Source organism: Salinisphaera hydrothermalis C41B8, assembly GCF_000732535.1.
GTDB lineage: Bacteria > Pseudomonadota > Gammaproteobacteria > Nevskiales > Salinisphaeraceae > Salinisphaera > Salinisphaera hydrothermalis.
In genome coordinates, this window is the sequence record NZ_APNK01000017.1 from 1 (window position 1) to 57,671 (window position 57,671).

Annotated in this window: 51 protein-coding genes and 1 tRNA gene (1 of these 52 running past the window's edge); 15 read left to right on the forward strand and 37 right to left on the reverse strand. The window is 63.9% G+C overall.

Annotated features, from left to right (window positions below; translation table 11 throughout):
- Positions 1–226 precede the first annotated feature (226 nt).
- On the reverse strand, positions 227–769 hold the full coding sequence (locus C41B8_RS11520; RefSeq protein ID WP_037338184.1) for a hypothetical protein: 543 nt from the start codon (positions 767–769) through the stop codon (positions 227–229).
- A 156-nt stretch (positions 770–925) separates the two neighbouring features.
- Between C41B8_RS11520 and lexA the strand changes: the two genes are divergently transcribed.
- Together lexA and C41B8_RS11530 are read left to right on the forward strand one after the other, a co-directional pair.
- Positions 926–1,552 (forward strand): transcriptional repressor LexA, encoded by a 627-nt coding sequence (gene lexA / locus C41B8_RS11525; protein WP_037338186.1) that lies wholly within the window; start codon positions 926–928, stop codon positions 1,550–1,552.
- A gap of 99 nt (positions 1,553–1,651) precedes the next feature.
- Entirely contained in the window at positions 1,652–2,602 is a 951-nt protein-coding gene (locus tag C41B8_RS11530) for an IS481 family transposase (protein ID WP_037338188.1), read from the forward strand.
- On the opposite strand, the gene C41B8_RS11535 is transcribed toward C41B8_RS11530, so the two are convergent.
- The 9 genes from C41B8_RS11535 to C41B8_RS11580 form a co-directional block, all read right to left on the reverse strand.
- The gene (locus tag C41B8_RS11535; RefSeq protein WP_037338190.1) at positions 2,599–3,798 is read right to left on the reverse strand and encodes an MFS transporter; all 1,200 of its coding nucleotides are present in this window, start codon (positions 3,796–3,798) and stop codon (positions 2,599–2,601) included. The two genes, C41B8_RS11530 and C41B8_RS11535, sit on opposite strands and share 4 nt — an antisense overlap.
- 363 nt (positions 3,799–4,161) lie before the next feature.
- Positions 4,162–5,049 (reverse strand): glycine betaine ABC transporter substrate-binding protein, encoded by an 888-nt coding sequence (locus C41B8_RS11545; RefSeq protein ID WP_037338196.1) that lies wholly within the window; start codon positions 5,047–5,049, stop codon positions 4,162–4,164.
- Positions 5,050–5,105: 56 nt separating this feature from the next.
- Positions 5,106–6,008, reverse strand: coding sequence for an ABC transporter permease (locus C41B8_RS11550; RefSeq protein ID WP_037338199.1), 903 nt, complete (start codon positions 6,006–6,008; stop codon positions 5,106–5,108).
- Positions 6,008–7,222 (reverse strand): glycine betaine/L-proline ABC transporter ATP-binding protein ProV, encoded by a 1,215-nt coding sequence (gene proV, locus C41B8_RS11555; protein WP_232226049.1) that lies wholly within the window; start codon positions 7,220–7,222, stop codon positions 6,008–6,010. The genes C41B8_RS11550 and proV overlap by 1 nt, the downstream gene beginning before the upstream one ends.
- Before the next feature lie 858 nt (positions 7,223–8,080).
- Positions 8,081–8,156, reverse strand: a tRNA-Phe gene (locus C41B8_RS11560).
- Positions 8,157–8,230: 74 nt separating this feature from the next.
- Positions 8,231–8,503: an oxidative damage protection protein gene (locus C41B8_RS11565; RefSeq protein ID WP_037338204.1), complete on the reverse strand. Its 273-nt coding sequence runs from the start codon at positions 8,501–8,503 to the stop codon at positions 8,231–8,233.
- The gene (gene mutY, locus C41B8_RS11570) at positions 8,500–9,570 is read right to left on the reverse strand and encodes an A/G-specific adenine glycosylase (protein WP_037338207.1); all 1,071 of its coding nucleotides are present in this window, start codon (positions 9,568–9,570) and stop codon (positions 8,500–8,502) included. The genes C41B8_RS11565 and mutY overlap by 4 nt, the downstream gene beginning before the upstream one ends.
- Entirely contained in the window at positions 9,567–10,115 is a 549-nt protein-coding gene (locus tag C41B8_RS11575; RefSeq protein WP_037338210.1) for an SRPBCC family protein, read from the reverse strand. The genes mutY and C41B8_RS11575 overlap by 4 nt, the downstream gene beginning before the upstream one ends.
- 55 nt (positions 10,116–10,170) lie before the next feature.
- A complete protein-coding gene (locus tag C41B8_RS11580; RefSeq protein ID WP_037338212.1) occupies positions 10,171–12,222 on the reverse strand; it encodes an AsmA family protein in 2,052 nt (683 codons plus the stop codon).
- A gap of 145 nt (positions 12,223–12,367) precedes the next feature.
- Between C41B8_RS11580 and thiS the strand changes: the two genes are divergently transcribed.
- Positions 12,368–13,366 (forward strand): sulfur carrier protein ThiS, encoded by a 999-nt coding sequence (gene thiS, locus C41B8_RS11585; protein ID WP_037338215.1) that lies wholly within the window; start codon positions 12,368–12,370, stop codon positions 13,364–13,366.
- Positions 13,367–13,389: 23 nt separating this feature from the next.
- On the forward strand, positions 13,390–14,079 hold the full coding sequence (gene trmB, locus C41B8_RS11590; RefSeq protein ID WP_037338218.1) for a tRNA (guanosine(46)-N7)-methyltransferase TrmB: 690 nt from the start codon (positions 13,390–13,392) through the stop codon (positions 14,077–14,079).
- A gap of 45 nt (positions 14,080–14,124) precedes the next feature.
- Here the strand turns inward: trmB and ehuA are convergent, their stop codons facing one another.
- The 4 genes from ehuA to ehuB all read right to left on the reverse strand — a co-directional run bounded on the left by ehuA (position 14,125) and on the right by ehuB (position 17,286).
- Entirely contained in the window at positions 14,125–14,916 is a 792-nt protein-coding gene (gene ehuA, locus C41B8_RS11595; RefSeq protein WP_037338220.1) for an ectoine/hydroxyectoine ABC transporter ATP-binding protein EhuA, read from the reverse strand.
- Positions 14,913–15,608: an ectoine/hydroxyectoine ABC transporter permease subunit EhuD gene (gene ehuD / locus C41B8_RS11600; protein WP_037338223.1), complete on the reverse strand. Its 696-nt coding sequence runs from the start codon at positions 15,606–15,608 to the stop codon at positions 14,913–14,915. The genes ehuA and ehuD overlap by 4 nt, the downstream gene beginning before the upstream one ends.
- Entirely contained in the window at positions 15,608–16,282 is a 675-nt protein-coding gene (gene ehuC / locus C41B8_RS11605) for an ectoine/hydroxyectoine ABC transporter permease subunit EhuC (RefSeq protein ID WP_084188887.1), read from the reverse strand. Before ehuC ends, ehuD begins: the two co-directional genes overlap by 1 nt.
- Positions 16,283–16,410: 128 nt before the next feature.
- Complete coding sequence (gene ehuB / locus C41B8_RS11610) at positions 16,411–17,286, reverse strand: ectoine/hydroxyectoine ABC transporter substrate-binding protein EhuB (protein WP_198025167.1); 876 nt, start codon at positions 17,284–17,286, stop codon at positions 16,411–16,413.
- A 504-nt stretch (positions 17,287–17,790) separates the two neighbouring features.
- On the opposite strand from ehuB, the gene C41B8_RS11615 reads away from it, so the two are divergent.
- Positions 17,791–18,837: an NADP(H)-dependent aldo-keto reductase gene (locus tag C41B8_RS11615; protein ID WP_037338226.1), complete on the forward strand. Its 1,047-nt coding sequence runs from the start codon at positions 17,791–17,793 to the stop codon at positions 18,835–18,837.
- A gap of 113 nt (positions 18,838–18,950) precedes the next feature.
- Here C41B8_RS11615 and C41B8_RS11620 read toward each other — a convergent pair whose 3' ends face one another.
- Positions 18,951–20,456 (reverse strand): hydroxymethylglutaryl-CoA synthase family protein, encoded by a 1,506-nt coding sequence (locus tag C41B8_RS11620; protein WP_084188889.1) that lies wholly within the window; start codon positions 20,454–20,456, stop codon positions 18,951–18,953.
- A 168-nt stretch (positions 20,457–20,624) separates the two neighbouring features.
- Between C41B8_RS11620 and mvaD the strand changes: the two genes are divergently transcribed.
- The 4 genes from mvaD (at position 20,625) to idi (ending at position 25,623) form a co-directional block, all read left to right on the forward strand.
- The gene (gene mvaD / locus C41B8_RS11625) at positions 20,625–21,596 is read left to right on the forward strand and encodes a diphosphomevalonate decarboxylase (RefSeq protein ID WP_037338229.1); all 972 of its coding nucleotides are present in this window, start codon (positions 20,625–20,627) and stop codon (positions 21,594–21,596) included.
- On the forward strand, positions 21,593–22,669 hold the full coding sequence (locus C41B8_RS19635; RefSeq protein WP_084188891.1) for a mevalonate kinase family protein: 1,077 nt from the start codon (positions 21,593–21,595) through the stop codon (positions 22,667–22,669). The genes mvaD and C41B8_RS19635 overlap by 4 nt, the downstream gene beginning before the upstream one ends.
- 72 nt (positions 22,670–22,741) lie before the next feature.
- Positions 22,742–25,027, forward strand: a complete 2,286-nt coding sequence (locus tag C41B8_RS11635) for a hydroxymethylglutaryl-CoA reductase, degradative (RefSeq protein WP_037338317.1) — start codon at positions 22,742–22,744, stop codon at positions 25,025–25,027.
- Positions 25,024–25,623 (forward strand): isopentenyl-diphosphate Delta-isomerase, encoded by a 600-nt coding sequence (gene idi, locus C41B8_RS11640; protein WP_084188893.1) that lies wholly within the window; start codon positions 25,024–25,026, stop codon positions 25,621–25,623. Before C41B8_RS11635 ends, idi begins: the two co-directional genes overlap by 4 nt.
- Before the next feature lie 374 nt (positions 25,624–25,997).
- Here idi and C41B8_RS11645 read toward each other — a convergent pair whose 3' ends face one another.
- From C41B8_RS11645 to shc, 16 genes are all read right to left on the reverse strand, one after another.
- Positions 25,998–26,642, reverse strand: a complete 645-nt coding sequence (locus C41B8_RS11645) for an ABC transporter substrate-binding protein (protein WP_051883441.1) — start codon at positions 26,640–26,642, stop codon at positions 25,998–26,000.
- A 174-nt stretch (positions 26,643–26,816) separates the two neighbouring features.
- Positions 26,817–27,938 (reverse strand): glycosyltransferase, encoded by a 1,122-nt coding sequence (locus C41B8_RS11650; protein ID WP_037338231.1) that lies wholly within the window; start codon positions 27,936–27,938, stop codon positions 26,817–26,819.
- A gap of 68 nt (positions 27,939–28,006) precedes the next feature.
- Positions 28,007–29,149 carry an adenosyl-hopene transferase HpnH gene (hpnH, locus tag C41B8_RS11655; protein WP_037338234.1) on the reverse strand — a complete coding sequence of 381 codons (1,143 nt, stop codon included), beginning with the start codon at positions 29,147–29,149 and terminating at the stop codon, positions 28,007–28,009.
- A gap of 131 nt (positions 29,150–29,280) precedes the next feature.
- Positions 29,281–30,345, reverse strand: a complete 1,065-nt coding sequence (locus C41B8_RS11660; protein ID WP_037338238.1) for an aminotransferase class V-fold PLP-dependent enzyme — start codon at positions 30,343–30,345, stop codon at positions 29,281–29,283.
- 5 nt (positions 30,346–30,350) lie between these two features.
- Positions 30,351–31,505, reverse strand: a complete 1,155-nt coding sequence (aepY, locus tag C41B8_RS11665; protein WP_037338240.1) for a phosphonopyruvate decarboxylase — start codon at positions 31,503–31,505, stop codon at positions 30,351–30,353.
- Positions 31,502–33,151, reverse strand: a complete 1,650-nt coding sequence (gene aepX, locus C41B8_RS11670) for a phosphoenolpyruvate mutase (protein WP_037338324.1) — start codon at positions 33,149–33,151, stop codon at positions 31,502–31,504. The genes aepY and aepX overlap by 4 nt, the downstream gene beginning before the upstream one ends.
- Positions 33,152–33,165: 14 nt before the next feature.
- A complete protein-coding gene (locus C41B8_RS11675; protein ID WP_037338243.1) occupies positions 33,166–33,930 on the reverse strand; it encodes a phosphocholine cytidylyltransferase family protein in 765 nt (254 codons plus the stop codon).
- A 21-nt stretch (positions 33,931–33,951) separates the two neighbouring features.
- A complete protein-coding gene (locus C41B8_RS11680; protein ID WP_037338245.1) occupies positions 33,952–34,950 on the reverse strand; it encodes a lysylphosphatidylglycerol synthase domain-containing protein in 999 nt (332 codons plus the stop codon).
- Between the two features lie 11 nt (positions 34,951–34,961).
- Positions 34,962–35,717 carry a HalD/BesD family halogenase gene (locus tag C41B8_RS11685; RefSeq protein ID WP_198025170.1) on the reverse strand — a complete coding sequence of 252 codons (756 nt, stop codon included), beginning with the start codon at positions 35,715–35,717 and terminating at the stop codon, positions 34,962–34,964.
- A 50-nt stretch (positions 35,718–35,767) separates the two neighbouring features.
- The gene (locus C41B8_RS19640) at positions 35,768–36,817 is read right to left on the reverse strand and encodes a catalase family protein (RefSeq protein WP_156962515.1); all 1,050 of its coding nucleotides are present in this window, start codon (positions 36,815–36,817) and stop codon (positions 35,768–35,770) included.
- The gene (locus C41B8_RS19645; protein WP_051883443.1) at positions 36,814–37,335 is read right to left on the reverse strand and encodes a DUF2147 domain-containing protein; all 522 of its coding nucleotides are present in this window, start codon (positions 37,333–37,335) and stop codon (positions 36,814–36,816) included. The genes C41B8_RS19640 and C41B8_RS19645 overlap by 4 nt, the downstream gene beginning before the upstream one ends.
- Positions 37,335–38,336, reverse strand: coding sequence for a hopanoid-associated sugar epimerase (gene hpnA, locus C41B8_RS11700; RefSeq protein WP_037338248.1), 1,002 nt, complete (start codon positions 38,334–38,336; stop codon positions 37,335–37,337). Before hpnA ends, C41B8_RS19645 begins: the two co-directional genes overlap by 1 nt.
- Before the next feature lie 3 nt (positions 38,337–38,339).
- Positions 38,340–38,990, reverse strand: a complete 651-nt coding sequence (locus C41B8_RS11705) for a CDP-alcohol phosphatidyltransferase family protein (protein WP_051883444.1) — start codon at positions 38,988–38,990, stop codon at positions 38,340–38,342.
- A 194-nt stretch (positions 38,991–39,184) separates the two neighbouring features.
- Positions 39,185–41,806 (reverse strand): MMPL family transporter, encoded by a 2,622-nt coding sequence (locus tag C41B8_RS11710; protein WP_051883445.1) that lies wholly within the window; start codon positions 41,804–41,806, stop codon positions 39,185–39,187.
- Positions 41,803–42,528, reverse strand: a complete 726-nt coding sequence (locus C41B8_RS11715; RefSeq protein ID WP_051883446.1) for a phosphorylase family protein — start codon at positions 42,526–42,528, stop codon at positions 41,803–41,805. The genes C41B8_RS11710 and C41B8_RS11715 overlap by 4 nt, the downstream gene beginning before the upstream one ends.
- Positions 42,529–42,591: 63 nt before the next feature.
- Positions 42,592–45,606 carry a squalene--hopene cyclase gene (shc, locus tag C41B8_RS20135; protein WP_232226050.1) on the reverse strand — a complete coding sequence of 1,005 codons (3,015 nt, stop codon included), beginning with the start codon at positions 45,604–45,606 and terminating at the stop codon, positions 42,592–42,594.
- A gap of 188 nt (positions 45,607–45,794) precedes the next feature.
- Between shc and C41B8_RS11725 the strand changes: the two genes are divergently transcribed.
- Entirely contained in the window at positions 45,795–46,682 is an 888-nt protein-coding gene (locus tag C41B8_RS11725) for a polyprenyl synthetase family protein (RefSeq protein WP_037338250.1), read from the forward strand.
- A gap of 52 nt (positions 46,683–46,734) precedes the next feature.
- On the opposite strand, the gene C41B8_RS11730 is transcribed toward C41B8_RS11725, so the two are convergent.
- From C41B8_RS11730 to C41B8_RS11740, 3 genes are read right to left on the reverse strand one after another with little or no spacing between them, the layout of a single operon-like run.
- The gene (locus C41B8_RS11730; RefSeq protein WP_037338253.1) at positions 46,735–48,099 is read right to left on the reverse strand and encodes a DUF4139 domain-containing protein; all 1,365 of its coding nucleotides are present in this window, start codon (positions 48,097–48,099) and stop codon (positions 46,735–46,737) included.
- Positions 48,100–48,115: 16 nt separating this feature from the next.
- Entirely contained in the window at positions 48,116–49,522 is a 1,407-nt protein-coding gene (locus tag C41B8_RS11735) for an AmpG family muropeptide MFS transporter (RefSeq protein WP_051883452.1), read from the reverse strand.
- Positions 49,509–50,288 (reverse strand): exodeoxyribonuclease III, encoded by a 780-nt coding sequence (locus tag C41B8_RS11740; RefSeq protein ID WP_037338256.1) that lies wholly within the window; start codon positions 50,286–50,288, stop codon positions 49,509–49,511. The genes C41B8_RS11735 and C41B8_RS11740 overlap by 14 nt, the downstream gene beginning before the upstream one ends.
- Before the next feature lie 139 nt (positions 50,289–50,427).
- Between C41B8_RS11740 and pyrE the strand changes: the two genes are divergently transcribed.
- Positions 50,428–51,090: an orotate phosphoribosyltransferase gene (pyrE, locus tag C41B8_RS11745; RefSeq protein ID WP_037338345.1), complete on the forward strand. Its 663-nt coding sequence runs from the start codon at positions 50,428–50,430 to the stop codon at positions 51,088–51,090.
- 296 nt (positions 51,091–51,386) lie between these two features.
- The gene (locus tag C41B8_RS11750; protein WP_051883447.1) at positions 51,387–53,054 is read left to right on the forward strand and encodes a methyl-accepting chemotaxis protein; all 1,668 of its coding nucleotides are present in this window, start codon (positions 51,387–51,389) and stop codon (positions 53,052–53,054) included.
- Positions 53,055–53,087: 33 nt separating this feature from the next.
- Here the strand turns inward: C41B8_RS11750 and argB are convergent, their stop codons facing one another.
- From argB to coaBC, 3 genes are all read right to left on the reverse strand, one after another.
- Positions 53,088–54,002, reverse strand: a complete 915-nt coding sequence (gene argB / locus C41B8_RS11755; RefSeq protein ID WP_198025171.1) for an acetylglutamate kinase — start codon at positions 54,000–54,002, stop codon at positions 53,088–53,090.
- A gap of 91 nt (positions 54,003–54,093) precedes the next feature.
- Positions 54,094–54,549 carry a dUTP diphosphatase gene (dut, locus tag C41B8_RS11760; RefSeq protein WP_037338259.1) on the reverse strand — a complete coding sequence of 152 codons (456 nt, stop codon included), beginning with the start codon at positions 54,547–54,549 and terminating at the stop codon, positions 54,094–54,096.
- A gap of 18 nt (positions 54,550–54,567) precedes the next feature.
- Positions 54,568–55,785 (reverse strand): bifunctional phosphopantothenoylcysteine decarboxylase/phosphopantothenate--cysteine ligase CoaBC, encoded by a 1,218-nt coding sequence (gene coaBC, locus C41B8_RS11765; RefSeq protein WP_037338262.1) that lies wholly within the window; start codon positions 55,783–55,785, stop codon positions 54,568–54,570.
- 74 nt (positions 55,786–55,859) lie between these two features.
- Between coaBC and radC the strand changes: the two genes are divergently transcribed.
- The 3 genes from radC to rpmB form a co-directional block, all read left to right on the forward strand.
- On the forward strand, positions 55,860–56,534 hold the full coding sequence (gene radC, locus C41B8_RS11770) for a RadC family protein (RefSeq protein WP_037338265.1): 675 nt from the start codon (positions 55,860–55,862) through the stop codon (positions 56,532–56,534).
- Between the two features lie 120 nt (positions 56,535–56,654).
- Entirely contained in the window at positions 56,655–57,389 is a 735-nt protein-coding gene (locus C41B8_RS11775; RefSeq protein WP_084188900.1) for a hypothetical protein, read from the forward strand.
- 182 nt (positions 57,390–57,571) lie between these two features.
- A protein-coding gene (gene rpmB / locus C41B8_RS11780) for a 50S ribosomal protein L28 (protein WP_037338271.1) crosses the window boundary here: on the forward strand, positions 57,572–57,671 show its start. It continues 137 nt past the right edge of the window; 100 of the gene's 237 nt are visible here — the first part of the coding sequence; the start codon lies at positions 57,572–57,574; its stop codon lies beyond the right edge, outside the window.

The window sequence follows — 57,671 nt, forward strand, 5'->3', positions numbered from 1 at the left end:
CGCATCCCGCAGCTCCCGCTGCGGGAACCCTGCTCTCACGTCGCTGAATCGGCCGACTTCTCATCGATCCATAGTCATTCGGCCTACGCCATGACCGCACGGGACAAGAACCCGCTCCAAAACTGAAGCCTCCGTTCGATTAGAAGCCCCGCTAACACCAGGGTTCCAATAAAAAAGCGGGCCGCGTTACGGCCCGCTGTATTCAGACGCCTGCCCGATGCAACGATCAGCTCGTGGTCGGGGGAGCCGAGCGCTTGCGGGCCGTACGCCGACGGGTCGTCTGACGGTTCGCCGCCGTCGCGGCGGCACGCTTTGCCGGGCGCTTGCGAGCCTCGCCCACCTCTTTTTCGGTCGAGCTCGGCTGTTGCTCCGGTTGCGGGCGTTCTGTTGTGCCGTTCAGCTGAGCCGTCAGCTGCTTGTATCCGCCGCTCGCGACGTCGGTCAGTTCCGCACGTGTACGATCGAGTAGCTTGAGCGTGGCGCGATAGGCTGCGGCCGTCTGCTTACGCCCGGCCGGAACATAACGTGATGGCCGCTGTGCAACCTTACGCAAGCCATCCCGCTTGGCTCGCCGAAACGCCGCCTGGGCCGACGTATAGATGTTCTTAGCCGCGCCGATCTCGGTGTTGGCAACCGACCGGCTGTTGTGCGTGACGATGGCCATGGCCTCGCGCTGGGTTTCGCGCCAGACCTGGCGAATCCCGCGATAGGTCTGGCCGGCCCGTTCAACACGCTGATGCAGATTCGATGCGATGTCTTGAATGATCATGGATCGGCCCTCCGGCGATCTTTGGGCTTTGTGCCCGGTTTGAGTCAGTCAACGCATGTTGCAGTGCAACATCACTGAATCTATGGGCCGGTGTCGCCCCAGTCAACGGGAGGGGGCAGGCTTTACGCCGGGTTTTGCACTGGATATATTTACAGCATGATTAAGCTCACGCCGAAGCAGCAACGTGTCTTTGATTTTATTAGAGACACCCTGAAACGCACCGGGGCCCCACCGACCCGCGCGGAGATTGCCGATGCCCTCGGATTCGCCTCCGCGAATGCCGCCCAGGCGCATTTGCAGACCCTCGCGCGCAAAGGCGTGATCGAACTCGGCTCCCGGCGCAGCCGCGGCATACGCCTGGTAGGCGCCGACGCTGATGACGACGATCCGGCCGAGGACGGCACCACCCTAGCCGTGATTGGCCGGGTGGCGGCAGGCGCACCGGTACTGGCGGTCGAAAACATCGAGCGCCGCGTGAGTATTTCGCCCGGGTTGTTTTCCGCCCCGGCCGACTATCTGCTCACGGTGCGCGGCGACAGCATGGTGGGAGCCGGCATACTCGATGGCGATCTGCTAGGGGTGAAGGCCGGTGGCGAGATTCGTAACGGCCAGATCGGCGTATTCCGGATCGATGACGAAGTCACCGTCAAACGATTCCACCGCGCTGGCAACGACGTACGGCTGCAGGCTGAAAACCCGGCCTACGAGGATATTCGCGTCGATCCCCAACGTGATTCGTTCGCCCTGGAAGGCCTTGCCGTCGGTATCGTCCGCTCGGTCTGACGCTGCCCTAGGTGTGACCTCCAAGTAGATTGTTCATCCGAGCCGCAGTCCCTGAAGCTGATGGGTGCTGAAATCCGTCAGACGTAAGGAGCGACCCGGATGAACACGCACAAGAATGCGCGCCTCACCGTTCACAGTCGACAGGTGCTGGTCCGTCGTGTGATCGAACAGGGCCTGAGACCGGTCGACGTCGCCCAGGCCATGGCCGTGAGTACTCGCACCGTCTACAAATGGCTGGCGCGCTATCGCAGCGAAGGCTGGGCCGGGTTGTCGGATCGCAGCTGTCGACCGCATCGATGCCCGCATCGGACTTCAGCCGCGCAGCAAGCGCGCATCCGCTGTCTCCGTCGCCAGCGGCGTATTTATTCGGCGATCGTGCGTCAGACCGGCGTGCCGCGCGCGACGGTCGCGCGCGTGCTCCAACGCGCCGGCCTGAATCGATTGTCGGCGCTGGAACCCTCGCCGCCCGTCCGACGCTACGAACACGACGCCCCGGGCGATCTGTTGCACCTGGATATCAAGAAAGTGAATCGTTTTGCGCGTCCCGGTCATCGCGTGACCGGCGACCGGCGCGGCAAGTCGCGGGGGGCCGGCTGGGACTACGTCCATATGGCCATCGACGATCATAGTCGGGTGGCGCATGCCACGATCTGGCCGGATGAGACGGGCGCCAGTGCGGTTCGGGCGCTGATCGCCGCGTTGCGTTACTACCGCCGCTTGGGCGTCCGGTTCAAAGCCTTACTCACCGACAATGGGGCGTGCTATCAATCCCGACGCTTTGCTAAAGCCTGTCGTCGACTTGGGCTGAAACACAAACGCACGCGGCCGTACCGGCCGCGGACCAACGGCAAAGCCGAACGCTGGATTCAGACGGCGCTACACGAATGGGCGTATGCCCATGTCTATCAGAACGCCGATGAGCGCGCCGCCTATCTGCCGTACTGGCTGCATGACTACAACTGGCATCGACCCCATGCCAGTCTGAACCATCAACCACCGATCAGCCGGCTGGGCTTATCCGTGAACAATGTGGTGGGTTTACACACCTAGGACGCCGTCGTAGCCTCCTGCCGCTGGCGCAGGAGCAGGCTGATCGCCGACACCATCGACAACACGGCCACCGCCGACGCGAAGACAACACCCGCGGTGGGCAGTCCGAAGCCGCGCGCGATCAGGCCGAGCCCGACCACGGGAATCGAGATCGCCACATAGGCCACAACGAAGAACGTCGAGGCCACCTCGGCCCGGCGTTCCACCGGGCTGGCCTCGGTGATCTCGCCCATGCCGGCCCGGAAGGATGCCCCCTGCCCGGCCCCGGCGGTCGCGCCGGCCAGAATCATCAAGGCGAGCGAACCGCTCTCGATCGCGGCGATCATGAAGCCCATGCCGACGATCAACCCGAGACAACCGAGCGGCAGCCGGGCCGCCCGCGGCAGACGCGACTGAAAGATTTGCCCGATGGTCGAGGCAATGAACAACACGAACACCACGCTGCCGGTCAGTGCATGGTTGCCGTAGCCCAGCACCTTGCCCAGAAACGCCGGCGCCACGGCCGTGAACAGGCCCATCACGGCAAAGCCCGCAAAGCCGGCGATTGCCGCCGGAATGAATACGCCGCGCACCTCGTGCGGCACGCTCGGCTTGCGTACGGACAGGCGCGGCCGGTCGGGCCGGCGCGCCGTTTCCGGCGCCAGGGCGACAATCGCGAACGCCGCCGCCACGAGCACCAGATCCATGACGAAACACAACAGCAACGGCGCTGGCGCGTATTCGGCCAATAGCCCGGCAACGAATGGTCCCAACCCCAGCCCCCCCATATTGGCCGCGGTCGCGACCAGCGTGGCCTGTTCGCGCCATTGCCGCGGCGCCATTTCGACCACGGCCACGGTCGCCGTTCCGGTAAAGATGCCGGCCGAAAACCCGGATAGCAGCCGCCCGATCAGCAACGGGATAAGCGCGCCGCCCCAGATGAAGGCAACCGCGCTAGCGGCCGAAAACACGAGGCCGAGCGCAAGCATGGGCCGACGGCCGATCTGGTCCGACCAGCTACCCGTGACGATCAGCGCCGCGATCACGCCGACGGCATAGACGGCAAAGATCACGGTGATCATCAACTCGGAAAAGCCGAGCTGGTCCTGATAGATGGGGTAGAGCGGCGTCGGCAGCGTGGTCCCCATCATGTTGATGGCGAAAGTCGCGGCCAAACCGAAAAACACGGCCGCAGCCGCGCGGGACGACAAGGTCATCGCTAGACGAAAGTCGGAATTAGACCGCTAGATTAGAGCCTGTCGCCGCGTCATGCGAATCCCGCGTCCCATATAGAGCGCGAACCGTCGAGCGCAACAGGATGATGCGATGGCTTCCACGGCGCCGGCGGTGGCAGGCGATCGCAAGCGGCCCGGTCGTTCGGCGCACTTCGCTTTCCACGCCGCGTGCGAGCCAGCCCGGCGCGACATCACGCCACGAATCGATCACCGGCTCCACGAGGGCGCCGCGATCCTTATTCTGCTCTCGGCGATGCTAAACCGTAGCCGGGGCGTACGCCGGCCACAAAAAAAGCCCGGCCGAAAGGCCGGGCTCCTGAGACTCATCCGAGTCAGCCGATTCGATCAGCTCTGCTTGAACCAAGCGTTGACTTCGTCCGGATGATCGGCGATGAACTGACTGATCGCCTTCTTGTAGCTGGTCTTGCGCGCGTTGTACATCGCACTCTGCAGCTGATCCAGCGGGATATGCATGTTGCTGAGGAAGCTGGCGACCTGCGGATAGTCCTTGGCGAAGCCCTTACGCACGACGGCGTCAATGTGCTGCGCCGAACCCAGCGTGCCCTTCGGATCTTTCAGGAAACGCAGGTGCCATTTGCCGAACATCCAGTGCGGCGTCCAGCCGGTCACCACGATCCATTCCTTGCGCTGCTCGGCACGCGCCAGAGCCGCGGTCATCGCGGCGCCGCTGGACGACACCAGACGATAATCGCCTTTCAGGCCATAGGCCTTCATGGTCTTGTGCGACAGCTGCATCAGGCCGGCACCCGGGTCGATGCCCTGGATCTTGCCGTCGAGCTTGGCCTTGACCGAATCCTTCTTCAGATCCTCGATCGAATTCAGCTTGTCCTTCGGCACATAGTCCGGAACCACCCAGCCCAGCTGGGCACCGGTGTACAGCGGGCCCAGATCGTCGACCTTGCCCTTGACCTTCTTCCAGTAGGCGGCGTGAGTATCCGGCAACCAAGCCATCAACATGCCGTCCAGGTCGCCGTTGGCCACGCCCTGATACTGCACCCCAATCGAAGCCATCTTCAGCTTGACCTTATAGTCGGTCCGCTTCTCGATCAGCGTCTTGGCCAACTTGGTCACGAACTCGGCATCCGACCAGGCGGTCCAGCCGATCGTAATGGTCTTGTCGCCGCTGGCCGCCTGGGCACTGCCGAAGCTGCCCATCGCGATGGTGGCACCGGCCACGGCGGCCGCAACAAAACCTTTCATACGCAATTTCATAGTTTCTCCCTGGTTCAAACCCTCGTTAACGATACTCGCAAGCTCAGCCGGCTCGATCAAGTCGACCCGGACTGCTGGTTATCGCCGGAAAACGTTTTCTTGAGGCGCGAGAAGAACCCGTCGCCACGCTGGCGGTTGCCGAAACTCTGGGTCAGCCGATCGAGGATGATGGCCAGAATCACAACGCCAAGACCACCTTGGAAGCCGGTGCCCAGGCGCAACTGCTGAATGCCGGCCAGTACCGGATCACCCAGGCCACCGGCACCGATCATCGAGGCGATCACCACCATCGACAGCGCCAGCATGATGGTCTGGTTGATACCCGCCATGATCGAGGGCAACGCCAACGGCAGCTCGACCCGCCACAACAGCTGGAAGCCGTTGCAGCCAAATGCCTTGCCGGCCTCGACGTTCTCGGTTGGCACGTAGCGGATGCCGATGTTCATCAGGCGCACCACCGGCGGCATAGAGAAGATCACGGTCGCGATAACGCCCGGCACGCGGCCGGTGCCGAAAAAGATCACCGCCGGAATCAGGTATACGAACGCCGGCAGCGTCTGCATAAAGTCCAGAATCGGACGAACGATGGCCTGGACGACATCGCTCTTGGCCATGAGCACGCCCAGCGGCAACCCGACGCCCAGCGCAGCCAGCGTGGCGGCCAGCACCAGGCCCAGCGTATCCATGGTTTCCGGCCACAGATCCATGCCCATGACGACGTACAGCGCGATCAGCACGAACACCATGAACTGCCAGCCGACCCGCCACAGCGCCAGAAACGCCAGCGCAATGAACACCACCGGCGCCGGCAACCAGTTGAAGAACGCAGTGAGGTTGTCCGCAACGAAGCTGATTACCGTCGAAACGATCGAGAAGAACAGCTCGAAGTGGGTCTGCATGAACGTGACGACCGCCGTGAACCAGTCGCCGATCGGTAGATTAATGACGAAATCATTCATCAGGCAGCGTCCTGTTCAGTCCGGTTGAGCGTATGCAGCAGCGTCGCGCGCGAGATGGTGCCGATATATCGGCCGTTCTCGTCGACCACCGGCACCGGATACGGGCTTTCGGCCACCGGCTCGAGCAGCTCGGTCAGCGGCGTGCTCGATTCGACGACCGGCACTCCCTCGACGAATGCGCGCTCGATGTTGCCCTCTTCGTTCTTGGACAGCTGCTCAATGCAGGCCTCAAGCGAATCCGCGCTGACCGTGCCGAGATAGCGACGGTTCCGGTCGTGCACCACGGCCGCCGGCCGGTCGTGCTTGTTGAGCCGCGACAGGGCTGCGCGCACGCTCGATCCAGCACGCTCGATCACGGTGACCTGGTCGCGACGCGCGACATCGCCCGCCGTGAAGACATGCCCGACGTTGACGTCGCGGAAGAACGAACGCACATAGTCGTTGGCCGGGCTGCGCACGATTTCTTCCGGCGTACCGACCTGCACCACCTGCCCATTCTGCATGATGGCGATCCGATCGCCCACGCGCATGGCTTCGTCGAGGTCATGGGTGATGAATACGACCGTGCGCGCCTGTTCCGACTGCAGACGCAGGAGCTCGTCCTGCATTTCCGTACGGATGAGCGGATCGAGCGCGGAGAACGCCTCGTCCATGAGCAGGATCCCGGGGTTGACCGCCAGCGCCCGCGCGAGGCCGACGCGCTGCTTCATGCCACCGGACAATTCATCGGGATAGCTGTCGGCATTGGCCTTGAGGCCGACCGCGTCGAGCGCATCGAGCGCGCGCTTTTCGCGTTCCTGCTTGCCGACACCGGCCGTGGCGAGGCCGAAGCAGGTGTTCTCTAGCACGGTCTGATGCGGCATCAGCGCAAACGACTGGAAGACCATGCTGATCTCGTGACGGCGCAGTTCGATCAACTCCTTGCGATTCATCTGGGTGATGTCGCGGCCGTTGATCTTGATCGCGCCGGCACTCGGATCGATCAGGCGATTGAGCATGCGGACCAGCGTGGACTTACCCGAACCCGACAGCCCCATGACCACGAAAATCTCGCCTTCGTTGACATCGAAGCTCGCATCCGACACACCGACTGTCATGCCGGTTTCGGCAAAGATCTGATCCTTACCCTGGCCCTTCTTGACGCGCTCTAACGCGCGCTTCGGCTGCGCCCCGAAAATCTTGTAGACATGTTCTACGGACAGTTTGGTATTCAAACGCGCCCCTCGCGCCATGTAAGTGTATTTACCCATACTAACGCAACTTCTGCACCAAACTGCAGTCCGGGCGCCTGCCCTGCCTCGCTCGCGCAACGCTTTGAGCAAGCAAGATTTTGCCAAAACCCTGTTAATACGAGGGATTAAACGTCATCTTCGTGATACAGCATTTTTTCTAAAATTTCTCGATTTCGACCAAAATATGACATATCGATTCGCGCAGTGGAGCGCGAATCCATTGACCCGTTGCATCCCCGTGGACGCGCTTCCAGTGCACGCCGGCTCAGTACGGCTCCATCGGCAACGTCAGGCACTCGATCGCAGGTATCGACACGGGGCCGTGCCGGGCGGCGCACGTCAGCCCAGCCTCGCCAGCGCCCCGGTATTACCTGCTCCGGCGTTGCAAAGCGGGACGTCAGGAGCAAGTTCGGGAACCCCGATTGCCCGCGAATTCGGGTATCGAAGGCCTGGGCAGAATTCGATGGCGCGTGGGCCAAAGGCCGTACCATCGCCGGCGCCCATCACGCGGACGCGATGTTTATGCCGGGACGCGACCCGGAGATCGGGCCCGGCACCGTCTGGCCACGCATCGAGTCGATGAGACGCACAACCGAATACCGCGAGGCACGACTAAATCCGGCCATGCGAGTCGATGCGGCTGCGGCCGCGACAAACCTCGACCGCGGTGGCCACCCGCGGAATACGCGGCATACCGTCCGGCGATCTGGCCTGGCGAAGCGAGCGACTAACCACCGAGTCGCAACAGCTTGTCGCTCCGGATCCCAACAGGATCGGTGCGTTCAGGCCTCGGGAAGGTCGACGATAGGTCGACGATAGGTCGACAAGGGAGAGAAAAAATGGTGGCCGGAGACAGAATCGAACTGCCGACACTGCGATTTTCAGTCGCATGCTCTACCAACTGAGCTATCCGGCCACACACTCGCCGTTGCGGCGAGAGGCGTATTAAACCGATACGCGCGGCTCGGGTCAACCGTTATGAACGATCGATTACGATTTCGGCGGCACGTAGTGCGTTTCCGCGATGTCGCCATTGCCGAAGAAATACTTCTCGGTCTGCTCGGCGAGGAACTCGCGCGCTTTGGGATCGGCCAGGTGTAGGCCATATTCGTTGATCAAGCGGGTCTGTTCCTGCAACCACTGCTGCCAGGCCATCATCGAAACGTTCTCGTAGATCCGCTTGCCGAGTTCTCCCGGCAACGGTTGGCGCGGCAGCCCTTCGGCTTCGTAACCGAGTTTGACGCAGTGCACGGTGCGGCTCATAAGTTCAACTTGAGTTGCGGTGAATCAAGAAGACGCACGATCGGCGCCGGCAGGCCGGGCCGTTCGTCGCGTCGATACCAAGCGAAATCGCCGTCCATGATACGAACTGTGCGGCGATACTGCACTCGTCGCGCATGCAGCGTCAGCAGGAAATGCGTGAAGCCGTGCTCGATCGGCGCCAGCGCACTCCCAGGCGCGGCCTCGATGCCGAAACGCTCGCGACAGACTTCGGCAATATCCGCGCCCGCCTCGATCTCCGGCAAGCTCCACAAACCACCCCAGATGCCGGTTGGCGGCCGTTTTTCCAGTAATAATCGACCGGCCTCGTCCTCGATCACCAGCATCGTGGTCTCGCGTTGCGGCCGAGCGCGCTTCTTGCGCGGCGCCGGGATATCGACCTGTAGCCCGTCAATACATGCCACGCAGGTCGCGGCCAGCGGACAGGCCGGGCAATTCGGCCGCCGTCGAGTACACAGCGTGGCCCCGAGGTCCATGATGGCCTGGGTGTAGTCGGTCACACGTTCGTGCGGGGTATAACGTTCGGCGAGCTGCCAGAGCGGCTTTTCGTAGGCCGCCGAGCCCGGCGCCGCGGTAATACCGGCCAAGCGTGCGATCACGCGCTTGGCGTTGCCATCGAGAATCGGCGCCCAAATGCCGAACGCCTGTGCGACGACTGCGCCGGCCGTCGAACGCCCGATGCCCGGCAGCGTCATCAGCGTCTCGACATCGCGCGGGAATACACCATCGTATTCGCCCACGACCTGTTGCGCCGCCGCATGCAGATTGCGTGCCCGGGCGTAATAGCCCAGCCCCGCCCAATGCGCCATGACGTCGTCGGACGGCGCCGCGGCCAGGGTCTCGACATCGGGGAAACGCGCCATGAACGCCTGGAAATAATCGATCACGGTCGTAACCTGAGTCTGCTGCAGCATGATCTCGGCCACCCAGACCCGATAAGGCGTCCGCGGGTGCTGCCATGGCAAATCGTGGCGACCGTGTCGGTCGAACCAGGTCAGCAAATCGTCGGCAATGGTAGCCGGCGCGCGATCCGGAATCTCGTGTTTCATGACGTCGGGGTTTGAGTCGTGGCGGCATCGTGACGGGCGAGTTGTTCGATGGCCGTGGCGGTCGCGGCCACTTGCTCGCGTAGCGCTCTCGCGATGGCCCAGGGGCCGACCAAGGGCGGCACCCAGAAATCGGGCACGATACGCGCGTTGAACTGTAATTCGGTGGCATCGGCGCCCGCCGCAGCAAAACGCCAATGCGCCTGCCCGGTCTTTAGATCGCCCCGCCCGGGCACCACGCGCATGTCGAGGCGTTTCGGCGGCGCCAGTCGGTACCGCATAACCTGGCGCACCGTCTTGCAATACCAGAGCACGCACAGCTTCATGCGCGACGACAGCTCATCGTGACCGATCAACCGCGTGGATTCGATCATCGAGGAATAATCAGGGAGCCGTTTGAAATCGGTGGCCGCAGCGTAAGCGGGGCCGAGGGGCGCGGCGACGTGGATACGCGCGGTTACGACATAGGCATGATCGTCTCGGCTCACCTTGAGATGTTCGACCGTCGCGGCCTGCGCCGCGACCGCGATCGATAACAGGACGAGCATGCCACTGAGCCGCCATCGCCGGCACGCCCGTGCAAAAGCCGTCATCGGGTGACGATCAGCGCTGGATCGTCGAACCATCGTCGGGTGACCCGGTATGGGCCGCTTTCTGTATATCGATCGAATAAGACGGCGACAGCAGTGCGCCTTGCAGATGCATGGGTACCGTCAGCCCGGCCAGCGGCGCGAGCCGCTGACCGGCATCTTGGGCGACCGCGAGCCGAAGCGTGTAGTCGAGCCGATTGTCTTTGAGGCTGTACTGACCTTCGCCGCCGCCCGTCAGCGGCCCGGCGTCGATCGTGAAGGCATCACTGCTGGCCATACCGTGATCGACCGTAAACCGGCCGCCGAGATGATCAAATTCGGTCGTACCGTTGGCGCTCGCGGCACGGGCCGACTTGCCGTGGGCCTGTTCATGCGCGGCCAACAACATGCCGACCAGATCGAAGCCGTTGATCTGGCCGTCGTTCAGCGCGAACTGGGCTGTGCCCGACAGGCTGCGCTTGAGTTGGGCGACCTGGCGACCGGTCGCATGCAGATCGATAGCGACATCGGCATTCCCCTCCAAGCGATCGCTATCGGCCACATCCTTCAGCAAAGGCTCGATCGCCACGTGGCGAAAGTGGCCGAACAGCGCGTAGGCCGGGCGTGGCCCACTGGCGTCGACCCCACCGTTCAACTTCAGCGTGCCGCCATAGATATCCGCCGTCAGCGGCGCGATACGAAGCACGCTATCGGCCGCCGAGACCTGAGCTAACGCATTGTGAATATTTAGGTTCGCGGTCGTCAGCGAGCCAATACGCAACTGGCCGCGCATACGCAAATGATGCAGCGGCGCGAGATCAAATTCCGCGGCCTTCTGGGCGGCGCCGCCGCCGGTCTGCGCCGGCTGGCTGGTTTGTGCCTGGGCAGCACTGCCGGGCGGTAGATAGCTATCCACATCCAGCGTGTCCAGGTTCAGGTCGAAGCCGTAATGCGGGTCGGCAAAATCTCGTACGTTGACCGTGCCGCTCAGCGTGCTCTTATCGAGCTTGGCGGCAATCTGCTTGAAATGGACGACATGCGCGCCGCCCTCGAACTGGGCATCGAAGCTGGCCGAGGTCAGCGCCGCAGCCGCCTGGGTCTTCGGTGGATGCAGTTCGAGTTGCTGCAGCGTCGAGCGCGGGCTGAATTCCGCCACCGTGATGCGCCCGTTGTACGCCAGCCGATCATGTAGCCCGGTGCCGTCCACGTTACCGGTTATGGTCAGCCCGTCAGCCTGCAAACTGACGTCGTCAAGACCGAAGCGGCCGGCCTCCAGATCGAGATCGCCGGACGCCCCCAGATTGGCTTCCTGCTTGCCGCCGGGCACCGCCGGGCCGCGCGCCAGCACGTTCACGCTGAGCCCGGAAAATCGATAGAAGCGATCGGCGACATTCGGCTCGATCCGCGATACCAGATGCACCGCAGCCGTCATGTGCGACCCCGGCCAACTCAGATCGCCGCCGGCTTCAAGCCGGAACGGGTGCCCGTTGCTGATCCGGCCGGTCTCGAGATCGGCGCCCTTGAGCCGATAGTGCCGATCGTGCGCATCGTCGTCGTAGCGGACGTCGGCGCGGGAAATTTCCACCGCACCGATTTTCAGAGAGGATAACGGCAGGCCGGTGTGGTGCCTGGAACGCGCGCCGTCCGGCGACGGTCGTGCCGCCGGAGCGGCCGCGGACAACCGATGTACGATGCTTTGCCAGTTGGTCTGCCCGTTCGCATTCCGGGACAGTGCGAGGTCGAGCCCACGAATATTCAGCGTGCCGAGCCGCAAATGGCCCGTGAAAAGCGGCAAGACGCGTAGCGTGACATGGCCGGCGCGAATGCGGGCCAACGGCTGGCTACCGAAACCGTCGGCATTGGCCACGGTCACCGCGCCGAACCGAATCGAAGGCCAAGGCAACAACGACAACCGGATCGGCCCGTCGATGTCCACCTCGCGCCCGATGGCGTCGGTTACCGCGGCGTCAATACGCGCCCGATACGCATCGGGATCGATCGTCACGCGCAATACGACAAGCGCCATAACGACGACCACCACGAGCGCAGCGACAGCGCCGATAACGATCTTGACCCAGGTTTTCATTCGATTATCACGCTCCGGGGGATCGTGTGTCCCAAACCCTCAACACGCTGCAGTCCGACGGCATGCAGCCCGGCCACATTGCGCGTTATTCTAGCGCCCTGTTTTTTTGCGGCCCTGCCGCCCGTACAACGAATCGGCAATCCTCATGCAGATTGAAGTCAACGGCCAGCTCCGCGAGTGTGCCGAACGCACCACGCTGTCGCAGCTGCTCAGTGAGCTCGGTTACGGCGACCAGCGCGTCGCCGTCGAACACAACGGCGAAATCGTGCCGCGCGACCAACACGGCGAAACCACGGTCGGCGCCGACGATCGCATCGAGATCGTGCACGCCATCGGCGGCGGCCAGGCCACCTCCGAGGCCGATGCCTTTACCGTAGCCGGGCGTACGTTTGCGTCGCGCCTGCTCGTCGGCACCGGCAAGTATGCCGATCTCGACGAAACCGACGCGGCCATTACCGCCTCGGGCGCCGAAATCGTCACGCTCGCCATTCGGCGTACGCCGGCACTAACCGATCCGGAAGCGCGCAAGACCCGCAACCTGCTCGACGTGGTGCCGCCGGAAAAATACACCCTGCTGCCCAACACGGCCGGCTGCTATACCGCCAAGGATGCCGTGCGTACCTGTCGCATGGCGCGCGAGCTGCTCGATGGCCATAACCTGGTCAAGCTCGAAGTCATCGGCGATGAAAAGACGCTTTATCCGGACGTCTCGGAAACACTGGTTGCCGCGCGCGAGCTGATCGCCGACGGCTTCGACGTCATGGTCTATACCAGCGACGATCCGATCGTGGCCCGTCGGCTGGAAGACATCGGCTGCTGCGCGATCATGCCGCTGGCCGGCCCGATCGGCTCCGGGCTCGGCATCCAGAATCGCTACAACGTGGTCGAGATCGTCGAGCACGCCAACGTGCCCGTGCTGGTCGACGCCGGCGTCGGCACCGCCTCCGATGCCGCGATCGCCATGGAGCTTGGCTGTGACGGCGTGCTGCTGAACACCGCCATCGCCAACGCCGATAAACCGGTTCTGATGGCCCAAGCCATGCGGCACGCCGTGATCGCTGGACGCCAGGCCTATCTGGCCGGCCGCATGCCGCGCCGTCGCTATGCGTCCGCCTCGTCGCCGATGACGAATCTGCCGTTCTGAACGCCCCAGCCCAGGAGCCCGCTGTGGACCCATCGCAGCCTGCGCATCGCCGCATCCGCAGTTTCGTCAAGCGCGAAGGCCGGCTCACGCCGGGCCAGGAGAAGAATCTCGCCGAGCTGTGGCCACGTTACGGGCTCGAGTTGCCGAGCGCGCCCATCGACTGGGCTCGTGAGTTCGGGCGCGATGCGTATCGCACGCTAGAGATCGGCTTCGGGGCCGGCGAAGTGCTGGCGGATCTCGCCATCCGGCATCCCGATGCCGATTTCATCGGCATCGAGGTCTATCGCACCGGTGTGGGCCGCTTGCTGGGCGCCATCGACGAGGCCGGCGCCACCAATACGCGCGTGTTTTCCGAGGATGCGGTGGAAGTGCTGGCTGCGGCCTTCGCGGACGATTCACTCGACGAAGTCCTGCTCTATTTCCCCGACCCATGGCCGAAAAAACGACATCACAAGCGCCGGATCGTGCAACCGGTGTTTGCCGATGAGATCGCCCGGGTATTGAAACCGGGCGGGCTGTGGCGGCTGGCCACCGACTGGGTGAACTATGCCGAACACATGCGCGAGGTGCTGGACGCCCACGGCGCGTTCGAAAACGTGGGCGATACGAATGGCTTTGTCAGCGACCCGCCACGTCGCGATACGCGCTTCGAGAACCGCGGCCGCCGGAAAGGCCATGTGGTGCACGACATGGCCTATCGACGCCGCAGCTAATCGAACAAAGCACGGTCCGCGGGCGAGAGACCATGTCGGTCACACCTAGCTCGCCTCGCTCGCCGGTTCCTCGTGCAGCACCATGCGCAGGAACTGGCGGGTCCGATCCTCGGCTGGATCGGTAAAGATCTTGGACGGCGCGCCCTGTTCCAGGATCTGGCCGTCGCAGAAGAAACAGACTCGGTCGGCCACATCCCGGGCAAACCCCATCTCGTGGGTCACGATGAGCATGGTCAGATCATGCTCTGCGGCCAGATCCTTGATGACCTGCAGTACGTCGCCGACCATTTCCGGATCCAGCGCCGAGGTGGGTTCGTCGAACAACAACAATTTCGGCCGCATGGCCATGGCCCGGGCGATCGCCACGCGCTGTTTCTGCCCGCCCGACAGCGAATTGGGATAGGCCTCCCGCTTGTCGCTCATGCCCACCCGGGCAAGCAGCTCGTCCGCGCGGGCTTCCGCCTCCTTGCGCGAGAGTTTCAGCACTTTCATCGGCGCTTCGATAATGTTGCGCAGCACTGTCATATTGGGGAACAGATTGAAGTGCTGAAACACCATGCCGACATTGCCGCGCATCTTGCGCAAGTGCTTGTCGGACGCCGGCTTCAAGTTGTTGCCCACACCCTCATGCCAAAGCGGCTCGTCGTCGATATAGACCACGCCGTCCTGGATATCCTCGAGCGTCATCAGAATACGCAGCACGGTGGACTTGCCCGAACCGGACGGGCCCATAAGCACCACCCGCTCGCCGGGTGTCAGCTCGAAGTCGAAATCCCGCAGGATGACGGTATCGCCGAAACTCTTGGTGACCTTGTCGAAGCGAACGATCGGTTTCATTTGACGGCTATCCCCGCACGCGGCAGGCGTTTTTCGATGAATTTGACGAACCCGGCGCTGATCAGCGTCAGGATCAGGAACAGAATGCCGACCATGGTGATCGGCACCATGTAGCGATAGGTGCGGTCGCCGATAATGTTGGCGACATGCAGCACTTCCATCACGGTGATCGCCGACAGAATCGGCGTGTCCTTGATGATCGACACCAGATAGTTGCCCAGCGCGGGGATGATGCGCGGGATCGCCTGCGGAATGACGATGTCGCGATAGGTCTGCCAGGTGCTCAAGTTGAGCGCCCGCGCCGCTTCCCACTGACCGTTCGGCACGGCCTGCAACCCGGCCCGATAGACCTCGGAACAATAAGCGCTGTACTGGACGCCGAGCGCGAGGATGCCTGCCTCGAGCGCCGGCAGCGTAATGCCCGTGCTCGACGGCAGGACATAGAAAATGAAGAACAGCTGGATCAGCAACGGCGTATCGCGTACGAACTCGATCACGAAGCCGACCGGCCAGGATATGAAGCGCGTGGGCGCCGAGCGCGCCAGTGCGAACACCAGCCCCAGCGTCATGGCGATGAGAAAGCCGAAGATCGTCGCGATGATGGTGATCTTCATGCCGATGAGCAGCATCGGGATAATCGACCAGGCGAACGTCCAGTCGTTGGTCAGATCCCAGGACATTCCGAACAGCATCAGCGGGCCACCTCGCGACCGGAAACCTTTTCGAAGTAACGCTCAAGCAAGCGCATCGCGCCCATGAGCACCAGTGCCATGACGAAGTAGAACAACAGCGTCAGCCCCAGGATGGTGATGGTGTCGCTCTCGAACGCGCGATTACGCAGATCGTCTGCCTGAAAGGCCAGATCCGACAGGCTGATCAGCGAGACCAGCGACGAATCCTTCAGATTCTGGATCGCGAGATTACCGAACGGCGGCATCATCTCGATGATCGACTGCGGCAGCAGAATGCGCCGCAGCGTCTGGCCCGGGGTGAAGTTCAGGGCCCGCGCGGCTTCCAGCTGCCCCTCGTCGACCGACTGCAGCGCGCCGCGCACGACCTCTGCACCATAGGCGCCGATGTTCAGAGACAGCCCGAGAATACCGGCAGCGACCGGCGAGATATGAATACCGATAAGCACGGGCAACGCGTAGTACAGCCAGAACAGCTGCACCAGCAACGACGTGCCGCGGAAAATCTGGACATAGGTCTTGGACAGCCAGCGCGCCGGGGCGAAATGCGACAACGAGCCGATGCCGGACGCAAAAGCCAGAATCGCGCCGCCGACAGTCGAGGCCAGCGTAATCCAGATCGTGACATACGCCCCTTGCAGCAGCGCATCGATGATCTGGTCGAAGGTCACTCCCATGGCAACTCCTCTGCGGAACGCCGCCCTAATAAAAGGCTGGCGTCGACGAAATCCGGCCGCCGCGAACCCACGCGACGGCCGGCATCGGATACCCGGCCGGGATTTGCCCGGTCAGGTCACGGCGGCAGTTAGCTGTCCGCCGAGCAGAGCTGCTGGGTGGTCTTGTTGAAGACCTTCTCGATCGACCCTTCGTCCAGGCCGTATTTCTTCATGGTCTGCTTCCAGCCGTCAGTCTTCTGGTAGGCGGCCAGCTTCTTGTCGAACGCCTTACGCAGAGTGTCGTTACCCTTGGCGAAGGTGAAGCCGCCCCAGCTGCGCTGCGGCTTGCCGTCGATGACCGGATCCTTGAACGGCAGCGCCTGCTCGACCCGCGAGGACTTCTTAGCGAGCATCGCAACGGTCAGCTGCGTGGCCGCATAGCCGCTGATACGGCCCGAGGTCACCGCCGAGATCGCATCGGAGTTGGCGCGCAGCGATACGATCTGGTCGCTCTTGATGCCGCTCTTCTGGGCAAAGCCGAGCTGATTGGCGCCCGAGACGATGCCGAACTTGAGGTTATGGTTCTTCACGAAGGCATCGTAGCCGTGGATATTGTCGGGGTTGCCCTTCTTCACCAGCACGCCTTCGCCGTAGGTGCTGTTCGGGATCGAGTAATCGACCTGCGAGCAGCGCTGCGGCTGGATCGCCTGGGACGCGGCCACCATATCCACACGATCGGCCTTGAGCGACGGAATCAACGAACCGAACGGGACGACCGTCCACTTGATGTGCTTGATACCCATTTCCTCGAGCACGTGCTTGGCCACGCTCGGACCCAGACCAACCGCTGTATCACCCTCCATGAAGCCATAGGGGATCTCGTTGGCGATCGCGATGCGAATCGTGCCCGATTGCTTGATCTGCTCCAGCGTACGCGCCTGGGCCGTGCCGACGGCACCGGCGACACAGGCCAGCGCAACGGCTGCACTGGCGGCCATCGACGTCAATCGCATGGATTTCATCATGTGAAGTCTCCCTCGTTGCGGTTACAGCCCGTTCGCAGCCGCCGCGATCGCACGGACATGCCGCGAGCGACCGGGCCTCGATCCGAGCCCTAAGTTCGTCTTTGACCATGCAACATCCGAGCCGGGCTTACAAATAAGACAGCGGTCGTATTTGCACCGACTCGATGCATGAAACGAAGCGATCCGGACCCAAACGCACAAGCACAAATCGGTGCATAATCAGATACCTGCGTGATACACCAATAGTCCCGAAAGAGCTCTAAAGGCGCTTTTGAATCAATCACCTGTCGATCACCTCGCCGGCCGGGATTTACTCTTTCGCCATCGGCTCTGCACGTTTTTGGTGCAGGCCTGGTCGCGCCTCGTCCAGGTCGTGCTCGACTTTGGTCGCGGGCCTCCCAGGAACGGTCTGATCAGGCGATATTTGCGCATCGATTGATAGCCTTGTCCGGACGCCTTGGGCTAACCTGTCCGGCTTGCTCCCCCAACCGATATGCTTTACGCATGGAATACCGCAAGCTCGGTCCCACAGCGCTCGAAGTCAGCGCCATCTGTCTCGGGACCATGACCTTTGGCGAACAGAACAGCGAAGCCGACGCTCACGAACAGCTCGACTACGCCCTCGATCGCGGCGTGAACTTCATCGACGCGGCCGAGATGTACCCGGTCCCGCCGCGGGCTGAAACCCAGGGCCGGACAGAGACCTATATCGGCAGCTGGCTGGCCCGCACGGGCCGGCGCGACGATGTCGTGCTGGCCACCAAGGTAACCGGCCACGCGCGCACGCCGATGGAATATCTGCGTGACGGCGAAACGCCCCGCCTGACGCCTGATCACATTCGGCGTGCGATCGAAGGCAGCCTGGCGCGCCTGCAGACCGACCATATCGATCTCTACCAGCTGCACTGGCCGGACCGGTCCACCAACACTTTCGGCAAGCGCGGCTATGTCCACGATGCCAGCGAGACGCCGGTGCCGATCGAGGAAACGCTCGGCGAACTCGCGCGCCTGGTCGACGAAGGCAAAATCCGATACGTCGGCCTGTCCAACGAAACGCCCTGGGGCGTGATGCGTTTCCTGCGCGCGGCAGAGCGTGAGTCGCTGCCGCGGGCGGTTTCCATCCAGAACCCCTACTCGCTGCTCAATCGTACGTTCGAGATCGGGCTGGCCGAGTGTTCGATTCGTGAACAGATCGGCCTGCTGGCGTATTCGCCGCTGGCCTTCGGCATGCTCTCGGGCAAGTATCTGGACGGGGCGAAACCTGAAGGCGCACGCCTGACGCGTTGGGAACGCTTCGCGCGTTACAGCGGCGAGCGCGCTGCTCAGGCGACCGCCGACTACGTGGCACTGGCCCGCGAGCACGGCCTGGATCCGGCCCAGATGGCGCTGGCTTACGTCACCAGCCGCGACTTCGTGACGTCCAACATCATCGGCGCGACCACGATGGAACAGCTGGCCTCGAACATCGACAGCGCCGAGCTGACGCTGTCGGACGAGGTACTGGCTGGCATTGAGGCGATCCACACCGACAATCCGGACCCTTCGCCTTAGTGGACCCTTCGCCCTAGGGTGTATCTCGTGACGACACGCCCTAACGACCAAGCCCACAAAAAAGCCGGTGCGATCACGCACCGGCTTTTTTTATCGGATCGTCGCGATTGGGATCAGCCGACGGCTTTCTTGGCCGCAGCGCCGGCCTCGGCAGCCGGCACGTAGCGATAGTATTCGATGCCGACATCGCGGAAATCCGGGCGATCGATATTGCCGATCCGATCGACGACGAACTCATCGCTGGCAGGCGCAGGCTCGACGTCGGCCGGGTGGCCGTCGTGCAGCGCGGCATATTGCTCCGCACTCAGATCCAGCGGCAGGCCGAGCGCCTCGGTGAAGTTAATACGAGCCGCCGCCGCTTCCCAGTTCTCGGCCACGCGCATGGGCAGCGCCTCCGCCGCGTCGCCACTGCCATAACCGAGCGCAAGCCACTGCTGCCCCCCGAGGTTGAGCGTATCGCGATGGGCCTGGGTGAAACCGGCAGCCAGCCAGGCCGGCAGCGCGGCGGTATAGAGATTGCCCAGATCCCGCATCATCTCGCTACCAAGCGAGAGCTTGCCGGCCACGAGGTTCTGCCAGAGCTCGGTCTTGCGCAAATAGCGCATCAGATCGCCGGCCAGCGGAAAGGCATCCTTGCCGGATTCGCCCGCCGCCACGCGCGAACGCATATCGGGCGCGACGTTGCGAATCTCGGCCAGCAGCGCGTGCGGATCGATGCCGGCGGCTTCGGCGTATTCGCACAGTTCGGCCCGGTTGTCGTCATCGCCGTCGGCCAGCGCGAACAGATAGGCCATCGCCCAACCGGCGGACGGCATGCGGTGATACGGCCGGTGCATGAACACCGCATCCACGGTATGGAAGTAGTCCGCACGGCGCCCGCCGCCACGACGCGCCAGCATGGCGTTGATCGCAGCCCGCGTGGCATCCACATAACAACTGGTGGAATAGCGGCCGTTGAACACCGGCAGGTCCTGCATCTGGCCATCGCTACGCTGCGGCTGACCGCGGAAGCGCGCGAACGGCTTGCGAAAGTCGACCATGCGATAGTCCGAGGCACTGCCCGAACTAGAGAGGTCGATATGCAGCAGCTTCGGCTCGGCTTCGAGCAGAATTGCTACCGCGCCGGCGCCCTGGGTCGGCTCACCGGACGAGCCGCGCTCGTATTCGGCGATATCCGAACAGACGACGATTGCCTTGCGGTCCGCGCCGTCGGTCGCCAGATAGCGCAGCGCGCCCTTGAGCGCGTACACGCCGCCGAGGCAGGCGTGCTTGTATTCGGGGACCTCGCATTCGCGCGCCATGGGCGGCAGATCGTGCGCGGCGAGCGCATCATCGAGCATGCCCTTGACGATGACCGCCCCGGCCGAATTATCACTCGAGGATTCGGTCCCCAGCGCCAGATAGCCGATCTCGCGCGGATCGATATCGTAGGCTTCGATCAGCCGCCAGACCGCATTGGCGGCGAGCGTGTACACGCTCTGCTCGGGCCCGCGCATGCGAAAGCTGCGGCCCACCACTTTGCGAACCTTGTCCCAGGGCTGGTCGTTCCACTCACACCAGTCCTCAAGATTGACACGATACGGCGGCAGATAAAGCGCCAGTCCACTGATTCCCGGCATGGTCGTTCTCGTTGTCCGGCGGCCCGCAATGCGCGCCACGTGAATATTTCGTGAGGGCTATGCTAACAAATGGTGCACAGTGCAAGGGCAATCGGGCTCGGCAGATCGATAGCGATGGCGTATCCTTTCGCGCGAAATCGTTGTTCAAAAGCTGACGGCACCCTGATTATGAGCCAAGCCACTGCGCGCGCCCACAGCAATATCGCGCTGATCAAGTACTGGGGCAAGCGCGCGGGTCCGCGCAATTTGCCGGCGGTCGGGTCGATCTCGGTCACGCTCGGCGCGCTGTATACCGACACCACCGTGGTGTTCGACGACACCCTCTCCGCGGATTGCGCCCAACTCGACGACAAGCCCGCCGATACCGCGCGGCTGACCCCGTTTCTCGACCTGGTACGCGCACGCGCCGGCATCGACACGCGCGCGTCGATCGTCTCCGCCAACAACTTCCCGACCGGGGCCGGCCTGGCCTCCTCGGCTTCGGGGTTTGCGGCGCTGTCCCTGGCGGCCACGCGCGCCGCCGGGCTCGAACTCGACGCGCGCGAGTTGTCGATCCTGTCGCGGCAGGGTTCCGGCTCGGCGGCCCGCTCGATCTTCGGCGGCTTTGCCGAAATGCATCGCGGCACGCGCGACGACGGCAGCGACGCCTTCGCCGAACCGATGCTCGAACCCGAGGACTGGCCGGTGGAGATCGTGGTCGCAATCACGGACACGGCGACCAAATCGGTGAATTCGTCGATCGGCATGAGCCATCTCGACGAGCGATCCGATTATTACCAGGCCTGGGTCGACCATTCCGAGAGCGATCTCGCCGCCATGCGCGATGCGATCGCGGCCCGCGATTTCGAAACCGTGGGCGCGCTCACGGAGATGAGCTGTCTCAAGCTGCATGGTCTGATGATGTCCACGCGCCCGGGGCTGATCTACTGGAACCCGGCGACCGTGGCCGCCATGCACGCCGTCCGGAGCCTGCGCGAGGCCGGCACGCCCGTCTATTTCACGATCGATGCCGGGCCCCAGGTCAAAGCCCTTTGCGCCCCGGGACACGGCGAAGCGGTCGCCCGCGAACTGGCCGACGTGCCCGGGGTGCTGGAAACCCGTCGCACCGCACTCGGCCCGGCCGCGCGCGTGATCGCATGAGCATGGCGGGTCCGATCGTCGCGAGCGCCCCCGGCAAGCTGTTCCTGATCGGCGAATACGCCGTGCTGGAAGGCGCGCCGGCGATCCTGAGCGCAGTCGATCGACGCGCCCGAGTGACGCTCACCGATTCAGACGACGAATACTGGCATCTCACCGCCCCCAACCTGGATATCGACGGACTGGCGCTGGGCGTCGACGGTCGCGGGCCGGCCGAGATCGACGCCAGTCTGGCCGACCGTCTACGCGTCTACCGCGCCGTGCTGGCGCGCGTCGTCGCTCATATCGACACCCCGCTGCCTCCGCTCAATGTCCATATCGATACCACCGATTTCGCGCGCGATGGGCACAAGCTCGGGCTCGGCTCCAGCGCGGCCGTGGCCGCGGCCCTGAGTCGGGCGCTGCTGGCCCGCGCGGGCGTCGAAGTTGGCCACGCCGAGCTGGCCGAACTGGCCATCGCGGCGCATCGCGACGCCCAGAACGGCACCGGAAGCGGCGGCGATGTCGCAACCGCGGTCTATGGCGGTATCATCGGCTACACGCGCGATACGGCGCCGACCCCGCTGGCCTGGCCGCCGGGGCTAAGCGGTCTAGTCGTGGTGACCGGTACCGGCGCCAGCACCACCGATCTGGTCGGCCGGGTCTACGAATACGGCAAACGAGAACCCGCCGGCTTCGCGTCCGATATCGGCCGCCTCGCCGCGCTGGCCGAGAATGCCGCGGAAGATCTCGGTCAGGCCGTGCGTTTCGTGCGACTGGCCCGTGAATTCTTCGAGGCGCTTATCGCTCTGGATCATCACGCCAAGGCCGGCATCGTCAGCGAACGCCATCATGAACTGCATGCCACGGCGGCCCGTCATGGCGCGGTCTTCAAGAGTTCCGGCGCCGGCGGCGGCGATGTCGGCCTGCTATTCACCACCCCGAATGTGGACGAAACGGCGCTACGTCGCGAGTTCGACGCCGCCGGCGCCGACATTATCGATCTCGGTTTCGCCGCGCCCGGCGTGGCGCTGGAAAACGAAACCGATTCATCCGCCGCCCCCCGAGCAACGACAGGCGAACGTGGGCTGCGCTAAACTTATGTATTACACAACGATATCGATGCGGTGTCGGTATCGTCGACCATTCGGCGCGAGGGTTCGTTTCGCATGAGTCATTCCCGCATTCCTCAGTTCTACAAATTCTCGGTCGCTGACCGCCTGCGTGCCCTGCTCGAGCGCGACGTCATCAGCGAGACGGAATACGACATGCTGGTCGACGGCACGCATCTGCTGGATGCGGACAAGGCCGACCGGCTGATCGAGAACGTGATTGGCGCCTTCGGGTTGCCGATGGGCCTGGGCCTGAACTTCCAGATCAACGACCGCGACTACCTGATCCCGATGGTGGTCGAAGAGCCGTCGATCATCGCGGCGGTATCGTCGGCGGCCAAACTGGTGCGACGCGCCGGCGGCTTTACGTCGCGCGCCGAACGGCCGATGCTCATTGGCCAGATTCAGGTCGTGAACGTACCGCATGCCGCGCACGCCAAGCAGGCCATCCTGCAGGCTCGGGAAGAGATTCTGAATCTCGCCAACAGCCTGCACCCGAACATGGTCGCCCGCGGCGGCGGCGCCCGCGACATCGAGGTGCTCACGCACGGCGCGACCGCCGAACATGGCGAGATGCTGGTGGTCCACCTGGTCGTAGATACCCGCGATGCCATGGGCGCCAACCTCGTCAACACGATGTGCGAAGGCGCGGCCCCGCTGATCGAAAAGATCTCCGGCGGCGAGGTGTTCCTGCGTATCCTGTCGAACCTCACCGACCGCGCGCTGGTCCGCGCACGCTGCGTGATTCCGCCCAGCCTGCTGGAAGCCGGCGAATATTCGGGCACCGAGGTCCGCGACGGCATCATCCTGGCGAACGAATTCGCCGAGATGGACCCGTACCGGGCGACTACGCACAACAAGGGCATCATGAACGGCATCGATGCCGTGGCCATCGCCACCGGCAACGACTGGCGCGCGATCGAGGCCGCGGCCCATGCCTACGCCGCGCGGACCGGCCGATATCGGTCGCTGACGCGCTGGACGGCCGATGATGACGGTAATCTGGTCGGCGAGCTGGAGCTGCCGCTGAAGGTTGGCACCGTCGGCGGCCAGGTCGAATCCAACCAGGCGGTCAAGATCGCGCATCGCGTGCTGGGCATCGATTCGGCGGCGGAACTGGCCGAGATCATGTGCGCGGTCGGCCTGGCGCAGAACTTCGCCGCCATCAAGGCGCTGTCGACCCACGGCATCCAGCGCGGCCACATGACGTTGCATGCGCGTAGCGTGGCCATGGCCGCCGGGGCCACCGAAGACCAGTTCGACGAGGTCGTGGATCGGCTGATCGCCGGCGGCGATATCAAGGTCTGGCGCGCGCGCGAAATTCTGGCCGAGCTCGGCGAAAACCGCAGCAAGGCCGCCCGCAGTACGACGCGCTCGGCGGAGCCGGAAGTCATTGGTCACGGCGATGCGGTCGGCGATATGGGCTACGGCAAGATCATCGTGCTCGGCGAGCATTCGGTGGTCTACGGCCGGCATGCGATCGCGGCCCCCATTCCGCTGAATGTGCGCGCCGAAGTGCGCCCACAGCCCGAACAGATCGATTTGCTGATCCCGCGCTGGGGCGTGGAAATGCGTTTTTCCGAGCCGGAGGGCAAGATCAGCTCGTTGCACGAATCGATCACGCTGATCGCCGAGCGCCTTGGCGTGGCCGATCGCGGCATGCGTATCGATGTGTTCCCGCGCGTGCCGCGGGCCAACGGCCTCGGCGCGTCCGCGGCCCTGGCCGTGGCCGTGATTCGCGCCATGGCGCGCTGTTTCGACATCAAGATGTCCGAGCGCGAGATATCGAATCTGGCGTTCGACGTCGAAAAGATCGCCCACGGCACGCCGAGCGGTATCGACAACACGTTGGCCACCTTCGGCCGGCCGATCCTGTTCCGCAAGGACAACCCGACCGCCCGTCCGGAGATCCGCGATCTGGCCACCGCGCGCCCGATCCCGGTGGTCATCGGCCTGTCCGGGGTGGCGACGCTGACCGCCCAGACCGTGGGCAATGTCCGCGCGGCCTGGCAGAAGAGCCCGTCGCGCTACGAAGCCATCTTCGACCAGATCGATGGACTGGCCCTGGCCGGCGTCGATGCGCTCGCGCGCGGCGACATCGCCGAACTGGGCGACTTGATGAATATCGATCACGGCCTGCTCAATGCGCTGCAGGTCTCGTCCTGGGAAATCGAGGAACTGGTCGAAATCGCCCGGACCCACGGCGCGCTCGGCGCGAAGCTCACCGGCGGCGGCGGCGGCGGCGCCATGATCGCAGTCGCCGAAGCCGATAAAATTCAGGATGTGGCTTCGGCGATGCGGGTCGCGGGCTACAACTCCTTCATCACGGAAATTCGCTCATGAGCACGAACATGAACGCTGGCGCCGCCGAAGTCGTCTCCTTCGACGACGAACCGTTGATCCTGGTCGACTCCGACGACAACGTACTCGGCCATATGCCCAAGGCCGAGGCACACAAAGGCGAAGGGGTACTGCACCGCGCCTTTTCGATCTTTCTGTTCAATAGCGATGGCGAGGTACTGATGCAGCAGCGCGCCGACGCCAAGCAGCTGTGGGGCGGCTTCTGGTCGAACAGCGTCTGCAGCCATCCACGGCGCGGCGAGACAGTGCCCGAGGCGGCGCAGCGGCGCCTGCGCGAGGAAATCGGCGTCGAAGCCGACGTCACCTATCTCTACAAATTCGAGTATCACGCCCAGTTCGGCGAGATCGGCGCCGAGCACGAAATGTGTTCCGTATTTGTTGCCTGTTCGGACGCCGCCGTGGCCGGCAACCCCAACGAGATCGCCGATTTCTCGTTCATGGCGCCCGATATGCTTGATGCCGAGCTGGCCGCCCACCCGGATCGCTATACGCCCTGGCTCAAGCTCGAATGGCCCCGGATTCGTGAAGCCCATTGGGCCACGGTCGAACGCCTGACGCCCGGCAACGCGCCACGCTGAGCCCATACCGGGCGCCGGGCTCGTTGCCCGGCACTACTCACTCGGCTCCCACGATATTTTCAGGGCCGCTCGGGTCGCCCACGCGCCTACGGCTAGGGCGTGTTGAGTCCGTCAACGGCCAACGCGCTGTCCTGGTCGTCAGGTTGGCAGAACGGAGCTTAAACGGCGGCGAGCTCTATGCTCATGCCGCGCCGGCTCCACCAGCGCTTGGCCATCGCCCGGCCGCTCGACGCCGTGTGCAGTACGTCGATCCACGGCGCGTCGCGTCTACATCCGACAACACTCATCCGCGTTTTTTGGCCATAAAAAAAAAAAAAAAACCCCCGGGCCCCCACCCGGCCCCCCCGGGCCCTTTTCGGTCAATCCGACGAAAATCAGCCGGCGTCGTTTGCCGGCACCTTCGGGATACTGGGATATTTCTTCAGCTGCGCCTGGAACTGCTTGATAAAGCCAGCCGGGCCTTTTTCCTGAATGGAACCGGTGTACTGGCCGCGCTTGAGGGCCAGGTCGCTGACGCCCTTGGCCACGACGTTCACGATCTTCCAATCGCCGCTTTCGTTATCCAAGACATAATTGATCGGGATATCGTCGCCATCGTTGGAGGTAATGACCGTGTTGACCTGGCGGCGACCGCCCGGCGCATCCTTGACGGCCTTGATCTTGAAAGACTGGCCGCTATAGCTGTCGAAGCGCGATGCGTAGGTTGCGAGTGTGTCCTCGCGGAACATGTGCAGATACTGAGTCTGCTGTTGCGGGTCGAGTTTTTCCCACTTGCTGCCGAGCGCGAGCTTGGCGATGCGGTTCAGATCGAACGATTGGTCGATCACCGGCGCCAGTTTCTTGTAGCGTCCCTCGAAACCGAGCTGCTTGCCCTGCTTCATCGTGGCCACAAGCTGGCTGTCGAGGTTCTCGACCACCGTGCGGGCCGGTTCGGCTGCCGCCGCCGTCCACACGCTGACACAGGCGAAGATCACGCCCGTAGCCACCACGCTTTGCAACAAACGCGTCAATGCTTTCATTCTCGACTTCCTCGGTCTCAATCCAGGCCCGCCTTCGGGTAACACGTTCTCCGATATGGGGCCGTCGTGCATCTCATCAACCCGATTAGACGCCAACCCGGATGTCTGCATCCTGAACATATCCGGAAAGACCCGATTTCGTCGGTGAGCGTTGCATCCCAGGGGTGCCGTCGATCAGGACCGGTGGTAGGCCCGCCCGCGCCATGCCGTGCGCACACCGCGCCAGTACCGTAGCGCCGAGGACCACGTCATGCCCAGATAAATCGTGCCGATCAGCGGCAGGCCCACAGCCCAGAAACGCGACAGCCCGTAATAAGTCAGGGTCGGTATATAGCTGACCGCCATCGCAATCCAGGCTGCCAATCCGAGCCAGCGGGCCGTCGAATCGCCCAGGATCAGCGCCAGCGGCGGCAGCCAGAACATCAGCCCCATCGCTAGCGTGCATCCGGCCAACAGACCGGGCGAATAGCGCAGCTGGCTATAGGCCGAACGCGCCACCATGGCGTGGATGCCCTCGAAATCGTCGTAGCCCCGCAGGCTCACCGCCGCATGCGTTACCCCAACCCAGGTCCGTCCGCCGCTACGACGTACGCAACGCGCCAACGTGCAATCGTCGATCACGGCATCGCGCAGGGCGCCGAAACCGCCGATACGTTCGAGCATGGCGGTATCGATCAGCACGCAGCCACCGGCCGCCGCCGCGACATATCGCGAGCCGGCGTTGGACAAGGCAAACGGATAGAGCAGCTTGAAGAAATAGATGAAGGCCGGGATCAGCAGCCGCTCGGGCAGGCTGGTCATGCGCAAATGCGCCATCAGCGACACCATCTGCCGGTTTTCGGCCATGGCTTTGGCCTTCAGCCCGGCGATCGTGCCGGGCGCGATACGGATATCGGCATCCAGCAATACGACCCGCGATGTCGCCACGTGCTGGCGCGCCTGCTCGAGCGCCCAGAGTTTCCCGGTCCAGCCCTCGGGCAGCGGCTGGCCGGTGAGGACGGTGAGCCGATCGAGCGGGGCCGCCCGCGCGATGTCCCCGGTACCGTCGGTCGAGTTGTCATCGATCACGACCACCGACAACCCGGTGCCCTGCTCAGCCAGTGCGGCCAAAGTACGCTCCAGCGCCTCGGCCTCGTCGCGTGCAGGAATCAGCACGGTCACATCCGACAAATCGGCGGTCTGAGCGTCGGCGGCACGTGCCGCAAAGCGCTCCCGCAACAACCAGGGCAGCCAGGGCTGCGCCAGCAGGCCGAGCCAGATGATCAGAGAAGTCAGAACCAGTGTCGTGAGCAGCATAACGTCGGATACAAAAAAGGCCGCCGGCGCACCGGCGGCCTCGGAAGGCTGGAAATAGAACGTCGGCGTTAACCGAGTTCTTTTTCCTTCGAGCTCGACTCCCGACGGCCGATCTGGGAAATCGGGATCTTGGTCGCCGTGGCCTCGGCCCGATCGCCGTACAGAACCGGCAGTTCTTCGGCGAAGTCGCCCGACAGACGCGGGCCGCGCGCCATGCTCTTCAACGCTTTCAGCGGGTGCGAGAACGTATCCTCGACCGCCGTGCCTTCATACCCGCAGTGCGCCATGCAGTTGTCGCACTTCGGATTGCGGCCCACACCGTATTTCTCCCACTCGGTGTTTTCCATCAGGCCCTTGAAGGTCTTCTCGTAACCTTCGTCGACCAACAGGTAGCAGGGCTTCTGCCAACCGAAGATGTTGTAGGTTACGTTCGACCAAGGCGTGCACTGGTAGGTCTCGTTTCCGGCCAGGAAGTCCAGATACAGCGAGGAATGATTAAGCTTCCAGTCCGAACCGCGCTCCTTACCGTGCCGGAAAATCTCGCGGAACAGGTTCTTGGCCTTGGAGCGGCCCAGGAACACGTCCTGACGCGGCGCATGCTCGTAGGAGTAGCCCGGCGACACGGTGATGCCTTCCACGCCCAGATCGGTGACGTAATCGAAGAAATCGGCGACTTCTTCCGGCACTTCACCGTCGAACAGCGTGCAGTTGATGGTTACGCGGAAGCCGCGGTCGCGCGCCATTTCGATGGCCTCGACGGCTTTCTCGAACACGCCTTCCTGGCACACCGACTCGTCGTGGCGCTCTTTCAGGCCGTCCAGATGCACCGACCAGGTGAAGTAAGGCGACGGATCGTAGTCGTCCATCTTCTTCTTCATCAGGATGGCGTTGGTGCAAAGATAGACGAACTTCTTGCGCGCCACGATGCCCTTGATGATTTCAGGCATGTCCTTGTGGATCAGCGGCTCGCCGCCTGGAATCGACACCATGGGTGCACCGCATTCGTCGACCGCGTTCAACGCGTCCTCGACGCTCATGCGCTGCTTCAGGATGTCTTTGGGGTGGTCGATCTTGCCGCAACCGGCGCACGCCAGGTTGCACTGGAACAACGGCTCCAGCATCAGCACCAGCGGGTAACGCTCACGCCGGGCGATCTTCTGGCCCATGATGTAGCGTGCCACTTTGTACTGTTGAATCAGCGGTACTGCCATTTCGACCTCTCTTTTGGGCCCGGCGGTTGGGGGTTAGCCGATCCGAGCGCAATAGATGTAATGCGGCGATGCCGCGAAGCACCACTGCATTATACATATGCAAATTTTGTTAAGAACTCTATTGTTGCACATTAGGGTGCCGTGATCTCGGCAATTCGTGCAATCAGTTCATCTACGTCCCCATCATGCAGATCGCCCATGGTGGAGATACGAAAAATCTCATCCGTCAGGCCACCCTGCCCTGCGTAAATGACAAAGCCAGCCGCTTTGAGATGATCATGGAGCTCATGATAAGACACTCCGGCGGGCAGCCGATACGCCCTTAAAACACACGAACTCTGTTGCGTCGACAGCATGGCTTGGATACCGAGCTCCGCCAGTCCATCGGCGACACGCTGTGCCAACGCCCGATAATACGCGCGTCGCGCCCGCCAGCCGCCCGCACTGGCGTGTTCGGCCAGAGCGGCGGCCAGGGCATGGAAGGCCGGTATGGCCGGTGTGAACGGTGTGCCGCGCTCATCTTGCTTGTCGCAGTAGCTCACCAGATCCAGATATAACGCCCGCGTTTTTGCCGCGGTCAGCGCGCTGCGCCGTGCGAGCACGAATGCAGCGCCGGGCGCGCCGTGCAGACATTTATTGGCGGTGGCCGCCACCGCAGCGACCGCAGGACCGAAAGCGATCGCCTCGGCGCCGAAACTCGACACCGCATCGACCAACAACGCCACATCGGCGTCGGCACACACCGCCGCGATCGCATCGAGGTCGTTGAGCCGGCCCGTGGTGGTTTCGTGATGCACCACCGCAACGTGGGTGAAATCCGCGCCCGCAAGCCGCTCGGCCAGAATTACCGGATCGATGGCCTCGCCCCAGGCAAGCGACAAGGTCTCGTGGTCGATGCCGTGGACGGCCGCCATGTGCGTCATCCGCTCGCCGTAGACGCCGTTCTCGATCACCAGCACGCGCGCGCCGTCACCCGGCATCGAGGCCATCATCGCTTCGACCGCCGCGGTGCCGGAGCCGCTCAGCACGATCGGCGCCCAGACGGCGGTATCCAGATCATAGACCGCCGCCAGCCCATCCCGGAGGGTATCCTGCAGATCGAAGAACTCGACCTCGCGATGACACAGATCCGGCGCCGCGAGCGCGTCACGCACGGTCGGGGTTAGCGTGACCGGGCCCGGGTTAAGCAAGCGCATGCGATTCACGATCCGGCCCCGATATGCGCCATCAGGCGCTGCTTGACTTCCACCGGCGTGGCCGCGGGCCGCGGCAGGTTGGCCTTATCGGTGCCCGGCGCGATATGCAGATGAGAGAACGCCGGTCCTTGCGAGCTGCCGCCGAGCATCTGATCGATCACCGTACGATCATGCCCCTCATACGTCGTGCGATAACCCGCTGCGGCCGCGATGCCGGCAAACGACAGGCCCGACGACACCGTGGCCTGGCCGCCGGTGGATTCATGCATGCCGTTGTCGAGCAACAGATGATGCAGATTGGTCGGCCCGTAGGCCGCCAGTGTCGACATCGCGCCCAGCCGCATCAGGGCGGCCCCATCGCCGTCGACCACGATCACGTCGAGATCGGGCCGCGCCATCGCCAGGCCGAGCCCGAGCAGCGGCGCACAGCCCATCGAACCGACCATGTACAAATGGTTGGGCCGATCGTCGATCGCATACAGCTCGCGACCGGCAAAACCGGTGGAGGCAATAATGACACTGTGTGCCGGATCGGTACGCTCAACCAGATGCGACAGCGCCTCGCGACGCGAGACGGTCGGCTCCTTGTACGGCGCCGGGCGGAACGTGATCGCCCCGCGGCTCTGGGTCGGCGCGCTTTGGGTCTGCAGCTCGGCCGGCGCGACCGTGCCCTTCTTCATGACCAGCACATAAGGCCGACCGGTCTCGTTCATATGGGCTTCGGCCCGGGCCAACGCCTCGTCCACGGCCTCCGCACGATCCGGGAAGATTTCCCACGGTAGATCCATGGTCTCGAGCATATCGGTCGTGATCTGGCCCATCAGCTCGTGCTGCGGCTCGTCGGCCACATCCGGCGTGCCGCGCCAGGTCACGATGAGCAGGATCGGTAGCCGGAACACCCAGTTGAGCGAGGTCAGTGGCGATACGGCGTTGCCCAGCCCGGAGTTCTGCATCATCGCCACGGCGCGCTTGCCCGCGAGCGCCTGGCCGGCGGCCAGGGCCACGGCATCGCCCTCGTTCGCGGCCGAGACATAGGTCAGCCGTTCGCTGTCGATCACGGTGTTGATGAACGGTGTCAGAAACGAACACGGCACCCCGGCATAGAAGTCGTAGCCATAGGCGGCCGCGCGATCGATGAAGTCGTTGGCCTGAAGGGTCATGATGCAGCTTCTCCGTGTGCGAATTCGGATGCGGCGCGCAGATCGTCGAGATCGTTGACGTCCAGCCAATGCCCGGTGATGTAGATAACATCCACGCGATGCCCGGCCGCGATGAGCTCGTTGAGCAGATCCGGTACGCCCGCGGTTTCGAATCGGCCTTCGGCGCGGAGTTTATCCAACGCCTGGCGAATCCAGACCCGTCCCTCACCACGACTGCGCATCACGCCGATCCAGCGTCCGTTCGGCGTGCTGTCTGGTGCATTGTCCATACCGACGTGGGTCAACGCCACGGACTGGCCGAACAACGACCGGTCATCCGGCGCGCTACACCAGGCCGGGTCGCGCTGGGGCGCATCGGACCGGCGTCCCTGCGAATCCACCACCACGGTGATCTCGCCGGGCGCCTCCAGCAGGTCGGTCAGCACGTGGCGCCGGAAGATCAGGTCACCATAGACGATCAGATTGTCGTCGCCGAAATGCTCACGCGCCTTGTCCAGCGACGCCAGCTCGCCGGTGGTTTCGAAATCCGGATTCTCGACCACTTTCACGCCGGCGACATCGATGGTTTCCGGGCGATAGCCCGCTACCGCTGTGATGTCGTGCAGCCCGTGCTGCTTAAAAACGTCGACCAAGTGACGAAGCAGCGGCTTACCGGCCACTTCGAGCATGGCCTTCGGCCGCGCCTCGGTCACCGGCTCCAGACCCTCGCCGCGCGCCGCGGCCAGCACGATAGCGCGGGTGGCCGCACCGGCATCGCCCGCATAGCGCTTCTCGGCCTCGCGCAGTTCCGGATCGCCCTGGAGACGGAAGATCTCCGACACCGGCGCGATCCGGTCCTCCACCCCGGTCAGGGTCTCGTTCTGATAAATCCTAGCCACCGTGTTCTGCATGGCGGTTACCGAGGCTCGCACCGTATGGTTGGCCCAGATCACCAGGCTGATACCCGCCGCTCGAAACACATCGGTCGGCGTCGAGTAATACTTGGTGGGCACGATCACGAGCGGGCAGGAGCCGTCCCAGCGATCTGCGAACTTCTGAATATTGTCGAACCGCGGCGCCTTGTCGTGGATGAGGATGGCATCCGCCCCGGCCTGCTGGTAAGCCTTGGCACGCTCCAGCGCCTCGTCCACCGACCAGCCGGCAATCAGCGCCTCGACGCGGGCGACGATGCAGAAATCCGGATCGGCCTGGGCATCCTTGCCGGCGCGGATCTTGCCGCAGAATTCGTCGACATCCGCCAGCGGCTGGCGCTCGCCGTCGATGAAGCTATTGGTCTTGGGAAACAGCTTGTCCTCGATACAGACGCCGGCCACACCGCGCGACTCGAGCTTGTTGACCAAGCGCCGCAGGTTGTTGAAATTGCCATAGCCGGTATCGCCGTCGAGCAGAATCGGCACGTCGGTGGCATCGGCCATGAACTCGACCGTTTCCAGCACCTGGGTCCAGCTCGCCTCGTTGGAATCGCGTACACCGAACGCCGCCGAGAGCGCCAGACCGGATGCCCAGATGCCGGCAAAGCCGGCCTCTTCGACAATACGCGCCGACAGGCCGTTGTGCGCCTCCATGATGAATTCGAGCCGGTTGGACTCGAGCAGATCGCGCAGGGCGCGGGTCTTGGTCTTGTTCGGGGTCGTCCGGGCTTTGATATCCGCAAGCATGGCTATCCGTGGTTGATTTGAAGCTGGGGCAGAATGTCGCGGACGGCGCGCTCGGCATCGACCGGATAATCGATCTCGATCCAGGGCAAGCCGGTCACGTCCGCAGGATCGAAGGCGGCGCCGTCGGCACGCATCACCCGCTGCAGCGCGGCCTCGTAGGGCGCGTCTTCATCGGCCCGGCCGACACGCTCGCATTCCCGAACCAGTGCCTTGGCGCTGGCCGGCGACAGCCGGAAGAAGCCGACTGATTCGCCGATCGTGTCGTAAGCGAGATCGGCGGGCAGCACCTTGTCGAAGGCCACGATGCGCTCGTCGTCGAGACAGACCTTGACCGCCTCGGCATCGTCGGCGCCTACACTGCGATCCATGCCCAGAACGTCGGCAGCATCGGCCGCGAGCAATGTATCGAGCAGTCGATGATCGTAAAGCACGTCGGCGTCCATCAGCAGGACCTCGTCCCCGCCCGCCAACACATCGGCCGCCGCGAGCACGCTCTTCGCGCTGCCTTGGCGAAACGCCGGGTTGTGGGCGGTGGTGACCGTCATCTCGGGCGCCACCTCGGGCACGAGCGCGCCCAGCGCCTGTTCGATCTGCATCGCTTCGAAGCCGACCACCACCGTGAGCCGGTCAATGCCCGCTGCGGTCAGCCGGCGCAGATGACGCTCGAGCAAACTGGCCTTACCGAACGGCAGCAGGCATTTCGGGCCGCCACCGGTGATGTCGTCGAGTCGACGGCCCATACCGGCCGCCAGCAGAACTGCATGCATAAGCACTCGTCTTTCGATGATTTATGAATGTCGAGGGGTCGCCGCGGGCGAACGGCGCGGGCGTTCCAGCAGGCGGCCTTCGGCCCACTGCCAGGCCACCAGCCCGGGGATGCCCAGGCCGAGCTCGCGCACGCGCTTGACCAGCGACAAGGCCAGCCCGATCTGCGGATTAAGCCCGATCAGCCCAGCCAGGAGCACGAAACCGCCCTCCTGAACACCGAGCGCACCGGGAATGGCAAACGCCGCACCGCGAATTGCCTGGCCCAGCGCCTCCAGCATGACGGCATCCGCCAAGCCGACCGGGTGGCCGAGAAAATAAAGCCCGAGCCAGACCTCGCCGATGCCCGCCACCCAGCCAATCCAGCGCCAGCCCAGCGCACGCACGGCGGTCCACGGCCGGGCATAAATCGCGCTGATCGCGGCGTCGAGCGACTGTGCGCCGCCCACGAAATCCAGCCACGCGCGACCGCCGCCGATACGCTTGACCAGCACCGCTAACGCGCCGAACAGGCCGCCGCGCTGCAGCCTGTAGAACAACGCCAGCAGCGCCAGCATCACGCCGATGCCCACCGCCACACCCCAGGCGATATCCGGCTTATCGATCAGGATCAGCAACAGCACCAGCCCGAGCATGCCGAACAGCATCTGCGTAAGAGCGGCCAGGGTGATGTCGACAACCACGGTGGCTCCAGTCTCGGCTGCGGCCAGCCCCTGTTTGATCAGCAACCGGGCCTTGGCGATATCACCGCCGATCTGGGCGACGGGTAACAGGCCGTTGATCGACTCGCCGATCCAACGCGCCCAGACGATGCGCGGCAGCGCTGGCCGCGGTGGTCGATACAAAATTCGCCAGGCGTGGCTATCGATCACCAGCGGCAACAGATGCCACGCCGTGACCGCGGCCAGCCCCCAGCCCGCCACCGACAGCGCGTGACCGATCGCGGGCAGACCCTGCCAGGCGAGTACGGCCGTAAACAGGGCCACGCCGGTCAGCAGCATGAGGGCAGCGGTGCGTTTCACGGGTCGGGCGGCTAGCGCTGATCGCGCTTGAACACCTGTTTGAAACCGAAATACGCGATCGAATCCTTCATGTTGGAGACGAAACGCTGCCAGCCACTCATGTGGGTGTCGGTGACGTACTCGAAAGTCAACGAAATACGGCGTTCGTTATCGCCCAGCGGCGTGATGCGATGCCAGACCTCGTCGCCGTTGAACAGACACATCGCGCCCGGACGCAGATTGCGCGCATCGCCCACCGTCTCGCGGTTCTCGTCGTTCTTGAACAGCTCGAACTCAAGCTGGGCCGACGATTCGTCGACCACGCCCAGCAGCAACGTATAGCGCTTACCGGCGTAGTACGACGTATCGAAATGCCAGCCGATGTGATCGCCCGGCTCGGTATAGAAATACAGCGCGTAGGCATGCGGATCGGATTCGGGACAAACCTGCAGAGTCTCGCCCGTCATCCGCTCAAGCCAGGCGATGAAACGCGGGTTGCGATAGAGCGCGGGGATTTCGGGGGCGAGCTCGTCCAGCGCATAGCGCGACACGCTGCCCCCTTTCTTGTGCCGCGGAATATAGTTGCGGTGTACGGCCTCGGCCAGTTCCGGAATACGTGCCTGGAACCGCGTCGTGGTTTCCACGGGCAGAAATTCATCGAGAAAGATGAATTCGTTATCCGCCTCGAAGCGCTGCTTCAAAACGGGCGTATCCAGATCATCGACGAACGCCGCCTCATCGGCGGCGTCGGCATCGGCAATCATTTCTTCGACGCTGGCGCGACTCATCGAGGTCTCCTGGTCATCCATCTAGGGCGCGAACCGGCCCGTCGCGGGGCTCAGTCCGGGCAATCGGCAAACGAAGCCGGCTCGAGCTCAGCGCGACCGTTGATTTCACGACGACGAGCCGAGGCGCGATAAACGGCCTTGCGCGCCCGGTTGATCGAGCCCAACGGCCGCAGATCCGGCCGCCCGGCCCAGGGATCGAAGGTCAGCACCTCGTCACCGAAGGTTTGGCGCGCCGGCGTGCCTGGATCCTGGGGCGGCAGGTGGAGCGTGCCGACCCGGCGCCAGGCGCTACGACCGACGTCCCATTCGATCGACGCGTCCTCGATCGGCATGGCTTTCGGATCGGTCATCAGCTGCACACAGAAATCGAAGCCGGCTGCGTTATCGGCCAGAAAGGCGGCCAGCCATTCGGCGAGTACATCCGGCCCGTCGTCGTCGGTGACCGGACGCGCGGCCAACGCGCGCTGGGCGTCGATATTCGGCATTAGCGCGTATTTGCACACGTAATCACCGAAACGAAACGCCGACTGGCTGTAATAACTGTTCGCCAACAAGTCGATGTTCGGCAGACGCTCGAACAAGGTCTGCACATCGCCGTCGTCTCGCTTGGCGATCTCGGCGGCCAGTTGCTCGGGATCGTGTCCGTATTCGGCACGCAGTCGCGCAATCTCGCGATAGGTGGTGACATCGGCGAGCGGTAGGACCGGGCAGTTGCCGAACAAAAAGTCCTGGGTCACCCGGCCGTCGCCCACCATCTTCTCGCCGTCGACGCCCATCAGCTTCATCGCCAGGCCGCGGGCGGCCGGCCGGCGATCGTCCATGAACGCGCCGGGCTCGGTAGCAAAGCGCAGTATCGCCGGGTATTCACCCGGCGTGGCGAACAGGCTCTGCGCGAGTTCCCCCGGCAAATCGGGCGCAACGGTGAACACGCCCTTGAGCACGCCATGGCCCTTGGCCTGGGTACCGCGCGGTGCCTGGGCGCGGGCTTCGATCATGCGCTCGTGGGCAATGCCCAGATCACGCACGATATCAGCAATCTGGGCCTGCTCATCGGGCTGTTCGACTTCGAGATCGTCGGAATACGGCACGTACATCGTCATGACTTGCTCTGATCCATGGCGCCCGGGCGGCTCGCCGGGCGCGGGTCGGCCACTCGCGTCCAGGTTGTGGTTTTGCCCAACGCCCGGATACCGACGTAGCCACGCAACTTCAGGTGATTGGGGTCGGCGAGCCAAAGATCGCAGTCGAACCACTTCCCCCGGTCGGGATCGTAGACGCGGCCGTTTTCCCAGCGCGCGTGATCGTTGTCTAATACATGATAATCCAGATCCTTGATCATGCGCAGCCCAATCATCGGCCGATCACGCTTGCCCGGGTCGGGATTGTGGCGATCGACGAGCGGCTGACCCCCCATGCCGTGCGGGTCGTCCGTCGGGTAGCGGGGCTGCTTTAGCCATACGATACGGGCGACAAAATCGCCGCGATCATCGACGACATGAATGACTGCGCCGCCTTTCTCGGTGCGCCAGAATCCGGTGATCGCGTCGGGTGCCGGCGCTTCGGCCAAGACGGCCATCGACGCCAGCGCCAAGGCGACGAAGGCCGCCAGGCGTGGCATCACGGCTTTTTGCCGACCGGCAGGTAGCGATGCGCGTAATACCAGGCCACGGCATCGGCCAGCGCATCGCGCGCGGGGCGTGCCCGATAGCCCAATTCGGCCGCCGCACGCGCGTGGGAAAAGAACATGCGTTTCTTGGCCAGCTTCACGCCGTCGACGGTCACCTTCGGCGGCCGGCCTGTGACGCGCGCCACCGCTTCCGCGGCATGCGCGATCGGCATCACGAGGTTATGCGGCAACTTCACGCGCGGCGGCGGTCGATCGACGATCTCGGCCACCAGCGCGAGAATTTCGGCCAACGTCATGTCGGTGCCGCCCAGCACATAGCGCCGACCGGGCGTGCCATGCGCATGGGCCAGCAGATGACCGCGCGCTACATCGTCGACATGCGCGACATTCAAGCCGGTGTCCACGAAGGCCGGCATTCGCCCTGCCGCGGCTTCGAGCACCATCTGGCCGGTCGGCGTCGGCTTGTGGTCGCGGGGGCCGATCGGTGCCGACGGGTTCACGATCACGATATCGAGCCCGTCGGCGGCGTATTCGCGCGCGACTTCTTCGGCCAGGAACTTGGATCGCTTGTAATGGCCGATCATGTCGTCCAGACCGACCGGCGTATCCTCGTCGCCGGGCGAGCCGTCCTTGGGAATGCCGAGGGTCGCGACACTCGAGGTATACACCACCCGCGAGATGCCGGCGCTACGCGCGGCCTCGCAGATACGGCGCGTACCCTCGACGTTATTCTCATAGAGCTCGCCGGGGTCGGCCGCCCAGAGACGATAATCGGCCGCGACATGGAACACCGCGTCGCAATCTTGCATGGCCTCGACCAGCGCCGCCGTATTCGATAGATCGGCTTCGACGAACTCCAGATCCAGCCCTTCCAGCGCGGTCAGATCGCTGCTCGGTCGGCGGGTCGCCCGCACCGTCCAGCCGTCGCGCAGCGCCGCGCGGGCCACTGCACTACCAACGAATCCCGTGGCTCCGGTCACCAGCGCGCGCATCAATCAACCCCTCGTCGAACGCGTGCGCAGCACGCGGAAATACCAGCCTAACCAGATCGCGAACGCCGGCGCACCGATGAACGAGAGCACCAGAAACGCTTCGCGTATATCGAAGATGGTAACCAGCGGGAACAGATAGAGCACGTCTTCGATCTCGAACAAGCCGGCCGAGGGCAGCTTGGCCCCCGCCTTGCCCAGTTCATCTTCCATAACCATATGCAGCCAGAAAATGAATGCGACCGAGGCGCCCGCCACCAAGCCCATCAAGGGCGCCCAGGCCCCCAACGGACCATGAATCAGACCGTAGCCCAGCGCGGCGAACAGCAGCGTATGGATGATCGCGTCACAGGCCAGATCGTAGAGATGCCCGAAACGGCTCGACGCGCCGGACATGCGAGCCAGTTCGCCGTCGGTATGATCGACGAAATTCGATAGCGCGAACACGAACGCACCGATATTGGCTTCCACGAGACTTCCGTGGGCCAGACACCAGGCCGAAACGAGCCCCAGCACGAGCCGGACAGTGGTCAGATGATTGGGGCGCGCCGCAGTGCCGTCGAGCGGCCGGACCAGACGACGTGCCAGGCGTGCGTCCAGCGGGCGCGACGAATCCGCGCCCTGATCTTTGCGTGCCGAATCGATCGGTTCAGGCATGCCGATAAATTCCTTATTGGGTCGAGGACCTAAGGTCTGTCGACGTGACCGGGGGCAGGCCGCGGGCGATGGACCGCGTGACGGCCGCTCGGCGTTGTCGCCCGCCACCGTCCCATAACGATACGGCGCGCACTACGCCTTGTCGGGCCGCACAACGGTGCTTGGCGCGGACTCGCACGCAATCTCAACACGCCCTACTCCCGCAATATACGAAACAGTGCGGGCACGACAATAAGGGTGGTTATGAGAACTGCAAGCATGCCGATCGTCAGCAGTTGGCCCATGCTGGCCGTGCCGGCGTGACGCGAGAAAGCCAGGCTGCCGAAACCGGCCATGGTGGTCAGTGACGAGAGGATGACGGCGCGTGCCGTCGAGGTGCCCAGGAACGGTCGATGATGTTCGCGCTGTCGCAGCCGGTGAACGACATGAATGCCACTGTCCACGCCCACCCCCAGCAACAACGGCAATGCAATCACGTTGGCGAAATTGAACGGGATATCCAGGACCACGGTCGCCGCCGCCAGAATCAGCCCGGAGAGAGCCAGCGGCACCAGCACACGAATGGTATCGACGACGCTGCGCAGCAAAACCAGCAGGAACAGCGAGATGAAAATGGCGGCATAAATGAAGGCATGCATGAAGGCGCTGGACACCGTATGTCCGGCCGAGAGCTCCAGAACCGGCGCGCCGGTGATGTGCGGCGCCGCTTGGCGCACGCTCGCCACGAACTTGCGCATAGCCGATTCGTGATCGAGGTTGCCGCTTGGCGACACCTCCACGCGAAACTGGCCCTGGGTGCCGATCCAGCGCTTGCGCAGACTTTCCGGCAGATTCTTGAGCGTAATGCGCGAGGCATTCATCGCATCCGCGAGCCCGTCGATCTGCCGGGGCAGCCCGGACAGCACGCGATCGTGAAGGCTGGCCAGAATTTGTTTCTGCGCGGCGGGCTTTTGTTGTGCGAACCAGTCACGCCAAGCCGATAACGACTGCGCCAGATCGCGCGCCGCGGCCGCATCGTCGCCGGTGTCGCTTTTGCGATAAGCCGTCAGATGCTGAGCGAAATCGGCAATGGCCTGCTTGCGGGCGCCGAAATCCGCGTGCTTGCTCATATCGGGCGGCGTCACCGCGAGCGTCAACGCCAGATCGCCGATGATCGACAGTTTGGCGGTCTGGTTACCGGGCACGAAATTCGCGACCGTCATCGCACCCGAGACGTGCGGCTGCTTGGCGATACGAGCAGCCAAACCCTTGGCCTGCGCCAATGTCGGTCGCGTCGTCACGAGCGTCAGGGGCGAATGTTCACTATGCGCCAGCAGATCGCGATAGGTCTTGACCGCTTCGTCGTTGGGATTTTTCAGATCCAGCGTACTCGGGTCGAAGCGAATGAACGGCAATGCCATCACGCAGGCCAGGACGGCCACCGCCGACAGCGTCCAGATCAGGCGCTGGGCACGACGACCGATAAACGGCGCCCAGCGGCTCGTTGTCGTATCGGTGCTCGGCACCCAGGGCTTCATCAGCGAGATGGCGGCCGGCAGGAAGGTCAGGCTCACCACCAGGCTGATGAACATCCCCACACCCGAAATCAGCCCGAGTTCGGCCACGCCGGAATACGAGGTCGGAATAAAGGCAAAGAAACCGGCGGCCGTGGTCAGCGCGCAGAGCGCGAGCGATAGCCCGACGTCGGAAATCGCCGACGTCAACGCATGGCGTACGCCGGCCGCGCGCCCGGCCACGCGCTCACCCAGCTCGGCCAGCGCCTCGCGATAACGCAAACAGACGTGAATCGCGTAGTCGATGCCAAGCCCGATATAGAGCACCGCAAAGGCGATGGAAATCAGGTTCAGGCGACCGACCGCGAGGGCGGCGAAGGTGGCCGTGCCGACCAGGCCGGCCACCAGGCTGGCGAGCGACGCGCCCATCAGCGCCCACGAACGCAAGCCCAGGTACAGAATGATGCCGACGGCCAGGAACGCGAGCGACGCGCCCCAGGCCGCGCCATGGGTCACACTGGCCAGCTCTTCGTCGGACAGCGCCACCTCGCCGGTCTGGCGTACGCGCACGCCGTGCGCCGCGTCGAGATTCAGCCGCTTGGCGGCATCGCGGATCGCCTGCATCGGCTTTTGGGCCGGCAGCAAGGCGCCATAATTCAGCTTCGGCTGCACGATGATGAAGCGCTGATCGGACACGCCCGGCTGATCGCCGCCGATCAATTGTTGCCAGGACAGGCGGTTGTAGCGTCCTTCCCGACTGGCGTCGAAGGTGTGCGCCAACTCGCTGAACACGGGGGCCAGATTCATGTCGACCGGCGCATCCGGCGCCATGGCCTTGTCCAGCATGTCGAAAAACGTCGGCAACGTCGGATCCGCCGACAGCCGGCCCAGGAACGGTTGGATTTGTGTCAACCGCGACGACAGCGACTGCAGTTTGTCCTTCGACAGATAGAGAAAACCGTTCTTGGCAAAAAACTGCCCACCGCCCGGCTCGTATACCGATGGAAACAGATTCGGCTGCTGCCGCAATGCCTTGGCCAGCTTGTCCGTTGCGGCGCCCGCGATATCCGGCGTCGCCCCGTCGACCACGATCACGAGATTGTCGTTATAGATCGGGAACGCGTGCTGGTAGGCGATGTAGGTCTTTCGCCACGGGACGTGGCTGCTGATCAGATTGGAATCGTCGGTGTCCATCGACAGATGGGTCATCGAATACCAGGCGCCGCCCAACGTGATGACGATGCCGACCGCGATTACCCAGATCGCGTGACGCGTCATCAACTCGATCCATGCCGCCAGTGCACGCGATAGCATGCGCGTCATGTCGTCTCCTCGCCACGAACAATAAGGGCCGCATCGGCCAAGGTCATACGCGCGGCGCGAAACGCCACGGCCAGATTCTTCAACGACCGGAGCTGGGCATGCACCGACGACGGCCGCCCGGCCAGTGCGCCCATCAACGCGGCCGGCCGCAGACGACCGTCGGCATCCATCGCCGCCCGCGCCACCGGCGGCAACACCATGGCGGCATCATCAATGATTGCGCGCACGCAAACGAAACCCAGCCCGCGTTCGGCCGCCACGGCCGCGATCGCCGCGCTTTCCATGTCGCAGGCGATGGCTTCCGTGGCCTCGTGCAGCGCGCGCTTGGCGGCCGCGTCGACCACCAGCCCGGGCGTTTCCGTCAGACGCTGTTCGAACACCTGATGCATCGGGGCCAGGGCCGTGGCCAGCGCGGTTCGCCAGACGGGATCGGTCGACCATTCCCGGTCGTCGGCACCGCGTACGGTCGACGCCAGAATCAGCGCCCCGGGGTCGACGCCCGGCGCCAGCGCGGCCGCCGTGCCCCAGCTCATCAGCGTGGTCACGCCTTCATCAGCTAACGTGGCGGCAGCCTGTTCGGCGCGCTCGGCGCCCATGCCCGACAACAGCAGGCGTGCGCCGCCGGGCAGCCGGGCACGGCCGCGCGGACGCAGCCGTGCCAGGGCGCGCACCTCGCCCGGCAACGCGGCAACGATGCCGAGCCGATCGATGGCAAGACTCAAATCAACGTCTCGGCGGGCCCGAGAACACGGCGCCCGCCCGTACGATCCATCCGGGGCATGGCTTTAATCGGTACTCGCCGCCTCGGCGCCCGATGCCGGCACACCGTGCACGTTGCGATAACGCGCCAGCGCCCAGAGCGGAAAGTAACGGGTGTAACCGTGGTATTTGAGATAGAACACGCGCGGGAAACCGGGCGCGGTATGTTCCGGATCGTGCCAGGCGCCGTCATCGCCCTGGGCGTCGATCAGCCAGGCCGCGCCGCGGGCCAGGGCGGGCGTATCGCGCTCGCCGGCCGCCATCAGCCCGAGCATCGCCCAAGCCGTCTGGAAGCTGGTGGAGACATCGGAGCGACCGCGCGGCGGGTCCCAATAGGTGCCGTTATCCTCCCCCCAACTGCCGTCGGTACGCTGCATGCCGCGCAGATAGGCCACCGCACGCTGAATCCAGTCCTGGCTCATGTCTTCGCCGAGCGCTTCGAGCGCCATCAGCACCGACCAGGTGCCATAGATGTAGTTCGTGCCCCAACGCCCGAACCATGAGCCATCGGCTTCCTGTTCACGCTTGAGATACGCCATCGCGCGCTGGATGAACGGCCCGTCTTCCGGCCGCTGTAACAACCCGGTCAGCGTGAGCACGCGCGCGGTGACGTCCGCCGTCGGCGGATCCAGCAACGCGCCGTGATCGGCGAACGGGATCTCGTTGAGATATTCGTGGTTGTTGTCGGAATCGAAGGCGGCCACGCCCCCGTTCGACGACTGCATGCCGACCAGCCAGTTGGTCGCGCGCGTGATCGCCCGGCCGTAGGTGGCGCCGTCGCCGGTGTTGTACATCGCCCAGGCGATCACGGCGGTGTCGTCCAGGTCGGGATAGTGATCGTTGGCGTACTGGAACGGCCAACCGCCGCCCGGCAGGTCGGGGTGATCGCGCTTCCAGTCGCCCGGGCCATCCAGCACTTGGCGTTCAGCTAGCCAGTCGAGACCGGCACGCACGACCGGTGTATCACCCTCGCCCGCGGCTTCCTGCAGCGCAAGCGCGGCCAGGCCGGTATCCCAGACCGGGGATACGCACGGCTGGACGTTGGCCATGTCGCCGTGATCGAACACGAGGTCGTCGATCGCCTGGCGCGTGTTGGCGCGGTAGGGATGATCGGCCGGATAGCCGAGCTCGCCCAGCGCTTCGTAAACGTTGACCATGGCCGGGAAGATCGCACCGATACCGTCGGTGCCGTTGAGGCGCTCGATGATCCAGTTTTCGGCGGTCTTGATCGCGCGCTTGCGCACAAATTTGGGAATCAGCGGCTCGAAGCTTCGGCCGACGAGATCCAGCCCCTTGAATACGCGCTGCAGTGTGTTCTGGGCCGGCACGAAATCGCGCTGCTGCTCCGGCGGAATCGTAAACAGCTCGCGGATGTTCACCCCAGCCGGATTACGCGCCATCGTGCGCAGGCTGGTGAGGATGAACAACGGCACCATCACCGTGCGCGACCAGTAGCTCACCTTCGACAGATGGAAGGGCGACGCCTGCGGCATCAGCATCACTTCGACCGGAATGAACGGCACGGCACGCCACGGCACCTGCCCGAACTGGGCCAGCGCGATGAGCGTGAAGACGTTGACCTGGCCGGCCCCGCCGCGGGCCAGAATCGCTTGGCGGGCGTGCACCATATGCGGCGCATCGACATCGTCGCCGGCGAGCTTGAGCGCGTAGTAGCACTTCACCGAGCACGATAGGTCGAGATCGCCGCCGTAGTACAGCGGCCAGCCGCCGTGGGCGGCCTGCTTGTAGCGAATATAGTTCGCGACGCGCGCCTGCAGGGCGGTATCGACATCGCCGACGAAGTGCATCATGAGGATGTATTCCGCCGGAATCGTGCAGTCGGCCTCGCATTCGTAGCGCCAGTGGCCGTCCGGATTCTGATCGGCGAACAGGCGTGTCTGCGCCGCGTCGATAGCCTCGGCCAACCCCGCCGGCTGCGCGGCGCTGGCTACACCGGGGCGCGGCATTTCGACGATGTCGTTGATCGGCGCGGCCGGATCGTCGGCCAGTTTCGGCGTCAGCGCCGGCAGATCGTGCGCGGTCATGTGGAACAGATGACGCAGACGATCGTCGTCGGCCACCGCCAGATTGGTCGTCAGTACCGTGGCCTGCACGCTGCGGCGCGATACCTTCACCTGCGAACCATCGGTGAAATACGGGTTCGCCTGGATCTTGCGCAGCGTCAGCAGCGCCAGACCGATCGCCCACAGGCAGAACCGGCGCATGCCCTTCTGATGACCGGGAATGCGCAACGTGAACTCAAGCGCGTTGCGCAGATGCCCGGTCGCCAGGCCAATCAGTTCGGACAGACCGGCCGCGAACGCTTCGTCGGCAGGACGCTTGCCGAGATCCGACAGATCGAAGCCGTGGCGCGCGAACACGTCGCGCGGCAACCAACACACCCCGCGCGACTGATCGGCCCAGATATCCTTGAGGATATTGGTCATCTGCAGACCCTGGCCGAACGACACGGCCAGACGATTGAGCTCGGCGTCGTGCGCGCCCATGGCCGGCTCGTGGTCGGTGAACATGGCGGACAGCATCTCGCCCACCACGCCGGCCACGAAATAGCAGTAGCGATCCAGATGCGCCAGCGTGGGAAGCCCCTCGGCGCTGGCGGCGCGCTCGTATTCCGGCATGCCTTCGCACATGATGCGGACACAGCGCGCGACCGCCGCGCGCTGGGCCGGGCGCAGATCGCGCATCACGGTCAGCACGTCTTCGGTATGCGCGACCAGACGCCGCTCGGCGTCGAGCGTGGCGCTGGCCAGCTGCGGCGCCAGGCGCTGGCCGAAGTCGGCGCCGCCTTCGCCGGTTTCGACCACTTGCACGAACTCGGCGTGCCAGTTCGCCTTGGTTTCGTAGTCGAGCTCCGCGTCGTCCTCGATGGTGTCGGCGATACGGCACAGCAGATAAGCGTTGCCGACGGCCACCCGCAGCGCCTCGGGCAGCTCGGGAATCGTCAGCGCGAATGTGCGCGAAACATGCGGCAGGATCTCGTCCTGAAAGGCCAGCGCGCGCCGACCGGAATCCGTCTGCATTGGGGCTTGTGACATGAACGAACGTTTTCCAGGTTTTCAAGCGTGAGCGACGCACCGCGGGCGCAGCGCGCATCGTCGCACCGGTCATGCGTCACATCGAGTTGACGCTGCCGATCTTCAGTGGCTAGCTAGCTCGCCAATCGAGCCGCCGGTATGTTGATCCGGCCACCAGGGACGGCGAACTAACCATGGACAATTATCAAGTGCCGCATTATAGCCAACGCATCGAACATGTGCTTGACGCTTGCCTGCCGAGCGCCGACACATCCCCCGCTCGCCTGCACGAAGCCATGCGCTACGCGGCGCTCTCACCGGGCAAGCGCGTACGCCCGCGACTCGTTTATGCCGCCGCGGAAGTTTTGGGGGTGCCGGTGACGAAAGTCGACGGCGCGGCCGCCGCGATCGAGTGTATTCACGCTTATTCGCTGGTTCACGACGATCTCCCGGCGATGGATGACGACGATCTGCGGCGCGGCCGGCCGACCACGCATATCGCGTTCGACGAGGCTACCGCGATCCTGGCTGGCGACGGTCTGCAGGCGCTGGCTTTCGAGATCGTCGCCACGCACGGCGGGCTCGACGACGCGCCCGCTGCGCGCGCGGCACAGATCGCGACGCTGGCCCATGCCGTGGGTTCGCGCGGCATGGTCGGCGGCCAGGTGCTCGACATGGGGGCCGAGGGCCGCGACGACGTCACCACCGACGATCTGGAAGAAATTCACAACCTCAAGACCGGCGCCCTGCTCGCGGCCTGCGTGACGATGGCCGCGGATGCGGCCGAAAAACTGTCGCTGGATCAACGCGCCGCGCTCGACATTTTCGCCACCCGAATCGGCCTGGCCTTTCAGGTGCGCGACGACGTGCTCGATATCGAATCGTCCACCGAAAAACTCGGCAAGACCCAGGGCGCCGACATCGCCCACCACAAGGCGACTTACCCGGCGCTGCTCGGTCTGGGCGAAGCCAAGGCCCTGGCTGAACGCCTGTACACCGAAGCCACCGCCGCCCTGGATATCTTCGACAACGCCGAACCGCTGCGCGCGATCGCCGCCGAAATCGTCAAACGCGACCACTGAGCGCGCGCCACACCAGACCCTGGCGGCTCACGGATAGCCGCCAGGACGATCGCTACGACTTAGCGCGCGAGAATGTGTAGCTGAAGGTCTTGTGGCCGTTGGCCGGCACGCTTACCGGCCATTCCGGCTCGTCTGCCGAACCGCCGCTGGGTTTGGGTACATCGTCGGCGAGCTGTGCGTTCGCGGGCAGATGCTCGGCGATCGTCACCTGACGCGACTTGTTGCCGGCGTTGAACAGCTCGATGCGTACCTGCGTCGTGGTCGCCCCGCTTTCGTCACTGGATCGTTTCGTCACCCGATGCGTGCCGGTGATATCGAACGCGCTGCCCAGCGCCAGCTGGACCGGAGCGCCAGCGGGCGTATCGTCGATTTGTGTACCGCCCATTAACTGGGCCGCGTGCCCCGCGTCGTAAATACGCACCGCGCCCGCCGGCAATGGCTGGCCCGTATCGTTGTCGAACGCCAGACTCACCCGTGCATGCTGCCGGCTTTTACCGGTGTCATTAAGCGCATAGTTCTCGAAGCGGTAGTCACGCGTCGCATCGACGCTGATGGGTTTCATCAAGGCCACCGACTGCACCGCCCCGGCTTCGATATGCAGGCCATCTGCCAGCGGATAGCGATAGACATCGCCGACGGCCTGCGGCGCGCCGGCGCCGGAGGACTCGCTCGACGCCATCTTGGCCATCATCATCGGGCGCGGCGCGCCATTGTCAGCGCGAGAGGTATCCCCGGCCACCAGCCAGGCCCGCTTCGCATTGATTGCGTCGTGACCGGTATTGTCGATCACGGCCTGGCTGATCAAGCGCAACTTGCCCGTTTTCGGATCGAAGCTGCCGGTGTAGCTCGCCTGCCACTTCGGGGCTGACGTCTGGTAGGTCGCCGTCAACCGCTGCTTACCGGCCTTGGCGGCATCGACGTGCAACGTGACGTCGTGTCCGGTGCCCTCATCCCCGTTTTTCGAGGTGACCGACCAGCTGATCTGAACCGGCGATGCCGCCGTGATCCGCTCGATGCGGCCATCCACGCGTACATAGGCGGTATCGCCATCGGTGGCCACGAGCGTGCCCTGGCGGGTATTGCCGCCCGGCGAGTCGAGCGAGACCGACTGGCCGACCCGGCTGGACAACGGTCCGCCCGAGCCGCTGGCACTCGGCGCCAGATCGAACCCGGCCAGATTGATGCCGGATCCGGACAACCACAGCGTGTCCGGCTGCGGCGTGCCGATTACCGGCCACGAGAGCGTCTGCTCGCCGGCGTCGAGGCTCATCGTACGGCTGTCTTGTACGACGGCGGCTCCCCGGCTGTACAGCGCGATGGCGTCGACGGGTTGATCCGAGTCGGCGGTCGTCGCGGCCAGCGCAAATGGGGCGGCCGCGACCAGGCCCGCGAGAGTAAAGATCCATCGGCTTTGCATCGTCTGCCTCCTGAAATTACGGGGCCGTTGCACGATCCGTGCCCGACCGGGCAAGCAGCCAAAGCAGTAGCAAGACCGCGGGGATCCCCGCGATCGCCGTATCGACGAAGAACCAGGCATAGCCGGCCTGATCGACGACCCAGCCCGAGAATCCGCCGATGAACTTGCCGGGCAATGTCATCAACGACGAAAACAGTGCGTACTGCGTGGCGGTATAGGCAGTGTTCGTCAGACTGGATAAATAGGCGATGAACGAGGTCATGGCAATGCCGCCCGCCAGATTCTCGGCGGAAATGGTCAACGTCAGGTCGACCAGGTCGGGATGGCCCAGCGTTGCCAGCCAGGCGAACACCAGATTCGCGCTCGCGGTGAGTATCGCGCCGACCAGTGCGGCTTTCATTACGCCGACCCGGGCGACCAGCACTCCACCGATACCGGCGCCGGACAACGTCATCACCAAGCCGAAAATCTTGGAAATACTCGCAATCTGATCTGGCGTGTAGCCGGCATCGAGATAGAACGGGTTCGACATCACCGCCAGCGTGATATCCGAAATCCGATATAGCCCGACCAGACAGAGGATTACGACCGCCTCGCGCCGATAGCGCGAGAAAAAATCCCAGAACGGGCAGGCGATCGCACCGATCACCCACCGCTCGATGTTCTGCAGCCAGGCCGGCTGGGAAGCGCGGGCGGCCAGCCAGTCGATCGCCCACTGCTCGCGCAGCTCGGCATCCCCGGTGCGATCCACGTCCGGCTCGCCGAGCGCCAGCACGGTAACCATGCCCACGCCCACCAATGCTGCCATCACGGTATAGGCAGTCGACCAGGACGCCGCAGCCGCGATATAGAACGAACCCGCACCAGCCACCAGCATCGCGATTCGGTAACCGGCGAGATAGGTCGCGGCCATCGCGCCCTGCAGATCCTTGGCGACCGCCTCGATGCGCCAGGCATCGATGGTCACATCCTGGGTTGCGGCCGAAAACGCCACCAGCAGCCCGAACCAGGCCATGGCCTCGAGATTCGTCGCCGGATTCGTGCCGGCCATGCAGAACAGGCCGACCATCAACCCGATCTGGGCAAGCAGCATCCAGCTACGCCGCCGCCCCAGCCAGCGCGCCAGTAGCGGCAACGGAAACCGATCCACGACCGGCGCCCAGAAGAATTTGATCGAGTACGTGATGCCGATCCAGGAAAAGAACCCGATCGTGGTTTTGGACACACCGACCGTGGTCAACCAGGCCGACAGCGTCGAAAACACCAGCAGGTACGGCAGACCGGACGAAAAACCCAGCAGCCCCATGCCGATGACGCGTGGGCGAGTGTAGGTCGCGACGGCCGCCTTCCAGTCTCGTCGCTTGCGTGACGCCGATTCGGCCGCGCCAGCACGCCCGGTCACGCGATATTCAGAATTCGACATCATAGTCGATCGTCAACGGCGCATGATCCGACAGGCGCGCTTCGCGATAGACATATTCGGCGGTGGCCAAATCCGCAAGGCCCGGCGTGGCGACGTGATAATCGATCCGCCAGCCGACGTTGTTGTCCCAGGCCCGGCCGCGATTCGACCACCAGGTGAACTGATCCTCGTCCGGATTCACCTCACGGAAGACATCCACCAAGCCGACCTCGCCGAACAGCTTGTCCATCCATTCGCGTTCGTGCGGCAAGAAGCCCGAATTCTTCTGGTTGTTCTTCCAGTTCTTCAGATCGATTGCCTTGTGCGCGATATTCCAGTCGCCACAGATCAGATATTCACCCGGCGCTGCGGCCTGACGGCGCAGGAAATCGAGGAAATAGATCAGATAACGCTCCTTGGAATCCTGGCGATGATCGCCGGACGATCCCGACGGCGCATACAGGCTGGCGATACGCAGATCACCGAAACGCGCCTCGATATAGCGACCTTCGGCATCGAATTCCTCATGCCCCATGCCGCGAACGATCTCGTCCGGCTCGCGCTTGGCATAGATTGCGACCCCGGAATAGCCCTTGCGGTTGGTCGCCTCTTCATAGAAGCAGTGATACCCCTCCGGCCAGAACGCCGCGACGCCCTCGAGCTGATGTTGCTGGGCCTTCAGTTCCTGAATGCAGACCACGTCCGGATCCTGATCGGCCATCCACTCGAAAAAGCCCTTGCGCTGGGCCGCCCGTATGCCGTTGGCGTTGAAGGACATCACCCGCATGCACGCGCTCCTTGTCTTTGATAATCCGCGAGCGGCGCGCTTGACCGCCCGCCCGATGCGTCGGCGCTTACTCACGATATAAGCGAGCCCTTATCATACGTGCACAGCGACCGATCCCGACAACGCCGGAGTGAACCCGATGCCCGCCGAAACGACGACCTATGCCCAGGACTTCCTGGCCCTCGCCGATACCTACAACGCTCTGAAATTCGGCGAATTCACCCTCAAGTCCGGTCGGGTGTCCCCGTATTTTTTCAACATGGGCGAGATCGCCTCCGGCGCCGGCATGAAACGCCTCGCCGCCGGCTATGCCGCGGCGCTGACCGACGCCGGCATCGAATACGACAGCCTGTTCGGCCCGGCCTACAAGGGCATCCCGTTGGTCGCGACGGTGGCATGTGCGCTCGCCGATCACGGCCGCGACGTGCCCTTCACCTACAACCGCAAGGAAGCCAAGGACCACGGCGAAGGCGGCACGCTGGTCGGCGCGCCGCTGGGCAAGCGCGTGGTGATCGTCGACGACGTCATCACCGCCGGTACCGCCGTGCGTGAAGCGATCCAGCTAATCCGGGCGGCCGGCAGCGAAGTAGCCGGCGTACTCATTGCGCTCGACCGCCAGGAACGCGGCGCCGACGACCGCTCGCCGCTGGCGGCCCTCGCCGAAGACGAGGGCATTCCGACGGCGGCCGTCGCCACACTGGATGACGTCATCGGCTACGCCGAACGCACGGGGCTCGATGAGAGCACGGTCGCGGCAATCCGACGTTATCGCAGCGAATACGGTGTCGGCGCGTCCCGTTGAGCACTTCCGATCGTGACGGTAAGCGGGATCATACCGCGCCGGGCGTCGTCACAGGCCCGACCTCGGGCGGCATGATGCAAGAAACCGGGCGTTTCATGCACTCAATTCGTGTAACAGCCACTTAAATCAAGCGATCGCGCCTCATCCAACCAGCCGTCTCATAAGGTAATTTGAAATAAGGCCAAATTTTATCGTTCACACGCACTCAAGCCCGACCCCGGCGGGCCGATAACTACTCGGACCACAACCGCACGGGACACGTCACCATGTTGAACAGAGTTGGAATTGGATACAGGTTGGGCCTGGCCTTCGGCATTTTGATTCTACTTCTGGCCTTCGCTGTCGGCGCCGGAACCTATGGGATCGATCGAATCGCCGCGACCGGGCATAGAGCGATCGACGTGGATGCGCGCGTGGCTACCAACGCGATGCAGATCGAGAAACTGGGTCTGGAAGCACTGCGCTACGAAAAAGACATTTTTATCGACCTGAACGATCCCGAAAAGATCGCGACGTACAAGGCCAAGTGGGACGATGTCCACACCCGACTCAAAGCAACGCTCCAGGCCGGACTCGCGATGGCGGCGACCGATCAACGGCGCCAGCTTTACCAGGACGCGCTGAACGGCTTATCCGCGTATCAGACCGGCTTCAATAAAATCTATGCACGTATCCGGAGCGGCGATATTCAGTCGACGGCGCAAGCCAACAACGCGTTCCACGAATACAAGTCGGCGATATACCAGCTCGAGAATAATGCAGAAGCCATCGACAAAGCCGCCAGCGCGCAATTGAGCCGCGCGGTGCCCAAGATGGAAACCGTACGACGCGACACCCAGATCAGCCTGCTCGCATTCGCCGGTATCGCCATTGTGCTGGCGATAGTTCTAAGCTACCTGATCACACGCAGCGTCAGCCGCCCATTGCGATATGCCGTCGACATCATCGAGGACATCGCCCAAGGCAACCTGCGACGTGATGTGTCCGTTACCGGCAAAGACGAGGTCAGCCGCTTGCTCGCTGCCATGTCGAGCCAACGCGAGCGTCTGTCGGCGCTCGTCCTGTCCCTGCGCAATCTGAGCAATGCCGTCTACCACGGCGCGCAAGAGATCGCGAGCGGCAATGACGAGCTGAGCAGCCGCACCCAGCAACAGGCGGCGAGCCTCCAGGAGACCGCGGCCTCCATGGAAGAGATGACGTCCACGGTGCGGCAGAATGCTGAAAACGCCAGACAGGCCGATCAGCTCTCCCGCAACGTGCGCACCCAGGCCAGCGAAGGCGGCCAAGTCGTCGACCGCGCCGTTCGCGCAATGAGCGAGATCAGCGATTCCAGCCACCGGATTACAGAGATTGTCAGCCTGATTGACGATATCGCGTTCCAAACCAACCTACTCGCGCTCAATGCCTCGGTAGAGGCAGCGCGGGCGGGCGAACAAGGCCGTGGCTTTGCCGTGGTCGCTTCGGAAGTTCGCAACTTGGCCAGCCGTAGCGCGACCGCGGCGAAAGACATCAAGACACTGGTCGACGAAAGCGCCCAAAAGGTTGCCGACGGTTCGAAGCAAGTCGAGCTATCCGGCAAGACGCTGAACGAGATCATCGAATCCATCAATCAGGTCAGCAATATTATCTCGGATATCGCGACCGCAGGCAGCGAACAAGCCCAGGGTATCGATCAGGTCAACACGGCCGTGTCGCAGATGGACAGCGTGACGCAACAAAACGCGGCGCTGGTCGAAGAATCAGCCGCCGCGAGCGCATCGCTTGAAGAACAAGCGCAACAACTGAACACACAGATCGCTTTTTTCAAGCTCCCGGAGGATCCCACCGGTGCGCGCGATGCGCAGCCGAGCGCGCGTCGTACCGTTTCATCCCCGCGATCCGAGGGGAAACGCACGGCTCCCCCGGCCACGAAGCCAAAGAGCGAATCCAATCCGTCAGACGCCGAGGACTGGGCAACCTTTTAGGGCATTAACGAGAGCCTGCCTGCGTCGCGGCGCTCAGGCAGGCTCGGGACCATTCGCAGCCGGCGGCGGCACGCTCCCCGAACTCCCGATCAATGTGCCCACCCCGGCGTCGGTGAATAACTCCAGCAACACCGCATTCTCCACCCGACCGTCGACGATATGGGCCGCCGTGACGCCATTAGCCACGGCATCCAGCGCGCACTGAATTTTGGGCAGCATGCCGCCGTGGATGACGCCGGCGTTGATCAGGTTTTCGACCTGTTCGGGCGTCAGCCCCGTCAGCAGATGGCCCTCGGCGTCGAGCACGCCGGGCGTATTGGTCAGCAGCATGAGTTTTTCGGCACCGAGCACCGAGGCGATCTTGCCGGCGACCAGATCGGCATTGATGTTGTAGCTACGCCCGTCGGCGCCGACCCCGATCGGCGCGATCACCGGGATGAAGTCGTCCGACTCGAGCCGCTTGACGATGCGCGGATCGATTTCGGCCACCTCACCAACGAAGCCGAGGTCGGCGTCGTCCTCGACCAGCGCCAGCTTGCGGGCGGTGATCAGATTGCCGTCCTTGCCGGTCAGCCCGACCGCACGCCCGCCGTGCTGGTTGATGAGATTGACGATCTCCTTATTGACCAGCCCGCCGAGCACCATTTCGACCACGTCCATGGTATCGGCATCGGTGACACGCATGCCCTTGATGAATTCGGTCTGCTTGCCGACGCGCTCGAGCACCTTGCCGATCTGCGGGCCGCCGCCGTGCACGACCACCGGGTTGAAGCCCACCAGCTTCATCAGCGCGATATCGCGCGCGAAGCCGGACTTGAGCTCCGGGTCGGTCATGGCGTTGCCGCCATACTTGATGACGACGGTCTTGCCGGCAAAGCGGCGGATGTAAGGCAATGCCTCGCCGAGCACGCGCGCGACGCGCGCGGCGGCTTCGGGATCCAGTGACATGCGTTTGTTCTGCTCCATCGATTCGGCCCGGCGGGATGACCCGTCTACGACACCCTAATCATCCGGATCTGGCAACCACGGCGGCGCGCGATCACCCGGTACCGGTCGAGCCGAAACCGCCGATACCGCGGTCGCTTTCGTCGAATTCATCGACAATCGCCAGTTCGGCGGCCACCACGGGAATCAGCACGAACTGGGCGATGCGTTCACCCGGCTCGATGGTGTAGGCCACATCGGCACGGTTCCAGACCGAGACCTTGAGCTCGCCCTGATAATCGGAATCGATCAGGCCCGTGCCATTACCGAGCACGATGCCGTGCTTATGGCCCAGCCCCGAACGCGGCAGAATCAAACCGGCCAGATTCGGGTCGCCGATATGAATCGCCAGCCCGCTCGGCAAAAGCTCGCACTGGCCCGGCGCCAGCGACAGCGGCGCGGCGATCATGGCGCGCAAATCGATGCCGGCCGAGCCGGCCGTCGCGCGTTCGGGCATCGGGAAATCACGACCCAGGCGGTCGTCGAGGCGTTTCACCTGCAGTTGCGTCATGGACAATCCAGAGTGGTTTCAGATAGCGGTTGAATCGCAGGCCAGTCGCTCGCCGATCAGCGCGACCAGATCGCGGGCGAGATCGATCTTGGACGCCTGGGCGAGGCGCTTCTCGCCCTCGCCCCAGATCACGAGCAGTTCGTTGTCATCGCGGCCGAACGCCTTGTCCGGCCCGACAACGTTACCGGCGATCATGGACAGCCCCTTGCGCTCGCGTTTGTCGCGAGCGGCAGCTTCCATGTTGGTGGTTTCGGCCGCGAAGCCCAGGGTGAAGACCTCGGGCCAGGCAGAGGCGACCTCGGCGATGATGTCTCGCGTACGCGCCAGACGCAGACTGGCCTCGCCGTCGGATTTCTTGATCTTGTCGGTCGCGATCTCGGCCGGTCGATAGTCGGCGACCGCCGCCGCGCCGATGAAGATATCCGCGCCCGGCATGGCAGCCATTACGGCGTCGTACATCTCGCCCGCCGATTCGACCGCCACGCGCTCGACCCCGGACGGCACATCCAGCGCGGTCGGCCCGGAGACGAGCGTGACCTCGGCGCCCGCGGCCGCGCAGGCCGCAGCCAACGCATAACCCATGCGCCCCGACGAGCGGTTGGTGAGATAACGCACCGGATCGAGCGGCTCGCGGGTCGGCCCGGCCGTGACCACGACCCGTCGCCCCGCCAGAACGCCATTCGCGTTCGCGCCGTAGCGCGCGATCAGCGCATCGCGGATCGCCTCCGGCTCGGTCATGCGACCGGCGCCGGATTCGCGCTCGGCCAGCTCGCCAACCTCGGGGCCGATACAGACCACGCCGCGCTCGGTCAGCGTTGACATATTCGCGCGCGTCGCCGGATGCGCCCACATCACATGATTCATCGCCGGAGCCACCACTAGATCGGCGGTACTCGCCAGACACAGCGTGGAGAGCAGATCGTCCGCGCGGCCCGTCGCGAGCCGGGCCAGCGTATCCGCGCTGGCCGGCGCAATGAGAATCAGATCGGCCCAGCGCGCGAGCTCGATATGGCCCATCGCCAGTTCGGCGGATTCGTCCCACAGATCATCGCGCACGGGGTGCCCGGACACGGCGGCCAGCGTCATCGGCGTGACGAAGCGTTGTGCGGCGGCGGTCATCACCACCTGGACCTCGGCGCCGGCCTCGACCAGACGACGCACCAGGATCGGCGTTTTATAGGCGGCGATGCTGCCGGTGACTCCGAGCAGCACGCGGCGTTGGGCCAGCGCTTGCATGGACTCTATTGTACCCGGGAAGGCGTGGCGCTCCATGGCCCTTCAGCCACAAACCACTCAGAGGAGACTTCACCATGCGGATATCCGACTGGCCAGCGACCGAACGACCGCGCGAGAAACTGCTGGAACGCGGGGCCGGCGCACTGTCCGACGCCGAACTACTCGCCATCTTCCTGCGTACGGGCGTGACCGGCATGAGCGCGGTCGATCTGGCGCGGCAGCTCTTGACCGACTACGGCAGCCTCGACGCCCTGCTGGCAGCCGATCGCAAGACATTCACGGCCGGACGCGGCCTCGGCGAAGCCAAGTACGTGCAGCTGCAGGCGGTACTGGAAATGGCACGGCGCCATGCCGGGGAGACCATCCGCGAACGCGACGTGTTAAGTGACCCGTCAGCTACACGCGCCTACCTTTCGCTGCACTTGGCGCGCTCGGAACACGAAGTTTTTGCTTGCATTTTTCTGGATAACCGGAATCGCGTCATTGCCTTCGAGGAGATGTTTCGCGGCACGATCGACGGCGCGGCCGTTTACCCGCGGGAAGTCGTCAAGGCCGCTCTGGCCCACAACGCAGCGGCGGTGATTCTGGCGCACAACCATCCCTCCGGCGTGGCCGAACCCAGCCCGGCGGATCGCGATATCACGCGGCGCCTGGTCGACGCGCTCGGACTCGTCGATATCCGGGTTCTGGATCACGTCATCCTGGCGCGCGAAGCCACCACAAGCCTGGCCGAACGTGGGATGATGTAGAATACATACAAAGGCTATCGTAACGATTATTTAATTTTTTATTGACATCTTAGCCGCGGCTTCCTACCTTTCCGCGACCAGATCACCCCCTATCTGGTTGTAGAGATTGGAGAAAAGATTATGAAAAAAGCCGCAATTGTCTTGGGTGCCACCATGATTCCGGCCGCTTCCGTTATGGCGGCGCCGAGCTTCGTTAAATCCGCGTCGCAATTCGTTACACCGGCGTCGCAAACCGATGGCCCGGGTTACACCTACGCACAGGGCGAATACATTCCCCACGGCAACGTCGACCACGCCGGCAACGATGTCACCGGCTACGGCGGTGACGTGTCCGTCGGCTTCGCTACCCACAGCAACTTCCCCATTCACCCGATCCTGCAGGGCGGGTTCCATCGCCTGAACCTGCATGACTCGCCGGTCGGCGTGAACCAGGCGTACGTCGGTCTGGGCGGCGAAGGCTTCTATGACTACGGCGGTCGCAAAGGCACCGGTCTGGGTTACTACGGCACGGTGAACTACGAGCGTCTGGAACTCCGCGACGTGCCGGGCGGCACCGGCGGTAACGACGCCACCGGCGATGGCTACGGCATCAGCGCTGGCTTGCGCTGGATGGTCGCGCCGCAGGTCGAGATCAATCCGCACGCCACCTACGTCGATTACGGCGAGGTTTCGGGCAGCGGTCTGGACTACGGCAGCCCGGATGGCTTTAAGTACGGGCTGCAGCTGGTGGGCTATCTGGACCAGGCTCAGCACTATGCGCTGACCGCCGGGTACGACCGCTCTGACCTGGATGTCGGCCGCAACAACGCTGACTTCGACAACGTAGTCAACGTGGGCGCGCGCTTTACCTTCTAAGGCTGAAACGCAATTCGCCCCGACGGCGAATACGCAAGCGCCAACCCGGAACACCCCGCCATGCGCGGGGTGTTCTTTCGTCCGCGGATAAAAATCGCGTCACAGCGGTTGTGCCGTGTTTCCGTTAGTGGTTAAATACGCGGCTCGCCGACGCCGACTTGCGCGCGATCAGGAGTTCAAGCATGTCCCAGATTTGTCAGGTAACTGGTAAGAAGCCGATTACCGGTTACAACGTTTCGCACGCCCACAACAAGACCAAGCGCCGCTTCGTGCCCAATCTGC

Coding starts and splice junctions, on each gene's coding strand:
- C41B8_RS11520 (WP_037338184.1), bottom strand. CDS start 769: ATGATCATTCAAGACATCGCATCGAATCTGCATCAGCGTGTTGAACGG.
- lexA (WP_037338186.1), top strand. CDS start 926: ATGATTAAGCTCACGCCGAAGCAGCAACGTGTCTTTGATTTTATTAGA.
- C41B8_RS11530 (WP_037338188.1), top strand. CDS start 1,652: ATGAACACGCACAAGAATGCGCGCCTCACCGTTCACAGTCGACAGGTG.
- C41B8_RS11535 (WP_037338190.1), bottom strand. CDS start 3,798: ATGACCTTGTCGTCCCGCGCGGCTGCGGCCGTGTTTTTCGGTTTGGCC.
- C41B8_RS11545 (WP_037338196.1), bottom strand. CDS start 5,049: ATGAAATTGCGTATGAAAGGTTTTGTTGCGGCCGCCGTGGCCGGTGCC.
- C41B8_RS11550 (WP_037338199.1), bottom strand. CDS start 6,008: ATGAATGATTTCGTCATTAATCTACCGATCGGCGACTGGTTCACGGCG.
- C41B8_RS11565 (WP_037338204.1), bottom strand. CDS start 8,503: ATGAGCCGCACCGTGCACTGCGTCAAACTCGGTTACGAAGCCGAAGGG.
- mutY (WP_037338207.1), bottom strand. CDS start 9,570: ATGAAACACGAGATTCCGGATCGCGCGCCGGCTACCATTGCCGACGAT.
- C41B8_RS11575 (WP_037338210.1), bottom strand. CDS start 10,115: ATGCTCGTCCTGTTATCGATCGCGGTCGCGGCGCAGGCCGCGACGGTC.
- C41B8_RS11580 (WP_037338212.1), bottom strand. CDS start 12,222: ATGAAAACCTGGGTCAAGATCGTTATCGGCGCTGTCGCTGCGCTCGTG.
- thiS (WP_037338215.1), top strand. CDS start 12,368: ATGCAGATTGAAGTCAACGGCCAGCTCCGCGAGTGTGCCGAACGCACC.
- ehuA (WP_037338220.1), bottom strand. CDS start 14,916: ATGAAACCGATCGTTCGCTTCGACAAGGTCACCAAGAGTTTCGGCGAT.
- ehuD (WP_037338223.1), bottom strand. CDS start 15,608: ATGCTGTTCGGAATGTCCTGGGATCTGACCAACGACTGGACGTTCGCC.
- ehuC (WP_084188887.1), bottom strand. CDS start 16,282: ATGGGAGTGACCTTCGACCAGATCATCGATGCGCTGCTGCAAGGGGCG.
- ehuB (WP_198025167.1), bottom strand. CDS start 17,286: ATGATGAAATCCATGCGATTGACGTCGATGGCCGCCAGTGCAGCCGTT.
- C41B8_RS11615 (WP_037338226.1), top strand. CDS start 17,791: ATGGAATACCGCAAGCTCGGTCCCACAGCGCTCGAAGTCAGCGCCATC.
- C41B8_RS11620 (WP_084188889.1), bottom strand. CDS start 20,456: ATGCCGGGAATCAGTGGACTGGCGCTTTATCTGCCGCCGTATCGTGTC.
- mvaD (WP_037338229.1), top strand. CDS start 20,625: ATGAGCCAAGCCACTGCGCGCGCCCACAGCAATATCGCGCTGATCAAG.
- C41B8_RS19635 (WP_084188891.1), top strand. CDS start 21,593: ATGAGCATGGCGGGTCCGATCGTCGCGAGCGCCCCCGGCAAGCTGTTC.
- C41B8_RS11635 (WP_037338317.1), top strand. CDS start 22,742: ATGAGTCATTCCCGCATTCCTCAGTTCTACAAATTCTCGGTCGCTGAC.
- idi (WP_084188893.1), top strand. CDS start 25,024: ATGAGCACGAACATGAACGCTGGCGCCGCCGAAGTCGTCTCCTTCGAC.
- C41B8_RS11645 (WP_051883441.1), bottom strand. CDS start 26,642: ATGAAAGCATTGACGCGTTTGTTGCAAAGCGTGGTGGCTACGGGCGTG.
- C41B8_RS11650 (WP_037338231.1), bottom strand. CDS start 27,938: ATGCTGCTCACGACACTGGTTCTGACTTCTCTGATCATCTGGCTCGGC.
- hpnH (WP_037338234.1), bottom strand. CDS start 29,149: ATGGCAGTACCGCTGATTCAACAGTACAAAGTGGCACGCTACATCATG.
- C41B8_RS11660 (WP_037338238.1), bottom strand. CDS start 30,345: ATGCGCTTGCTTAACCCGGGCCCGGTCACGCTAACCCCGACCGTGCGT.
- aepY (WP_037338240.1), bottom strand. CDS start 31,505: ATGACCCTTCAGGCCAACGACTTCATCGATCGCGCGGCCGCCTATGGC.
- C41B8_RS11675 (WP_037338243.1), bottom strand. CDS start 33,930: ATGCATGCAGTTCTGCTGGCGGCCGGTATGGGCCGTCGACTCGACGAC.
- C41B8_RS11685 (WP_198025170.1), bottom strand. CDS start 35,717: ATGAGTCGCGCCAGCGTCGAAGAAATGATTGCCGATGCCGACGCCGCC.
- C41B8_RS19640 (WP_156962515.1), bottom strand. CDS start 36,817: ATGACGATGTACGTGCCGTATTCCGACGATCTCGAAGTCGAACAGCCC.
- C41B8_RS19645 (WP_051883443.1), bottom strand. CDS start 37,335: ATGCCACGCCTGGCGGCCTTCGTCGCCTTGGCGCTGGCGTCGATGGCC.
- hpnA (WP_037338248.1), bottom strand. CDS start 38,336: ATGCGCGCGCTGGTGACCGGAGCCACGGGATTCGTTGGTAGTGCAGTG.
- C41B8_RS11705 (WP_051883444.1), bottom strand. CDS start 38,990: ATGCCTGAACCGATCGATTCGGCACGCAAAGATCAGGGCGCGGATTCG.
- C41B8_RS11710 (WP_051883445.1), bottom strand. CDS start 41,806: ATGACGCGCATGCTATCGCGTGCACTGGCGGCATGGATCGAGTTGATG.
- shc (WP_232226050.1), bottom strand. CDS start 45,606: ATGCAGACGGATTCCGGTCGGCGCGCGCTGGCCTTTCAGGACGAGATC.
- C41B8_RS11725 (WP_037338250.1), top strand. CDS start 45,795: ATGGACAATTATCAAGTGCCGCATTATAGCCAACGCATCGAACATGTG.
- C41B8_RS11730 (WP_037338253.1), bottom strand. CDS start 48,099: ATGCAAAGCCGATGGATCTTTACTCTCGCGGGCCTGGTCGCGGCCGCC.
- C41B8_RS11735 (WP_051883452.1), bottom strand. CDS start 49,522: ATGTCGAATTCTGAATATCGCGTGACCGGGCGTGCTGGCGCGGCCGAA.
- C41B8_RS11740 (WP_037338256.1), bottom strand. CDS start 50,288: ATGCGGGTGATGTCCTTCAACGCCAACGGCATACGGGCGGCCCAGCGC.
- pyrE (WP_037338345.1), top strand. CDS start 50,428: ATGCCCGCCGAAACGACGACCTATGCCCAGGACTTCCTGGCCCTCGCC.
- argB (WP_198025171.1), bottom strand. CDS start 54,002: ATGTCACTGGATCCCGAAGCCGCCGCGCGCGTCGCGCGCGTGCTCGGC.
- dut (WP_037338259.1), bottom strand. CDS start 54,549: ATGACGCAACTGCAGGTGAAACGCCTCGACGACCGCCTGGGTCGTGAT.
- coaBC (WP_037338262.1), bottom strand. CDS start 55,785: ATGCAAGCGCTGGCCCAACGCCGCGTGCTGCTCGGAGTCACCGGCAGC.
- radC (WP_037338265.1), top strand. CDS start 55,860: ATGCGGATATCCGACTGGCCAGCGACCGAACGACCGCGCGAGAAACTG.
- C41B8_RS11775 (WP_084188900.1), top strand. CDS start 56,655: ATGAAAAAAGCCGCAATTGTCTTGGGTGCCACCATGATTCCGGCCGCT.